We start from the raw sequence: 54,614 nt of genomic DNA on the forward strand, positions 1-54,614 counted from the left end.
GCGACCTTGGCCAGTGCACCGGCCTGGGCGATGGCCAGGTCATTGCCGTTGGCATCGATACCGACAAAGGTGCTGATGTAGGAATACACCTGCCGATAGGCCTTGCCGTCGTACCGGTAGAAGGTGTCGTTGTGCTCCCCGGCACTGACCCGTGCACTGGTCATCAGGTCGGGCATGCCGTTGCAGGAAGTCGCCAGTACGCCCAGGGGACCATCCTCGACGGCGAACAGCGGCTCGGCGTGTGCCTTGCCGGCACGATAAAGCCATTGGCTTGAGTTGACCTGATTGCCGCTCATGCCACAGCTCAAGAACAGCAATTGGCCATGGGGGCCGTGGCAGGTTGTGGCAATCACCCCCTCCTGTGCGCATTGCGCATTGATCTGCTGACGGGTGTCGGCGCCCAGAACCGCCAGGGCCTGGTTCGCCGGGCTGTCCACCGGCTCGCTGGCGCACAGCCCCTTGCCCCTGGGCCAGGCCCGGCGGGCGCCGAGATACACCGGCGCCAGCGCGGCAATCACTGCATCCAGCTCGCGGCCCAGGCATCGGGTATCCGGGCAACGGCTGATGGCGCGGTTCTGCCTGTCGACCTGCCGTGCCAATTGCCACGGGGTGAACACCTGCGTGATCGAGCCGTACTGCACAAAGCGCGCCTTGAACAGTTTCTCCACCAGCGCTGCGTCGTTGCAGGTTCCCGCAGGCAAGGCCTGGCGCGCGGCGGCGGCATCGTGCAGGGCGCTGTCGTCCGCGCTGAAGCCCAGCGTCGTCACGTCCGTACAGGGCTTCAGCAACAATTGCGACGAGAGATAACCCGCCTCGACCTGCTCGCTACCCGGAATCACCCGCTTGCCCTGCGCCCACGCGGGCGAGGCCAGTAAGAGCGTGCATGCCAACAGGCTAATGGGGTATTTCATCGTCGCGTTGCCATCCATTGATGTGCTCAGAGCGCTTGCGCGCTTGTTGAGTATTGCGCGGGGTTGACCAGGTGATGCGCCACAGGCCGATCAGGGATGCTCGCGGCCAACAGCAGCCGTGCCGCGCTATTCAGGCCTGCCAGAGCCTTGTTAAGGTTCCGGCTCCCGCGTAGCCGTGATGCAACCGGAGCATATTGCTCATCCAGCAAGCCTCGCGCAACGAAACAGATGCATTCGTCCTTTGGAGACCACTGATGCAATCGCTGCCCCTCTCGCCCCTGCTCGTTGGTGAATCACTTGAACTGCGCCCACTTGAGGCCGTGGACTTCGCGGCGCTGTATGGCGTCGCCTGCGATCCCTTGATCTGGGCTCAGCACCAAAGCTCGACCCGCTATCAGGAGCCGGTATTTCGCCAATGGTTCGACGACGCACTGGCGGCCAGGAGCACCCTGATCGTGATCGACCGCGACAGCGGCAAGGTTGCAGGCAGCTCCCGCTACTACGAGTTCAACGAGGACCAGCGTGAAGTTGCCATCGGCTACACCTTTCTGGCGCGCGAAAAATGGGGGGGCCGTGCCAACAAGGAACTCAAGTACCTGATGCTCGGGCACGCCTTTCAGTGGGTCGACACCGTCTGGTTCCATGTTGCGGGTTCGAATACCCGCTCACAGCGAGCCATGGAGAAAATCGGCGGGCAGTTGTCGCACACCGTCCTGAAGCAGGTGAATGGCGGAACCCAGGAGAATCTGTTTTTCAAGGTTGAGCGCCCGGCCTTTGAAAGCCAACTGTCGCTTGCCCGTTCGTGACCCCGTTCAATCCGCGCCACCAATGGGCCGAGCCCGGCAGAACAAGCCTGCCGGGCCCTTGAGTGAAGCCTGTAGAAGCCCTGCATCGTCGCGGGGCCTCTTGCAGGCCGTTAGAACACGTTGTCCCAGGTGTAGCTACCGGTTTTCCACTTGTGGTCGGGGTAGAACACCCGCGGCGGCTTGATGGTCGGGGTATAGCCGAAGCGGGCCCAGATCGGCCGCTCGGTCACTATCGTGAAACTGCCGTTGGCCTGCAGGCGGATGGTTGCGCCGGGGTGACCAGCCGTGCCGCTCTGCCAGACGACCGCATTGTTCGCGGCGTAGATCACCAGGTTGCCGTCTGCCTGCATGACGCAGCGCACACCACCTTTGTTCTGGGTATAGGTCGCCCAGACCACGCTCCAGTTCGGCCCGTACACCACCAGGTTGCCATCGCCCTGGAAGACCAGAGCGTGATCGCCAGCGCTGTAGAGCTGGCCCGGTACCAGCTCGGCCGGACCGCTGATGATCATTGCCGTACCCACCGCCGGGGTGAATACACGACCATTGGGCGCATACCAGTGCGGGATGGTGTCGACAGTGACGATGTTCCCGTCGTCCTGAAGCTGGGTGAACGCACGCAGCGAGGCATCTTCGCGCGAACCCATGGTGGGGTCACTCGGAGTGGTCGACCAGATACGGCCACGCAGCGGGTCATCCAGGACAAAGCCGTAGTTCATGAAGACCATCATCGGATCTTTCTTGTTGCCCTTGCTCACGTTGGTGAACGGCGTGTTCTGGTCAGCCACCCATGCCAACTGGGCGCCGTCATACAGTGCCAGGTTGCCATCGGGCTGGAAGAGCAGCTTGAAGCGCTTGTTGGGGGATTGAAGATACTGGTTCGGCGCCATGTAGTAGCGAGCCGGCAGTACAGAAGAGCCGTTATCGGTAAAGTCGTATCGAATCCAAGCCATGTTGTTACCTATTGAGTCGAATGATGGATGCGGAGGATTCCGCCTGCATGTCGCTCAAAGGCGAGGAAATCGAAGCTCTTGGCTTTCACGAAGGGGGCGATAGCTTCAACGCGCAGTTATGACCGCCACGGCGTGAGAGCTCCACCCATTCCAATAATGACTGCGACAGCGCTACGCGCGGCCTGGAACCGTCATGCAACAGCAGTTCGGGCCTCTGGCCCGGACGTGCCTTTGCATCACAGGCTCAATGACCGACGCCGCTGTCACACCTGGCCGCTCCTGGCGATAGCTCGAGACTCGCGGCCTTTACATGATTCAAGGTTCCACAGCGGGAACATTTGATCTGGAGCTCAGTAAACTCGCCCACTCGAGCGAGAAGTCGATTGCAACTTCCACATCTGCATTCTTTTAACATCTGCAAATCCATTTGATTATCTGCCTGACACCCTTACGGGAACACCCATATAGTACAATATAGGAATACCCATTTGCAAGCTTATGGGAAGCCCCGTAATACTGGGCGGATGGAATTCAAAGATCGACTCAAAACAGCTCGTCGCCACGCCCAGCTCAATCAAACAGAGCTCGCTGAACGTGCCGGCCTGACCCAAACCTCAATCTCCGACCTGGAACGTGGCAAATCGAAGGCCACGGCCTTTGTCGCCCAGATTGCCTCGGTATGCGGCGTTTCCTCCATGTGGCTCGCTGAAGGCGTTGGAGAAATGCTCAAGGCGGCGGATACCGCATCGGCACGCACCCAGCCAAGCGTGCATTTGGACGATATCGAGACCTGGGACGATGCGACCCCGCTCGATGACAACGAGGTCTACGTCCCCTTTCTTCACGAGGTGGAGCTGGCTGCAGGCTCGGGCCGGTTTGTCATCGAAGAAAGCGATACCGCCCGGCTGCGCTTCTTCAAGAAAGATCTGCGTCAGAACGGGGTGCAGTTCAACAACGCCAAGTGCGTGTCGGTCAGCGGCAACAGCATGGTCCCGGTGCTGCGCGACGGCGCAACCGTTGGCGTGAACGTCGGCAGGAATGCCCTGAAGGATGTAGTCGACGGGGAGATGTATGCACTCAACCACAATGGCCAGTTGCGCGTGAAGCAGGTTTACCGTTTGCCGGTCGGGCTGCGCCTGCGCAGCTTCAATCGGGATGAACATCCAGACGAAGACTATAGCTTCGCCGAAATCCAGGAACAGCAGATCTCGATCCTGGGCCATGTGTTCTGGTGGGCGATGTACTCGCGATGATTGCCCGGGGCTGGCTGGCCGGGATAGGCCGGCAACCTCGTCGACAGGAGTGTTCAGTGATGCGTAATCTGCGTGGCCTTGTCTTGCTTGTCGTCGCTGCGGCTTCGGTCTCGGCTTGCACCACACAACTGACGGAAGCAGGAAGGCAGGTCGATCTGGTGACGGCCTCCTCGGCACAGGCCTGCAAGGTTCTGACGGCATTTACCGTGAAGGGCTCCTCCAATGGGGACGCGCTGAATATGGCCTTCAATAAAGCAGCCGAACTTGGCGCCGACAGCATGAGCGTCGTCAACGTCGGTAGCGCCTCCGACATACAAGCCGCGGCCTTGAAATGTCGTCAGTGACAGGCCTTCCATGAATCTCGCCAGACCGAACCGGAAACAGCCCTCCATCGAACACTGGCAAACCCATCATCCAGTTCGCCAGCAAACCACAATCGAGGCCTCAGCCCATGCCTAGAAAAGAGCCGGAGGATGCCAAGGCAGTCACTGCCGCCGATATCGAGCGCTCCATCCAGGCCTTGAACAAGATGGCCGAGCGCCTCTGGGGTCAGGGTCGGGAAACCGAGGCACAAGCCTTGCTCAATGCCCTGGACGCACTCAACCGAGCGCTGGACCGAATCAGGATTGGCGAAAACCGGCGCATTGCCACCCTCCACTAGTCTGCGTGATCCAGCCGTAACAAGTGCCAAGTCATGGACGTGGCAGGAGTAGTTGCCACCCGTGCGCCCTCCCCCCCATCGAGCCGATAACCTAGCAAGCCAGGCCGAACCCGCGAGCGTGAAAAAGCCGGAGAAGCTTCGCAGTTGCGCAAGAAAGTCAGCGACCTCGAGTTGATTGCGCGCAGCAAGGGCCGGGCGAATGAGGATCTACGCAGGTAGATATCCTCACCTCCTCCTGAAGCGTTGGATGACAACCAGCCTTAATGACTGACCGGAGGCATTTTTCTATAAAGCGCTCTTCGTTATGCGCCGGGATCACGACACCAATCATCTGGAGCTCCTTTCATCTCAGGACCTTCTCCGAGCCACTGCTTTGGTAGCCGAATAACGAAAAGACAAAGGAACACGTTCAATTGTTCGAGTTATTTCGCTGACTTGAGCTCTCAAGTCGCCAGAAATTCATCTGTGATGACACAGTCAAAAAAGGATGAACTTACGCGAAGACTGACCTTCTCAAACAACATGGCTGCAGAAGCGGCAGATGAACAAATAAAGTATGCGAAGAGGTCATAATGAAACCGTCACTGAATGCAAAGGAGCATGAGAAAGACCCTGACCTCCCAATGCAACGTCCCCGCCAATATTGCATACAGAAACACTATGCCAGTCACCTCCACTATGACTTTCGTTTAGAGCTTGATGGATCGCTAAAAAGCTGGGCAATCCCCAAAGGACCATCACTGGACCCACGAGTGCGACGACTGGCAGTGCACGTAGAAGATCATTCGCTGGATTACCTATGCTTTGAAGGGAGCATCCCCGCGGGGCAGTACGGGGCTGGTGATGTCATCGTTTGGGATTACGGGGTTTGGCTTCCCGAAGGTGATCCACAAAAAAGCTACGCAAAAGGACAGCTGTATTTTCGCTTAAAAGGAGAAAAACTATCCGGCATGTGGAGGTTGTTCCGCACCCGTCTCCCTGGAAAAAAAGAACAGTGGCTTCTAACGAAATCAAATGACAGTGAAGCCCGCCCGGAAAGTGAATATGACATTCTGATTGAGAAGCCCGGTAGCGTGGCCGACGTGTGCGTCGCAGGCAAGAAGTACCGCAAAGAGAACATAGAGACACCCTGAGTTGAATATCTACAGAACCTTAGCAGCGGAGATCTATAGTCTTAGAGTTGCGTACTGCCCCAGGGGCGATCATGTGCGAAAGACTGTCCCAGTACCGATACATCCACGACTTCGTCGCAGCCCTGGGCATGCCTGGGGCCCTGATCAATAGCGTCGGTGATCAAGCCCTGGGGCGCTACAACGCCGCGCCGACAATGCAGCTCGCCCTCTTCCATGTCGCCGGCGATAAGCTTTATGCAGACCCTGTGACGTGGGGCTGGCGGCCGCATTGGGCTACCGACCGTGCTACAGCGATAAACGCCCGTGTCGAGAAAGTGGCCCATGGGCCTTTCTTCCGCCAGATCTGGCCACACCGAGCCATATGCCCAATCGACAACTGGTTTGAATGGCTGGACGACGGCGGCCCGAAGAAGCAGCCCTATTTGATCCGGCACCGGGACGGCTCCCCCATCCTCTGCGCCTCAATTGGACAACTGCCGGATCCAGACGAAAGTCACGGGGAGCACGACGGTTTTGTGATCATCACCGCCGACAGTGCCGGCGGCATGGTCGATATCCACGACCGCCGGCCGGCAGTGCTTGGGCCGGAACTGGCCTGGGAATGGCTCGATCCGGCCACTCCGAAGGAGCGCGCCGAACAGATGGCGTTACAGCAGGGAGAAGCCGCCGAGACCTTCGAATGGTTCAAGGTGAGCACCGCCGTCGGTAACGTCAAGAATCACGGGCCGGAACTGATCGACCGAGCATGAGCTTGAGCGCGACCGCTCCCTAATTCACTTGATATGAAAAAAGCGCGACTAGGGGAGCCTACAGAATTCGGAAAAAATCGCACGCTAACGTTTTCCGAGCTGTCGTACCGGCCTGAACTTCCCGCCTTCCAGCTTGCGGCCTGCCGCCAGACGTAATCGCCAGTCAGGTTGATGTGTTCCCAGCCTATATGCGTAATCGAGGGTAAACCTGAGCGGGGGGTGGTGCCCTTTTTGAGAGCTCAAGATAACGTTTGCGGCCCCAATCGATAACGGCTATGGGCCATTAGCACATCCGTCCTATGTTGACCGCCGTAACTGGCATACCCAAACTATTTTTCTGAACGGCCCTACGCGGCCGAGGACAACAGCCCTCAAGACGATCAGCGATAGGTGATACATCCCGGAACACGAGGGAACGTATCGGGTGAGTAGTGCGCAAACATGGGCTCTGCGTGAAACTGAGGTTTATATGAAATCGTCTATGTTGGGCACAGTACCGCTTCACGGGGCCAATTTGCTTTTGCTATTGGCTCTTGCCTTTCCGGCAATTGCACATGCGGAGGGGAGGTGTCCTGCAGGGCAATATCCCATCGGCGATCAAGGGGTTGGCGGCTGCGCTCCGATCCCAGGCGCTGGCGGGAGCTCCCGCGAGCAGGAGCCCGTCGGGCAGTGGCATAAAACCTGGGGCGCAATCGCTTCATCTGGAGCAACCGCAGATGCAGGCGTTGCCGTTAACAGGCCCAGCAAGGAGAGTGCCGAGAAGTCGGCCTTGTCGGATTGCAGCAGGCGGGGAGCGACTGATTGCAAGGTGATTTTTACGTATCGAAACCAATGTGTCGCATGGGTAGTTCCCAGCAGCAAGGACGGACCGTCCCGCGCTGGTCTGGCCAGTGCCAAAGACCCTGAAGAGGCCCGCAAGGTGGCTCAACAGTGGTGTGTAGACACGGGAGGCAAGGCTTGCCAGGTGGTATACGAAGACTGCACCAAACCTGTGTATGAAGCGTTTTGAAGTTGAGTAACTTGTGATTGCTGGCCCCCAGCTTTCGTGTTGGAACCGCAGATGCAGTCGAGCCAGTTCGTTTAGGTCAACATCCCCGCGCACTGCTGCGGTAAGAATATTGGCGGGGTCAGATGTTGACGCAACTGGCCCGACCGCTCTTTTTCACTTCGTTGAAACGATTTCTTTGACGTAGCTCTGACAGGCCGCCAGGGCGATCAATCCTTGGTCACCGTCTCCGGCGATGGCGACAATTCGTTGAGCAGCCGCAGGGGCAAGTTCGGCTCGCGCGCCTCCATGAACCACGCCGCAGGTGCCGGCGGTGGCTGACACCCCACTGCTACCACCCGAGGCGGCAGTGTTGAGAAGGACTGACAGCCGCAAGTCAGCAGTAGCAAGACGACCATGCCGCTGAAGCACTCGAAGTGAGTTTCGTGCCTGCAGCGTTGCACAGAACTGGTAGGCAACGATCCCACTCGAACCATCAAGCCTTTTCTCATATGGCAACTTTAAGAATCGGTCCTGAAATGGGGAGTAACTTTCCACCACTACGACGCCTTTGGAGTCGCGCTCGAGTTTATTGATGACGATGTAATCAGGGCCATCCCAAGGCTTTTTCTCAAGAGTTTCGGGTGCGAATAAGGCGCGAAGATATTCCTCATCCTCTCCAGCGAAGCGCATGGGGAATCGAAGCTACAGCATCGCCCCACCCTTGGTGACGTTTTCAAGAGAACGGGCGCCGTGCGTTTCGATAGCGGCCTCAATTTGCCTCTTGTCCCCGGCCGTCAAGCAGTAGCACTCTAAATCGGCAGGATTAACAGTGTCATGAGGCTCAAGCAAATAAGGCTGAACCGGCTTCATTGTCTTCACATCGCGAGCATCCCTGTTCAAAGACGAGAAACTCTACCATCGACGTGATACCTGAAAAAATGCCAACACCAACACTCCGTCGAGGCGAGATGATGGTTTGGTGTAACTGAGGTTTAGCGCGTAACGCCGCCAGCAGTCACCGCAGCAATTCCGAATCAACCACCAAGCTTTCGCTTCGACTACGGTACCGCATTCGGCTAAGCACCAAGCGTCGTTTGAGAACCACAAAAAAGAAAGGCACCCGAAGGTGCCCTCTCTGTAACGTTTACGGCTGGAATCGTGTGCCGCAGGCATGACACATCCAAGTGCGGCGCCACTCTTCCAGTTTGTCGTACTGCGCGACGTTGAATTTCCAGTGGCGAACGAATCCGATCACACCGACGGTGATAAATATCGCGCCAATGAAAAACCTCGTCCAATCCACGCCCCAGAACGTGTTCATAAGCTTGAGGCCGTCGTACAAGATGATGGCGCCAACCCCCGTAAGGATGACGGGGCCAAGCAAGCGCTTACCTGGAGGTGGGCCGACGCTTGCCGCCAAATGGGTCTGGTGCCGACCTGTAGTTTCAACGGTCACGCTTGGTCCGAATCCGGATTGGGATTGCGCTTGGTGGGTTGTTTGTATATGAGAGGTGCCAGCAGCATGGATGACGGAAAGAAGCTGGACATTTTGGCCTTGGCAGTGCGGACAGCAGATGGCGTTGTTGCTCACCACGTAATCATTCCTTTGAAGGGCGGGAAAGCTTCATTCTAAGGCAAGGTTAAGGTTCTTTGCACCTGACGAGCAGCCTTATTTGAGCAGATCGGCTCCTGTTGTTTGTACACACTTATGCCGCCAGTAGCTCACCGTAACTTCCCGCCAATAACCACCATAGATGTCCCGCTTGCTGTCTCGGCTGTAGAGGTGATGCAGGATCGTCCCCGGCGCCGGGAAGTGTTCGGGCTCGGTCTTCAGGACGCCGTCGGCCAAGTATACCCCGGCCTGGTTCGGCACCTTCGAGCGAGTCTGCATCAGCACCATGTCGCCATGCTGAGGGGCGCTGACTTGAACGAACCCGGCCGCGGGCAGGTTCTCCAGGTAGAGGTTCCGGCCCTTCTCCCACCACCCGTCCTCCCGCTCGCACTGGCCCAGGTCGATGCCCATTTCGCGGCAGTAGAAGTCGAGGACGATGCTCAAGCAGTCGTGCACGCCATGGGCGAACTTGCGGCCGATCAGCGGGCCTGGTAGCCGTCCGGCGTGAAGCTCACAAGCTCACCTGCGCGCACCTGTTCGTCATCGCCCCTGCGGACCTCAAAGATGTGCCAGGGAAGCCCGGAGGCCTCACAGGACACGCGATCTGCCTCACTGGGGGCTACTGGGTAGTCTGGATGGCTATGCACGACCGACAGCACCTGGCCGCGATCCTCAGCGGCGGCGAAGTCCTCGGGCGCAAGGCGGAAATGCTCGCTTGGTGTCGAGGCCGTATTGCGGCAAGGCACATAGACCTCCTTTCGCCCCTCCCGAATCACCAGGCCGCAGTACGGCCCGCGGTAACCGCCGCAGCTGAGCCACCAGCAGACGTTGGCCACGATATGCCGGCGCGGTAGCTGAACGCCTGCGACGTCCAGGGCCGAGGCCAGCTCGAACTCCACTATTTCGTTGTTCTCGGCGGCCTTGCGCTCGACATACCAGATGTCCGGTGGCAGGTCCTTTTCCGGATCCGCCTCCGGCTGGCCGTCCAGATACTTGCCCAGGGTCCGGTGCCGGATCAACTTCGCCCCCACCAGATCCTCCACGTACAGCACCAGGGCCGTAATGAACCAGCCGACGTTGCCAACGAACAGGGTCGGCATAGGCTGGGCACCCTGCCCGGTCATTTCGAAGCCCTCGGCCTGGATCGGCCTGAGCGAATACTCCTCGCCCTGCCAGTAGATCGACGACTGCTGTGGGGTAGCCGTGAAAGCGCTACAGCTCGGCGCCCAGCGCGGTAGCGTCGAGTTCGAAAAACTCCACCCACGCGCCCGGCTCCAAGGTCTGGACATCAGATGTAATTGATATTTTTTCACCATAAAAAAGCCGCTCATAGAGCGGCTTAATAAAAGGGAAAAGCTTGAATATTACTTAATTTCTAACTATGGAGCTTGGGTGCTCTACGCGATTAAGAAGAGCTCTTGCTAAAGCGCGCTGCATAGGACGCTCAAGTATAGAATTTGAAGCCCAAGAAAAAACAAGCACAAGGGCGAACACCATAGTGAAATTCAAGAAGTAGTTATCACTTGGTGTCGTGAGCGACACCACCCCGCTTATCACAAAATAATGAATCAAATAAACCGAATACGAAACCTTTCCTAGCCAGACCAGCGGCCTTAAAGACAAAAGCCACTCCAAACAATACCTATCCCTTATCGCAATATTGAAAACAATCAAAAGCTGCACAATTATCAATGAATTTTCCCATGAAACAATATCTCCACCAAACAACAACTTAAAAACTTTTGGAAAGGTTAACGGAATAGCTAGCAGCAAGACAAGACCAACCACTGAAATGATTCTCGGTAAATATTTAAAAGCTCCACCGCAATACATCAAGGCGGATAACACTCCAAAAAGGAAGTAATGGGCCGTATGAAGGAATGTCAGACTTGTCAAAGGCCCAAGCGACCAAATCAACAACGCCAAACCCACAACCAAACAGACGAACGACGCTTTGTTAATAATACCGAACACAAACCACAGACCTACAAAGGCAATGTAAAATAGCACCTCTATCTGTATAGTCCAGAATACGTTTTCCCCTCTATCCAATAGAAGGACCTGCCCAAGATACTTATCAAAAGAATTTATCCCCGACATCGCTACTTGCCCGGGGAACTCTAAAAAAATCAATAATCCCGGAAGTGCTGCGGCCATTAAGAACAGCGGATATACCCGCGATATCCTTCTAACCGCGTATACCCACAAAGATGATAATTCAAGCTTCTGACTTATGTGCAAATTAGAAACAAGAAATCCAGACAGAAGAAAAAAAAAGCATAACACCTGTCTGGCCGCCGCCCCAACCTAAAATACCTCCAAACAATCCCGTCTCGTTACTGTAATGGCTTACAAAAACAATAAGAGCCGCACCCCCTCTTAGCCCATCCAATGCAACGATTCTTGATGCGCTCATCCCAGATCCTAAAGTTCCCCTGAGGTCCACCTTCCCGCTAAAAGGAAGTCCTCTAGTCAATCTACTACACAAGCGTAAACACTATGGAAATTTTGACTCGATCTCAGAAAGCCTCGCCTCGAAGCCTGCCACAAGGAACAGATTGAGTTCGTCAATTCTGAAGCTGTAGCGATCACCTGCTGGAACAACAATAGAGTCTTCGCCTTCCACTGGGCTTGCCTGGATGCTCTCCTCAGGCGTCGTGACAGATGACCCCATAGGCAAAGGGGTCAAGTCCAAATGAAGACGTCACTTCTATCGCGCGCTGCGCAGTCATCCCGATATGATCACGGGCCGACTCTCCCTTTTCTTCCATAGCTGCGAACCAGCGATAAGAACCAATCTCTTTTCCCAGCGCCTTAGCTGCGTCGATCTCGACAACTGACAGCTTGCGCAGGTCAGGGTTCTTTTCTGGCATGTTGGACATACTCGATTCCTCCCTTTCGGGGAGATTGATAGTGGTTAGAGGATGCAATAAAAAGGGCCCACCGAAATGGTGAGCCCTTGAGAGTTAAGGGGGCAGCAAGGGCACATTACAACGTCAGTGCGGAATGCCACCAAAGCACAGAAAGGCCAAGTATAAGCTTGGCCATTGATGAAAAACACTTAACTCAAAATGTCCCAAGTGAGGGCGATAGCTGAGCTACCAGCATCATCGCCAACCACCCACAAACCTTGGCTCGCAGGAATAAACAACGGGTAAGGCATAAATGCCTCGTAGCTGTGGCCCGGTGATGCTGTATTGCCGTTTGCACCAAAGATGACGGCCTGGCTGATATCGGTGATCCCGGTCGGCGTCTTGAGGCCTGCAATGACGTTGACAGTTCCCTTGCCCGAGGCAATACACGATGTACGGATCACCACACCAGCAACGTTCTGTGCTGGAGCTACGATCTGAACCACCCCCTTAAGAGGACTAATGGTGGTGTAGTTTTTGCCAATTTTTACTTCGTCCATTTTTCACCTTTGTGTCGAATGATTACTTGCGGAGGATTCCGCTTTCATGTCGCTCACAGGCGATGGCTCGAAGCTCAGGGCTCAGGGCTCAGGGCTCTCACTCGATCCAAGAGCTCAGTACCAGCAACACGCTGGCTTTCACTACTTTGCAACGCGAGGAGTAGGATCACTATCTCAGCAAAATACTGTATATACAACCAGTATTTCGTATGCTATTCCCCATCCCCACAAATCTCACCCTACCGATAACGTTCCCGGCGCCGACGCCCTATCCGATCGATCGCGCCACTCCACAAGCATGTGAGGTCAGAGTGCGCGGGCTGCCAGCGTAGATTTCGTACGTTGCACTATCCGGCTATCGACGTCCAGGCTATCCCGAGAGCTGTCCTGGCTATAGGTGAAACCCGAAGCATAAAAAAAGCCCCGCATAATTACGGGGCTTCGAAAATTCTGGTGAACGAAAATGGATCAGAATGCTTGCTGAGAGCCTGCGATGAAAACGACATAGCCAGCATGTATCGTCTGGGAATCGCCGTTCTTGATCACAACATAAGCCAAATCCTCAGCCGCGTCAGGATCTTCATGCATGTTTCGCCATGCCTCTTTCAGATCCCGCCAGTCTGCAATTGTCACTCGCTGCTTTTCAAAAATAGCCAGCATTTCCCAGCGGTCGATTCTCACGACACCCTCATGCCAAAGCTGGTCGAGCTTATGACGAAGCTGATGCTTATGCGCCTGATTCATTTGAACATCCTCGCTATGAGTCGCTGAGCTGCGATCCGTAGAGAGAATCCCATTAAAATATAATTCGCGCAATATTTTTTTAATTTTATTTATAATCCATCAATAAATATTAAAGGAGAAAGTCTTACGTCGCCCACAAAAAACCCTACGCTTTGGCCGGGTTTCGTTCGTCACTCCTCAGAACGTATAGGAATGACAGGATGGAAATAATTTCGCTCATCCGCTCACTGATGTCGGCAGGCGATTACGCTGCCCGCTCAATCAGTAAGCCTTCAGCCTCTAGAATGTCGGCGGCATGTGCCAAGGCCTCATTGACCAGATCGTCTGCAGATCGACCGATATCCAGACGCCACCGGCGTCGAGTCGACTCTGGCGTACCATCATTGTCCCAGGTGTTCATGTCGTAGAAGCTGTCTTTCATCACGATCATGTCGGAGGATCGGCTCTCATCTTTCTTCGCCGTGACCTGGCCGGCAGCCACTGCCGCGTTCACCATCGACTCACGGCGCCATGCCGGCGCATCAAGTCAGGAGCAGTTGTTCCTGCCGTGCGTCATTCAGCATGGGCTGCCGCCTTCTTGGCTCGAAGCGCTTCAAGGGCCTGCTCGGCAGCGCTGAAGTTGGTTTAGGTCTGTGGTCCCGTTCATCTGGCGATTGGTGGCTCACTGGGTGTGATACGCCTCGGCCTTGGCCAGCAGGTCGCCGATGCTGTGCATGTTCGAAACGAGTCGCACGTCGTTGATGGTCAGGAAATATGGGCGACGTGGTGCGCGACGTTAATTCCAAGACGGTCGATGACCTGGCCCAGTTGCCCGGCGCCCCTGGCGTTCCATACCGGCCATGCACCATGGCGCTTGCGGTAAGCCATGGCGTAGTTGGCCCAGGCCTTGAAGGTCTTGCAGGACTGGTCCTTGGGGCCCGGCATATCGGCCGGGATTTCACAGCGTGGCTGCTGGGCAGCGAATGGAACGACCTGACCCGTCGCGACCTTGGCGGAAGCCTGGGGCGCAATTGGTTCAATGACCGGTTCAGAAGAGTGACTGGTTCTGGGTGCATCTCCTGCACTACCCCTGTTGCAGGAGGTACACCACCATCAAGGGTCAGGAAGTAGACGTTTGACGAGTTGCCCTTCCGAGTCTCCTTGCGAAGCAAGCCAACCTCGCACAAGGCGGTGATATGGTTCATGACAGAGCGCCTGCTGATCTCACACTGGTCGGCGATGTGCCGAGGAACGCCGGCCGCTGCTGGACGTGGTGCCGATGATTTCACTGCTTGATGAACGAACGAACAGCCGAAAGCCCTACCCGCTTTCGTGGGAAGAGCAATCGATCCTGTTCGCCGAGCTTCCAGCTCACCTGCAGACCATGGCGATGTTCAAGGTCAACACGGGGTGCCGGGAGCAGGAGGTGTGCAAGCTTCAGTGGAATTGGGAAATTGCGGTGCCGGAACTGGGAACGAGCGTATTTCTGATACCCGCCGGCTTTGGTGGGCGAAGCGCCAGGTCTGGCGTAAAGAACCGAGACGAGCGTCTGGTCGTTTTGAATGACGTGGCCAAGTCGGTGATCGAGAGGCAGCGTGGAAAGCACCCGCTCTACGTTTTCCCATTTGGCAAGCCTGATGGCGAGGGAAATGAAACAACGGTGCATCGCATGAATGACTCGGTTTGGAAGAAAGCCAGGGTCAGGGCAGCGAAGAAGTGGCAGGAAAAGTTCCTGAGTCCGGCGCATGATGGCTTTGCCAGAATCCGCATTCACGACTTGAAGCACACTTTTGGGAGAAGGCTACGTGCCGCGGGCGTGACAGAGGAAGATCGGAAAGCATTGCTCGGCCACAAAAACGGAAGCATCACCAGTCACTACTCGGCAGCAGAACTGGATCAGCTCATTGAGGCGGCAAACAAGGTATCAGCAACAGACTCTCGCGCACCAGCGCTGACGATTCTGAAAAGGAGAGAGGCATGAAGAAAAAGGCCAGGGTCACTCGAAAAGTCACTATGGCAGAAACAACAAAGCCGCTCGAAAGCGGCTAAGTCATTGAAAAATATGGTCGGGACGGAGTGATTCGAACACTCGACCCCTAGCACCCCATGCTAGTGCGCTACCGGACTGCGCTACGCCCCGACTAGGCGTGAAACCTGTTTCACTTCTCAGGAAACGTTGAGGAATATACCGCAAGCTTTTGAAAAGTGGAAGTATTTAAAACAGAGAATTACTTTTTCAGCACCACAAGCACATCTTCCAGCTCAGAGATCATCTGACGGATCAGTTGCTTGTACTGGGTGGTATCGTCTTTGGCCTCATCGCCGGAAAGACGCAGACGCGCCCCGCCGATGGTGAACCCCTGGTCATAAAGCAACGCGCGGATCTGCCGGATCATCAGCACATCCTGGCGCTGATAATACCGGCGATTTCCGCGGCGCTTGACGGGGTTGAGTTGAGGAAACTCCTGCTCCCAATAACGCAGCACATGCGGTTTGACCGCACAGAGCTCACTGACCTCACCAATGGTGAAGTAGCGCTTGCCCGGAATGACCGGGAGCTCGTCGTTATGACTTGGTTCCAGCATAAGCCTCAACTCGGGCCTTCAACTTCTGCCCTGGACGAAAGGTGACCACACGGCGCGCCGTGATCGGGATTTCTTCACCCGTTTTCGGGTTGCGGCCAGGACGCTGGCGTTTATCCCGAAGGTCGAAGTTACCGAAACCAGACAATTTGACCTGTTCGTTATCTTCGAGAGCGTGCCTGATTTCTTCAAAGAATAGCTCGACCAATTCCTTGGCCTCGCGTTTATTCAGGCCTAGCTCTTCGTAGAGACGTTCGGCCATTTCAGCTTTCGTCAGAGCCCCCATACGTCACTTCCTTAACGTGGCGTTCAACCTTTGTTCGAGCGAGGTGAGGATATTTTGCGTCGTAGAGTTCACCTCATCGTCGTTAAGAGTGCGCGATGGATGCTGCCAGGTCAAGCCGACGGCAAGGCTTTTTCTATGAGGATCAATGCCTTTACCCTGATAGACGTCAAACAGCCTGAGGTCTGTCAGCCACTCACCTGCATTTTCACGGATTACGTCCAGAACGGCGCTGGCCGCCACGTCACGATCCGCCAGCAATGCCAGGTCGCGACGCACTTCCGGGAAGCGCGACAGCTCATGGAATTTCGGCAAACGCCCTTGAGCCACTTCACTCAGGACCAGTTCAAACACATAGACAGGGCGGTCCAGGCCGAGATTCTTCGCCAGCTCTGGGTGAATGGCCCCCAGGAAACCGACTTCACGACCATCACGCTCGATGCGAGCCGTCTGACCAGGATGAAGCGCTGGATGCTTGCCCGGCACAAAGGTGAATGCATCAAGAGCACCGGCAAAACCCAGTACCGCTTCGACATCCGCCTTGACGTCGAAGAAGTCCACGCCATCGCGACCTTGCGCCCAGCCTTCAGGCAAGCGGCTGCCACACACAACACCTGCCAGCATCGGCTGCTGCTTCAAACCTTCCAGCTGGCCAACAAAACGCAGGCCGCTTTCAAACATGCGGACACGATCCTGCTGACGGTTCAGGTTGTGCTGAAGCGCCTTGACCAGGCCCGGCCACAGAGAGGAACGCATGGCTGCCATGTCGGCCGAAATCGGATTGGCCAGCAACAGCGGTTCGACGCCTGGGTTGAACAGTTCGAACAGCTTCGGATCGATGAAGCTGTAGGTGATCGCTTCCTGATAGCCACGAGCAACCAGCAAACGACGCAGAGCAGGCAGGTCACCCTCGGCCTCGGCCTTGGCCTGAGGCGCCAGACGAGCCTGCGGATAGCGAACCGGAAGACGGTTGTAACCATAAAGACGTGCCAGCTCTTCGATCAGGTCAACCTCAAGACTGATATCGAAGCGATGGCTCGGCACCTCAATACGCCACTGCCCTGCCCCATCGGCAGTTACAGTCAGGCCCAGGGCGGTGAGCAAACGCTCTACCTCGAGGCCGTCGATTTCCATGCCCAGCATCTGAGTGATGCGTTCAGCGCGCAAGGTGACAGGCGCAACGGATGGCAGATGCTGCTCGCTGAGCGTTTCAATGATCGGCCCCGCGTCGCCGCCCGTGATTTCCAGCAGCAAGCCAGTAGCCCGCTCCATGGCTTCGCGAGCAAGCTGCCAGTCCACACCACGCTCATAGCGATGGGAAGCATCGGTATGCAGGCCATAGGAGCGTGCCTTGCCAGCAACCGCGATCTGGTCGAAGAAGGCACTTTCCAGGAATACGTCACGGGTATTGGCGGTGACGCCACTGTGCTCACCCCCCATCACGCCGGCAATCGCCAGGGCTCGGGTATGGTCGGCAATCACCAGGGTATCGCTGCGCAGGGTCACTTCCTGACCGTCGAGCAATACCAGCTTCTCGCCCTCTTCAGCCATTCGTACACGGATGCCGCCATTGATCTCGGCAAGATCGAAGGCATGCAGCGGCTGGCCCAGTTCGAGCATCACGTAGTTGGTGATGTCCACTGCAGCATCGATACTGCGTACATCGGCGCGACGCAGGCGCTCGACCATCCACAGCGGAGTAGGCTTGGACAGGTCGACATTGCGGACGACACGCCCCAGGTAACGTGGGCAGGCAGCCGGAGCCAGCACTTCCACTGGACGCACTTCGTCATGCGCCGCAGGAATCGCCGGTACTTCCGGACGCTGCACCTTGGCCGCGTACAAGGCACCCACTTCACGGGCCATGCCGGCCAGGGACAGGCAGTCCCCGCGGTTAGGGGTCAGGTCGACCTCGATGCTGGCATCGTCCAGGCTCAGGTAGGTGCGAACGTCCTCACCCACCGGCGCATCGACCGGCAACTCCATGAGGCCGTCATTGCCCTCACCGATTTGCAGCTCAGCCTGGGAGCACAGCATGCCGTTGGATTCCACTCCACGCAGCTTGGCCTTCTTGATCTTGAAGTCGCCCGGCAACTGGGCACCGATCATGGCGAACGGGACCTTCAGGCCCGGGCGCACGTTCGGCGCGCCGCAGACAACCTGGAAGGTCTCCGAACCATTGCTGACCTGGCAAACGCGCAGCTTGTCGGCATCCGGGTGCTGCTCGGTGCTCAACACCTCGCCCACTACCACGCCACTGAAATCACCGGCGGCCGGCGTTACGCTGTCGACCTCAAGACCGGCCATCGATAGACGGGCTACCAGCTCGTCACGACTTACCTGCGGGCTAACCCAGCCGCGCAGCCATTGTTCACTGAATTTCATCCTGCTCTCCTAATAGATTCGTTACGGACGCGCGACTAGCGAAATTGCGCAAGGAACCGCAAGTCGTTGTCGAAGAACAGGCGCAAGTCATTGACACCGTAACGCAGCATGGCCAGACGCTCGGCGCCCATGCCGAAGGCAAAGCCCTGGAACTCTTCCGGATCGATCCCGGACATACGCAGCACGTTCGGATGAACCATGCCGCATCCCATGACTTCCAGCCAGCCAGTCTGCTTGCAGACCCGGCAGCCTTTACCGCTGCACATCACGCATTCCATATCGACTTCGGCGGAAGGCTCGGTGAACGGGAAGTACGAAGGACGGAAACGCACCGCCAGTTCCTTCTCGAAGAACACCCGCAGGAACTCTTCGATCGTGCCCTTCAGGTCGGCGAAATTGATGTCACGATCGACCAGCAGGCCTTCGACCTGGTGAAACATCGGCGAGTGAGTGATATCGGAGTCGCTACGGTACACACGGCCTGGGCAGACAATGCGAATCGGCGGCTGCTGCGACTCCATGGTGCGGACCTGTACCGGTGAGGTATGGGTGCGCAACAACATGTTCGCGTTGAAATAGAAGGTGTCATGCATCGACCGGGCCGGGTGGTGGCCTGGGATGTTGAGCGCTTCAAAGTTGTGATAGTCGTCTTCAACCTCAGGGCCTTCGGCGATGCCGTAGCCAATATGAGTGAAGAACTGTTCGATACGCTCCAGGGTCCGCGTAATCGGGTGCAGACCGCCCGAGGTCTGGCCACGGCCCGGCAGAGTGACGTCAATGCACTCGGCGGCGAGCTTGGCGCTGAGTTCCGCCTCCTCGAAAGCCGCTTTGCGAGCATTGAGAACCTCTGTTACACGCTCCTTGGCAACGTTGATCAGCGCACCGACTTGCGGACGCTCTTCGGCAGGCAGGTTGCCCAGGGTCTTCATCACCTGAGTCAGCTCGCCCTTCTTGCCAAGGAAGTGAACCCGGATCTGTTCCAGGGCATTGATGTCTTCAGCGTGTTGCACGGCCTCAAGTGCTTGAGAAACCAGCGCATCCAGGTTTTCCATGTACAGACTCCAGATACAAAATAGGGGAAGAGCTTGAAGGCTCTTCCCCTATTTATGACGTTTAACATCTGGGCTCACGAAAGGTGAGCCCGGATGACTGTCGGGGGTACTTAAGCCAAGGTGGCTTTAGCTTTCTCGACAATCGCAGCAAACGCCGCTTTTTCGTTCACTGCCAGATCAGCCAGAACCTTACGGTCGATCTCGATGGACGCCTTTTTCAGGCCAGCGATCAGACGGCTGTACGACAGGCCGTTATTACGAGCACCAGCGTTGATACGAGCAATCCACAGAGCGCGGAACTGACGTTTTTTCTGACGACGGTCACGGTAGGCGTATTGGCCTGCCTTGATTACCGCTTGCTTGGCAACACGGAATACGCGCGAGCGAGCGCCGTAGTAGCCTTTAGCAAGTTTCAGAATTTTTTTGTGACGTTTACGGGCAATGACGCCACGCTTTACACGAGCCATGAGTTACTTCCTCTATTCTTGATCCAAAAATTAACGAAGGCGCAGCATGCGCTCGACTTTTGCCACGTCAGACGGATGCAGCAAGCTGCTACCGCGCAGTTGACGCTTACGCTTGGTCGACATTTTGGTCAGGATGTGGCTCTTGAAAGCGTGCTTGTGCTTGATACCGTTAGCAGTTTTCAGAAACCGCTTAGCAGCACCACTTTTGGTTTTCATCTTTGGCATGTTCGGATACTCCGCATTCAGTTGATAAACATAATCAGAAGGCCTGCCGTGCCCTGTTGATTACTTCTTCTTTTTCGGGGCGATGACCATGATCAGCTGGCGTCCTTCCATCTTAGGATGCTGTTCGACCGAACCGTACTCTTGCAGGTCAGCTTCAACCCGCTTGAGGAGTTCCATCCCCAGCTCCTGGTGGGCCATCTCACGGCCGCGGAATCGCAAGGATACCTTGGCCCTGTCCCCGTCACTCAGGAAACGTACCAGGTTGCGCAGTTTTACCTGGTAATCCCCTTCCTCCGTCCCTGGACGAAACTTGATTTCTTTAACCTGAATCTGCTTCTGGTTCTTCTTCGCAGCAGCAATCTGCTTCTTCTTTTCGAAGATCGACTTGCCGTAATCCATCACCCGGCAAACAGGTGGGACTGCGTCGGCGGAAATTTCCACCAGATCCAGCTTGGCTTCTTCAGCTATACGAAGCGCTTCATCAATCGAGACGATGCCAATCTGCTCGCCGTCAGCGCCAATTAACCGAACCTCGCGTGCCGAGATATTCTCGTTGATCGGGGCTTTCGGTGCAGCTCGTTTATCTTGTCTCATATCACGCTTAATAATAATTACTCCGAATCTTGGCGACCACGCCGGGAAACCGCTTGTGCGAGGAACGCCGAGAATTGGGCGACAGGCATCGAGCCCAGGTCTTCACCTTCACGGGTACGCACAGCGACAGTCTGCATCTCGACCTCCCGATCTCCAATAACCAAGAGATAGGGAACCTTGAGCAAAGTATGCTCGCGGATTTTAAAGCCGATCTTTTCATTTCTCAAGTCGGACTTGGCACGAAATCCGCTTTGATTGAGTGTTTTTTCCACTTCGAGGGCAAAATCTGCCTGTTTATCAGTGATATTCATCACCACGGCCTGAGTCGGAGCCAGCCACGCAGGGAATGCACCCTCGTAATGCTCGATCAGAATCCCGACAAAACGCTCGAAGGAACCGAGGATCGCCCGGTGCAACATCACCGGATGCTTACGGCTGTTGTCTTCGGAAACGTACTCGGCGCCCAGACGGATCGGCAGGTTGAAGTCCAACTGCAAGGTACCGCACTGCCAGACACGACCCAGACAGTCCTTCAGCGAGAACTCGATCTTCGGACCGTAGAATGCGCCCTCGCCCGGCTGCAGGTCGTATGGCAGGCCGGCGCTATCCAGAGCCGCTGCCAGTGCGCTTTCCGCACGGTCCCACAGATCATCGGAGCCCACGCGCTTTTCAGGGCGAGTGGACAGCTTCATCTCGATGTCCTTGAAGCCGAAGTCGGCATAGACATCCATGGTCAGCTTGATGAACGCCGCAGACTCGGCCTGCATCTGGTCTTCAGTACAGAAGATGTGAGCATCATCCTGAGTGAAGCCACGCACACGCATGATGCCGTGCAGAGCGCCCGAGGGTTCATTACGGTGGCAGGCACCGAACTCGGCCAGGCGCATCGGCAGCTCGCGGTAGCTCTTCAGGCCCTGATTGAACACCTGCACGTGGCAAGGGCAGTTCATCGGCTTGATTGCGTAGTCGCGGCTTTCCGACTCGGTGGTGAACATATTCTCGGCGTAGTTGGCCCAGTGCCCGGATTTTTCCCAGAGACTGCGGTCAACCACCTGCGGAGTCTTGATCTCCAGGTAACCGTTGTCACGCTGCACCTTGCGCATGTACTGCTCGAGCACCTGGTACAGGGTCCAGCCATTAGGGTGCCAGAACACCATGCCCGGCGCTTCTTCCTGGGTATGGAACAGGCCCAGGCGCTTGCCGATCTTGCGATGATCGCGCTTCTCGGCCTCTTCGATACGCTGGATGTAGGCAGCGAGCTGCTTCTTGTCCGCCCAGGCAGTACCGTAGATCCGCTGCAACTGCTCGTTCTTGGCATCACCGCGCCAGTAGGCACCGGACAACTTGGTCAGCTTGAAGGACTTCAGGAAACGCGTGTTCGGCACGTGCGGACCGCGGCACATGTCGACATATTCTTCGTGGTAGTACAGGCCCATCGCCTGCTCGTTCGGCATGTCTTCGACCAAACGCAGCTTGTAGTCCTCGCCACGGGCCTTGAACACCTCGATCACTTCGGCGCGCGGCGTGACCTTCTTGATCACGTCGTAGTCCTTCTCGATCAGCTGCTGCATGCGCTGCTCGATGGCGGCCATATCCTCAGGCGTGAAAGGACGCTCATAGGCGATGTCGTAATAGAAGCCTTCATCGATGACCGGACCGATGACCATTTTCGCGGTCGGATACAACTGCTTGACCGCATGCCCCACCAAGTGAGCGCAAGAGTGGCGAATGATCTCCAGCCCCTCTTCGTCCTTTGGCGTGATGATTTGCAGGGTTGCATCGCCGTCGATCACGTCGCAGGCGTCGACCAGCTTGCCGTTGACCTTGCCAGCCAATGTGGCCTTGGCCAGGCCCGCGCCAATGGAAGCGGCGACCTCGGCTACGGATACTGCGTGATCGAATGAACGTTGACTGCCGTCGGGAAGAGTAATAGTGGGCATGGCGCCTCCTCTCCTAGTGGTGACCCCTACCAAAGGTCACGTGGGTTGGGATGAGCCAGTACGCGATTCAGTCCGGCCGTTCTGCTACGAACGCCTGCCTCACAGTGGCAAGAGCCTTGCGGCCAACCGAAAAACCGAACCAGAGTGACTGGGGTTCACATCAAGATTAATGAGGCATAGACGGCAAGGGCTAGAAAAGGCCCAAAGCTTGAAAACACCGAAGCCGGGCATGCTAGCACAGATACATCGCAATCGCCGTGCAGCAAATTATCGCGAGCCTGGTTTACAGTCTTTTATTGTTGAAAGTGAACTTGAGATGTACGTCGAGCCTCAAATAACCGGAGAATCGTCGTCCTTGCTACCGACTTCAGGAGAACCCGACTCATGCGCCTTATCAAACTGCTCGCCCTTGCCGCACCGCTCACCCTGCTACTGCCTTTGAGTGCACAGGCGGCATGGCCTGCCGGAGCACGCGCCGACTACATGAAGGACTGCACCGCGGCGGCCAGCCAGAACATCGACGCCAAGAGCGCCGAAAAGCACTGTGCCTGCGGCGCCGACAAGCTAAATGAAAAATTCACTACCGAGGAGATCAAGGAGCTGATGAGCAAAACCAAGCAACCCAGCGCAGATCTGCGAACCCGAGCATTAGACGCCATCGCTGCTTGCCGGGTGGTCAAATAAGCTGCTGATGCCCGGAACAGGCTGCGCCAGTGCTCGCCACAGAGCCTGAAACGCGGTCTTTTTCACAATTTACGCAGCTTTTACGGGTTTTTTTATTACCCTCTGTTTTACGCCAAAGCCCCTTAAACCGGGGCCTGCAGCCAACTCAGATGGCAAAATACACAGGTACATCGGGCAAAGAGCGCCTCTGGGGGGCTCCCAAGCCGAACATTTCGACTATGATAGCTCGGTGTGCCCAGTTGGCCTGAGCAGCACAGCACTACTGAAAATATATGTTTCTTGGAGATACACCATGTCTAATCGCCAAACCGGCACCGTAAAATGGTTCAACGATGAAAAAGGCTTCGGCTTCATCACTCCTCAAGGTGGCGGTGACGACCTGTTCGTACACTTCAAAGCTATTGAAAGCGACGGTTTCAAAAGCCTGAAAGAAGGCCAGACCGTTTCCTTCGTGGCTGAGAAAGGCCAAAAGGGTATGCAAGCTGCACAAGTTCGCCCTGAGTAATTTCTCAGCGAGCTAAAAAAACCCCGTCCATGTGACGGGGTTTTTTATGCGTGATCCAAAGGCCTCAGCCCTCAACCACAGTTGACCCGGGTCACCACCAGGCCGGCATCAGTGTTCAGGTTCAGGCGATCCGAGCGGTACTCCAGGGTGATCATGTCGTTGGGCTTGAGGAACCGTGCGTACTGCGCGCCTGCGCGTGTACGGGCCTGCTCGAGCAACTCGGGAGAAGCCTTCTTGCCGACGGCGAATTCGGCGGCTGATGCTTCACAACGAGTGTGCCCGGACTCAGTGGCCACAGGCTCCTTTGTCGCCCCGCCAGTGCTGCACCCACCAAGGACGACAGCGGCCAACAAGGTTCCGAATGAAGCGAGCTTCCAAGGCATGAAGCCTCCTTTTCAAAATTAAGCAGAGATCGTGCGACAGCCGATTTGGCTTTTGGTTTCAAAACAAATGGCCATTTGCCGTATCAGGTGAACAGCGGGCAAGTCTGCCTCAGCCAGTGCCACTCTTTCACGGGACAATCGTCACCGGATATGAACGACGCTCAATAGATGTCGATGTAGTCGAACGCCGGCTTGGGCCAGTTCTGTTTGAGCGCATTGAAGATCTGCATCACCCAGACCTCGTCGGCGGCAGCCACCTTGCCGACATACCCGGAGCCGGCCGCCCAGGTTTCCAGGCGAAACAGCAAACCTTCTATCTCGGCACCGCCCACTACCCCCGAAGAGATATAGGCAATTCCGGTTTTGCTCACGCGCAACTGGGTATGCACGTTGTCGCTGGCAGACGCCAGCAGCTGACGCACCGCCTCCAGGGTCAGGGCATCAGGCTGGTTCAAATCGATTTGCACGGAGGCTTCCTTGAGCACAGGAAAAGCCGCAGTGTCGCACAGCACTCGCCTGATGCCTAAGTCGGAGTGCCAAACGCCCGGCAACATGGTTAACTCTGCAACGCAGCAAATACCCGCCCAGAGCCCTGCCCTGGCACCCGCCTTATCCGAATTCGTGAGACTTTCATGGCCACCGTGAGTATCGACGCCGACATCAAAGCCAAATGGCCCCAGGGCCAATGCTCCTACAGCCCGGGGAGCCCGGAGGAGCTGGCGATCATTGGCATAGACCTGCTGGTCAAGGAACTGGGCACCCAGTCCGCCCGAGCCTTCATTGAACAAGTCTTCGAGAAATACCCGGCCGACCACCTGGGCGTACAGGACCCGGAACGGGAATAGAACCCCGCAGGCAGGTACCTGCGGGGGCAAAGTTTACTTGAGACGCGCCAGGCGCTCGGTGAGCAAGTCGAAGAAACCCTGGGCATCGCCGCTCTCAACCCAGAACACGTTCTTTTCCTGCTTCAGGCCGTCGTACCAATCGACGATGGTCTGGCCGAAAGTCGGCCCCTCGCGGCTGTCGATGACCATATTGGCTTGACGGCCGGTGAACAGCTCGGGCTTGAGCAGGTAGGCAATCACTGTAGCGTCATGCACCGGGCCGCCGGGAATACCGTAGTGCTCCATGTCGCCCTTGACGTACTCGTTGAGGATGTCCCCCACCACCTTGCTGGCGTTGTTGTTCAACGCCGCGATCTTCTGCAGCCGCGCATCGCTGGTCAGCACCTTGTGGGTCACGTCCAGCGGCAGATAGGTCAGTTTGACGCCGCTCTTGAGCACCACTTCGGCCGCCTGGGGGTCGGCGAACAGGTTGAACTCGGCCACCGGCGTGATGTTGCCACCGTTGAAGTGCGCACCGCCCATGACCACCACTTCCTTGATGCCCTGGGTGATGTCCGGTGCCTGGATCAGCGCCAGCGCCAGGTTGGTCTGCGGGCCGAGCATGGCGATAGTGATGCTGTGGGGCTTGGCCGCCCGCAGCGTATCGATCAGGTAGTTGATCGCATTGCCCTTGGCCAGAGGCGCCTTGGGCTCGTGCACCGTCACCCCGGAAATGCCTTCCTTGCCATGGATATTCTCGGCATAGATGGGGGTACGCAGCAGCGGCTTGGGCGCTCCGGCGTATACCGGCACCTCCTCGCGCCCCGCCCACTCACGGGCCAGACGCGCATTGCGCGAGGTCTTGTCCAACCGCACGTTGCCCGCCACCGTGGTCAGGGCGCGGATCTGCAGCTCCTCGGGGGAAGCCAGGGCGAACAGCAGGGCTACCACATCGTCGGCCCCCGGATCGGTGTCGATGATCAGATCGATTTTTTCCGCCGCCTGAGCGCCGGTAGCAGTGAGCAGAGACAAAAGCAGCAGACTCCGGAACCAGTGGTGAAACAACTGAGCATAGCGGCGCATGGCGCACTCCTTGTGCAAGATGGAAAAAGGCCCGACAGCGGCCTAGAAGGTCACCCCGGCAATCAGGGCGATATTGCAATACGGCTGGCACTCCCCGGTGCGGATCACCGCTCGGGCCTGGCGGCTGAGCACCTTGAAATCCTCGTGGCTCATGAGCTGCCGCTGCCCCAGCTCACCACCGGCGGTCATGCCTTCAAGCGCCGCCAGCGGCGTAGGCTGCTTGAGCAGAATTTCTTCGGCCAGCACATGACGCTCCACCTGCATCTCGCTGAGCAACACCTTCAAGGTAGTGAGAAAGTCGGGAACGCCGTGGGTCAGCGCCAGGTCGATCAACTCCACGCCCGGGGGCACCGGCAGGCCGGCATCGCCGATCACCACGATATCGCCGTGGCCCAGGGACGCGATCAAGCGTGACAGGGCAATGTTGAGCAAAGGTGTCTTTTTCATGAAGGGATAAACGCCTGAACGTCGGACAGCGTGGGAATGGAAGGTTGCGCACCGGCGCGCGTCACCGACAGCGCCGCAGCCACCTGGCCAAAGCGGATGGCCTCGGCTTCGCTCTTGCCGGCAGCCAGGGCCGCGGCAAATCCGCCGACAAAGGTGTCCCCGGCCGCCGTAGTATCGATTGCCTTGACCCTGGGCGCCGGGAAATGCTCGAAACGCTGGCCATCGGCAAACAGCGAGCCTTGCGCACCGAGAGTGATGATCACCTTGCCAGCACCCGCAGCGATCAAGCGACTGGCAGCCACTTCAGCGCTCTCCAGGGAGTCCACCGCTACCCCGCTCAAGGCCGAAGCCTCGCTCTCGTTGGGAATCAGGTAGTCGATCGCGCCATACCACTGCGCCGGCAGCGGGCCACTGGCCGGCGCCGGATTGAGGATCACCGTCTTGCCCAGTTCACGCCCGCGCTTGAGGGTGTAGCCCACAGTCGCCAGCGGCACTTCAAGCTGGCAGATGATGACTTGCCCATCCTGCAGCACCCCATCGAACCCGGCGACCTTCTCGGGAGTGAGCTGGCCATTGCCGCCGGCGACTATGACAATCGCATTCTGGCTACTGTCGTCCACCACGATCAGCGCCACCCCACTGGAGCCTTCGACCACACTCACCGCCTGGCAATCGATCTGCTCGGCCAGCAAGGCACCTCGCAGTTGCTCGCCATAGGCATCGTCGCCGACACAGCCGACCATCGACACCTGCGCTCCCAGCCTGGCCGCAGCCACTGCCTGATTGGCGCCCTTGCCACCGGATACCGTGGCGAAGGATTTGCCAATCAGCGTCTCGCCCCCTCGGGGCAGGCGCTCGGCCCGAGTCACCAGGTCCATGTTGAGGCTACCCACTACCACTACTTTTGCTGACATACATCGGTACTCAATCAGTTGGGTTCAGCGGTATTCGGCGAAAGCGCCACCGAGCGGCGCCGTCGACTCCCGCAAGACGATATTCGGCGTAACGATGCGCTGGTCGACCGGCAGCTCCCGGCAGGCGATCCGCCGCAGCAGCAACTCTGCCGCGGTTTCCCCCAGTTGCAGGATCGACTGGCCGACCGTGGTCAGCGCCGGGTAGACGTACCGGCTCATGAGGATGTCGTCGAAGCCGATCACCGAAAGCTCGCTGGGCACGCGGATATTGCGCTCCGCTGCCGCGCGCAGCACCCCGATGCCCATCATGTCGTTGCCAGCGAAAATCGCGCTCGGCGGCTGTCCGCCATCGAGCAACTGCGCGGCTGCGCGATAACCACCAGTGCTACTGAAATCACTTTCCAGGATGCGCTCGGCAGGCGCCTCGACACCGGCCTCACGCAGCGCCTGCTGGAATCCCGCCAGGCGCATCTGCGCCACACTGGTATTGCCCGGGCCGCCGATGCAGGCAATGTCCCGATGCCCCAGCTCCAGCAGGTGTCGGGTGGCCAGGTAGGCACCGTGCTGGTGGTCGATACGCACCAGGTCGGCGTTCACCCCTTCCAGCCCACGGTCGACAATCACCATCGGCGTGCGCACGCCGGCCAGCCCCTGGGCCAGGCCGCTGTCGCCACCGGCCGAGGTGACAATCAACCCGTCGATACGTTTTTCCAGTAATACTCGCAGGTAGTTGCGCTGCTTCTGCGGGTTGTCGTCGGAGTTGCAGAGGATCACGCAGTAGCCGTTGCGTTCGCAATAATCCTCGATCCCCCGAGCCAATTCGGCGAAGTACGGGTTGAGGCTGTTGGGTACCAGCAAGCCGATGGTAGCCGTGGTCTTGGCCTTCAGCGAACGCGCCACCGCGCTGGGCACATAGTCCAGGCGCGCGATAGCGGCCTCGACCTTGACCCGAACTTCCTCACTGACTGGCCGCGTCTTGTTCAGCACATGGGACACCGTGGTGTAGGAAATCCCCGCCAGCGCCGCCACATCCTTGATTGTTGCCATGAATCAAACCCGCCGATTGGCGCGCTGGCTGCGATAAGTGTCCAGCACCACGGCAATCACGATGACCGCACCAGTGATGATGCGCTTGGTCGGTTCGGATGCGCCGATTTGCGCCAGGCCCGCAGCCAGCACGGAAATAATCAAGACGCCAAAGAAGGTACTGATCACCGAACCGCGCCCGCCCATCAGGCTGGTGCCGCCGATCACCACCGCAGCGATGACTTGCAACTCCAGACCGGAGCCCGCGTTCGGGTCTGCCGCTTCCAGGCGAGAAATCTGAAACAGTGCAGCGATACCTGCCAGCAACCCCATCAGGCTGAAGACCAGGATCTTGTAGGGTTTGGGGTTGATCCCCGCCAGACGCACTGCCTCTTCGTTGGTACCGATGCCGATCAGGTAGCGACCGAACACGGTGCGAGTCAGCACCGCCTGGGCCAGGAAAATAATCAGCAGGGCAATGATAAACGACGGCGAAATGCCGAAGGCAATCGGATTCGACAACCAGGCGAAGGCGTCACCGATGTAGGCGGTGCGTGAGCCCGTCATCTGGTAGGCCACGCCGCGGGCCATTTCCAGTACACCCAGAGACACGATGAACGAAGGAATGCGCCAGGCCACGGTGATGGAACCGGTCACCGTTCCCGCCAGCGCCGCGCAAGCCATGCCCAGCAACGCCGCGGGCACCACGCTCCAGCCCCAGCCGAGAATCGCCACGCTGACGGTCGACGCCGCCAGGGCCAGTACCGAGCCCACGGACAGGTCGATGCCACCGATGATCAGGACGAAGGTCATGCCCACCGCCAGCACCATCAGGTCGGGAATCTGGTTGGCCAGGGTACTGAAGGTGTCATAGGACAGAAAATGACTGCTGAGTAGGGAGAACAGCACGATCATCCCCAGCAGCGCCCCCGCCAACCCCAGGTAAGTGCCGAGGCCGTAGTAGTGGCCGCCTCGCTTGCCGCTTGCTGCAGTTTTCATGATGCATTCCTAGGCGCCGCTTCATCGATCAGCGCATCTCGTTTTTGATAGCCGGCAAATGCCGCGGCAAGCAGTTCATCCTGGGTCCAGCTGTCGCGCTCGAAGGTATCGATCAGCCGCCCGGCCGAGAGCACGCCGATGCGATCGCAGATCAGCATCAGCTCGCGCAGGTCGCTGGACACCACCACAAGGGCCTTGCCCTGCCGGGTCAACTTCCCCAACAGGCCGTAGATATCGAACTTGGCGCCGACATCGATGCCACGGGTCGGCTCATCGAACAGCAGCACCGAACAGTCGCGCTCCAGCCAGCGGCCGATCACCACCTTCTGCTGGTTGCCACCGGACAGCTCGCTGACCAGTTGCGCCGGGCTGGAGCTGCGGATACGCATGGCGTCGATCTGGCGCCGCGCCAGATGCTCCTCGTCCTGGCCATTGACCAGGCCGCTGCTGGAAATCGCCGGCATGTTGCCCAGGGCGATATTGGCGCTGATGGACTGGGTCAACAGCAGCCCCTCACCCTTGCGGTCCTCGGTAATCAGGGCGATGCCGTTGGCCACCGCATCCACTGGCGAGCGGATGCTCACCGGGCGCGCCGGGGTGCCCAGGGCGATGGTGCCGCTGTCGGCGACATCGGCACCGAAGATCAGGCGCAGCAGCTCGGTGCGCCCTGCCCCGATCAACCCGGAAATCCCGAAGATCTCGCCACTGCGGACCTCGAAGGACACATCGCGGACTTTGTCCGAGCGGCTGAGGTTGCTCACCGTCAAGGCCGGCGCGCCGATCCGGCGCTCGCCCAGGTCGATGTGCTCGCCCAGCTCGCGACCCACCATCAGGTTCACCAGTTGCTCGCTGTTGTAGTTGGCCATCGGCTCGACACAGACCAGGCAGCCGTCACGCAATACCGCGATGCGCTGGGCAACCCGGGCCAGCTCTTCCAGGCGATGGGAGATATAGATGATCGACACGCCGCGGGCCTGCAGGCGGGTGATCTGCTCGAAGAGCATTTCTACCTCGCGGGACGTGAGCATGGCGGTGGGCTCATCGAGAATCAGCACATGGCAGTCGCCGATCAGGTTACGGGCGATCTCCACCATCTGCTGGTGGCCGATGCCCAGCTCGCCCACCAGGGTGTCGGGGTCGATGGCATCCAGACCGACCTGGGCCATGGCCTCGATCGCCGCCTTGCGCAATTGCCGGCGGCTGATCCAGCCACCACTGCTGGGCAGGTTGTCGAGGAACAGGTTCTCGGCCACCGACAGGGTCGGCAGCAGGTTGAGCTCCTGCATCACCATGCGAATGCCCAGATCCTCGGCGTGGGCGCGACTGCCCGGACGATAATCCTGGCCATTGAACTGCATGTGCCCTGTGGTGGGGCTGACCAGGCCACCGATGATCTTCGACAGGGTGCTCTTGCCGGCACCGTTCTCGCCGGTGAGCGCCAGCACTTCACCGCGCAACAGCGTCAGGTCGATGCCGGTCAACACCGGTTGCGCATAAGTCTTGCCGATACCGCTGACCGATAGGACAGCGTTGGCAGCAGAAACTGACATAGGAAACTCTCCATGCGCCCGCCCAACCGGGCGAGCGCCGTTGTACCGCCGCAATGACTACTGAGTGACCAGCTCAACCGGAGTTTCGATCACGCCATTGGTGCCGCTGTCGACTTTCTCGCCCTTGAGGATCTTCAGCGCGGTCTCGATACCGAACACCGCCTGCTTGGCAGCGAACTGATCGGCAGTGGCCAGGACTCGGCCATCCTTGAGCATCGGCTTGATGGCGTTGATGTTGTCGTAGCCCACGACCTGCACCTTGCCTGCCTTGCCGGCAGCCCGGACTGCCGAAACCGCGCCTACCGCCATGCTGTCGTTACCGGCCAGCAATGCCTTGAGGTTCGGGTACTCGCTGAGCATGGCCGAGGCCACACGGTTGCCGGCGTCGATTTCCCAGTCGCCCGACTGCAGCGACACCACCTTGATCTGCGCGGCTTCCATTGCATCCTTGAAGCCGGCGGTGCGCTGCTGCGCGTTGGTGGTGGTGGAAACCCCTTCGATGATTCCCACTTCGTCACCGGCCTTGAGTTGCTTGGCCAGGTACTCACCCACCAGACGCGCGCCCTTACGGTTGTCCGGGCCAACGAAAGGCACGCTGATGTTCTTGCTCTTCAGCACGCCGGGGTCGAGCTGGTTGTCGATGTTGATCACCGTGATCCCGGCGTCCACGGCCTTCTTGATCACCGGAACCATGGCCTTGGAGTCAGCCGGGGCGATCACCAGTGCGTTGACCTTGGAGACGATCATCTGCTCGACGATGCGGATCTGGTTGGCGGTATCGGTTTCATCCTTGATGCCGTTGGACACCAGGTCGAAATCGGCGGAATGCTCTTTCTGATAGGCCTTGGCACCATCTTCCATCGTCAGGAAGAACTCGTTGGCCAAGGATTTCATGACCAGGGCGACCTTGGGTTTCTGCGGGGTATCGGCTTGAGCCGAGGAGAAAGGAAGGGCCGCGGATGCAGCGGCGAGAACGGCGACAGCGAGGAGACGTCCAGCAAAGGGCAGCTTCATGGGTTCACTCCGATCTTATGATTATTGTGAGCAGCGTTCGTCAAACGGAACCGCCAGGTAGGCAGCCCCACTGGCCGACGGCGAACCTTGCAAAGATAGACGATTATCCTTTTCCGAAGGCCGCGCAAACGTTTGCGTAAAACGAACTATGCGAACCTCGCCAGCGTTTGTCAACGCTGTTCAAAGTGCGATCAGAGAGAGTGGGTAGCCATCCGCAGCCGGCCACGAGGAGAAAAACCTGCCCGAAAAATGCTCCCGGACAGGCTGATGATTCAGGCAGTGGTGTTCACCAGGCCACCGGAAGACGACTCCTTGGCCAACTCCCGGACCAGGTTGCCAGAGACTTCCGCCAGCGCGCCGTTGGTATCGGCGACTTGCCCTTGAATGGCCATCACTGCCGTCTGCTTGGCCTCAGGGGTTGGGTAGTTGGCGGCCTGGGCGGCAGCCAGTTGCTGTTGCAGCTCGCGAAGTTGCTGCTGCAGCTCCTGCATGCGCTTGAGCAGCATCTTTACCACGATGCCGTGCTTGTCTTCGCTTGGGCTTTCGCTTTCAGACTGTTCGGCCTGCTTGCTGGAGCCGACCCGCAAAGTGCCCGACTCGTCGGTACCCAACGCCGTAGACGCCTGTTCGGCGGCGGCATTACTCAATGCATCGATGGTCGCGGGCGACTTGCCATTGATCAGAATGGCTCCTGCCCCTGGAAATCCTACTGACAGTGACATGGGAACTCCTGGTGAAAAATCCTAGAAGGATCATCGACCGCTGCAGAACAATCTTTAATGGATGAGCGAGAAGTCATCCCGGGACTTGTGACGAGCATTTTCGGATTGCCGAACGCGCCACCTTGAAAACGTTCGGAAACCCGGACGCCACATGACTTCTTACGCATAAAAACAGAAATAAAATTGATATAAATCAGTAACTTAAAATAGTCATCCAGCCAAGGTAGCGCTGGTACAGATCCTGCTCCACCCTCGCTGCCCCGGCGCATACAGATCTGCCGCCGGGGTGTTTCTAGATGAACCTGCATCAGCACCGTCTCACTACTAGAGAGAAAATAATGAAATCTGCCTTCAAATCCTTCGCCCCGGGCGCTTTGGCCCTCCTCCTGCTTCTACCTGCAGCCCTGCAAGCCAAAGAAGCTGAAATCCAACAGAAACTGTCCAACGTCGTGGTTCTCGCCACCGGCGGCACCATCGCCGGCGCCGGCGCCAGCGCGGCCAACAGCGCCACCTACCAGGCGGCCAAGGTCGGCATCGAACAACTGATCGCCGGCATTCCCGAGTTGAGCCAACTGGCCAACGTGCGTGGCGAGCAAGTCATGCAGATCGCCTCGGAAAGCATCACCAACGAAAACCTGCTGCAACTGGGCCGCCGCGTTGCCGAACTGGCCGACAGCAAGGACGTCGATGGCATCGTCATCACCCACGGTACCGATACCCTGGAAGAAACCGCCTACTTCCTCAACCTGGTGGAAAAGACCGACAAGCCAATCGTTGTAGTCGGCTCCATGCGCCCGGGTACCGCAATGTCGGCTGACGGCATGCTCAACCTGTACAACGCTGTGGCTGTGGCCGGCAGCAAGAACGCCCGCGGCAAAGGCGTACTGGTGACCATGAACGATGAAATCCAGTCCGGCCGCGATGTCAGCAAGATGATCAACATCAAGACCGAAGCCTTCAAGAGCCCATGGGGCCCGCTGGGCATGGTGGTGGAAGGCAAATCCTACTGGTTCCGCCTGCCAGCCAAGCGCCACACCATGGATTCGGAATTCGACATCAAGAACATCAAGAGCCTGCCTGACGTAGAAATCGCCTACGGCTACGGTAACGTCAGCGACACCGCCTACAAGGCCCTGGCCCAAGGTGGCGCCAAAGCCATCATCCACGCCGGTACCGGCAACGGCTCGGTGTCTTCCCGTGTGGTCCCTGCCCTGCAGGAACTGCGCAAGAATGGCGTACAGATCATTCGTTCTTCCCACGTCAATGCCGGCGGTTTCGTACTGCGCAACGCCGAACAGCCTGACGACAAGTACGACTGGGTCGTGGCTCATGACCTGAACCCGCAGAAAGCCCGCATCCTGGCCATGGTCGCCCTGACCAAGACCCAGGACAGCAAGGAACTGCAACGCATGTTCTGGGAATACTGACAGCCCCTCTGCTCGACCGGCCCCGGTCGAGCATGCTTGCAACCACTCGCCCGCCCGGGCGGGTGGTTCCCCCCCTTTCCCCCATGCAAAAAAATCTGCTCTCCTCGTGAGACAAATGCATAAAGCGTTGTCAGAGGAACTTCTTGAATTTTAAGCAGTTGCGAAATGCCCTACAGTTAAATACTGTATGCACGTACAGCTTAATAAGGAATGTTCCGTGGCCACGACCCAAACGCCCCTCAGCTCCTACGAACGCCTGGGTGTGCGCATCCAGAAAATCATCAACTCTCCCACCGCACAAAAGGCCAAGGCAGCGCTGATCTTCCGCCTCGCCGATGAGCCACAGGATGAGTGGGAACGCCTGCTGGAGGAGATCGCCGAAAACGACAACGTCACCCTCGCCTACCGCGACGATGGCGGTGTGCAGATTTTCTGGGTCGTGCCGAAGGAAGATTGAGTCGATGAGTGTCCGTTGTTTTGCCCTGCTGTTGCTGTTTCTCGCCTGTTCCGCCCAAGCCGATGCACCCCGCACCTTCAGCGAAGCCAAGAAAGTCGCCTGGAAGCTCTACGCCCCCCAATCCACCGAGTTCTATTGCGGCTGCAAATACAACGGCAACCGGGTGAACCTGGCGGCCTGCGGCTATGTTCCGCGCAAGAACGCCAAACGCGCCGAACGCATTGAATGGGAGCATATAGTGCCGGCCTGGCAGATCGGCCATCAGCGCCAGTGCTGGCAACAAGGCGGTCGCAAGAACTGCACACGCACCGATTCGGTCTATCAGCGCGCCGAGGCCGACCTGCACAATCTGGTACCGAGCATTGGCGAAGTGAATGGTGATCGCAGCAATTTCAGCTTCGGCTGGCTGCCGGAACAATCGGGCCAGTACGGTTCGTGCCTGACCCAGGTCGACTTCAAGGCCAAGAAGGTCATGCCTCGCCCTTCGATTCGCGGGATGATTGCCCGCACCTACTTCTACATGAGCAAGCAGTACGGCCTGCGCCTTTCCAAACAGGATCGGCAGCTCTTCGAAGCCTGGAACAAGACCTATCCAGTACAGGCCTGGGAGCGCCAGCGCAATCAGAGCGTGGCTTGCGTGATGGGGCGCGGCAATGAATTCGTCGGCGCAGTCAACCTCAAGGCTTGTGGCTGAACGCAGATCGCCCGCGGGTGGCGGGCGATCATTGAGCCTATGGAAACGGGCTTACTGCGCGGCTTGATGCTCGATGACCGTGACTTCGATGTCACGCTTCTTGGCCTTGACCAGCTTTTCGGTCACTTCATTCTTCTTCGCCTCGGCCTCGGCCTGGGAAGCAAACGGACCGACCACGACCAGACGCTTGCCGTCCACGGTCACCACATTGGAAATTACCCCGTGCTCGATCAGCCAGCCGGTCAGGTCACTCACCGCCAGGGGGAGCGGGCTGCCCACCAGCACATCCCATTGCGGCTCGGTCGAGGCCGGCTGGGTCTGTACTGCCACCGCCGTGCTCTTGTTCGCTTCGACCCGCTTGCCTTCCCCACAACCGGCCAACGCCAATACCGCCATCATCATCGCTACTGTGCGCACAACCTAACCCCTAGAAAGTCTGAGGTGGCGATTTTAGCACTCATGACCCGAGAGACCTCGTCACAAAATCGGACCGAAACAGGAAGAATGATATTTATTGCCTATGTATAGTTGCGCCTTGGGAATTAATAGATCTTCTGCGCGTCAGAAAGAGGCACCCACTCAGTGGAACTTCGCACTAATCTATACCTAAGACCGACCTCTGCACTGTTTGAATCTGGTGCCCTACAAAGCTATCAAGGAGAAGATCATGCTGATACTCACCCGCAAAGTCGGTGAAAGCATAAACATCGGTGACGACATTACGATCACCATTCTCGGCGTCAGCGGCCAGCAAGTGCGCATTGGTATCAACGCGCCAAAAGACGTCGCGGTACACCGTGAAGAAATCTATCAACGCATTCAGGCAGGCCTGACCGCTCCGGACAAACGCGAAACCCCCTGAACAGCATAAGCACCAGCCTTTTGCCCGCGCACAACGGCTGGCGCAGCGCCTGTCTTGTTTGCCTTGAGCTTTTCCCCGCAGACGGCCCGCACACCCTCGCCCGGTTGCAGCCACAGCAGATTCCCGCCCATCAGACTGTCGTCAACCACTGATTATCGCCCTTTCGCGATAGCGAGCCCGACCGTTGATTCCCGACACACGCCGCCGCTGCATTGCAGGCGGCGCACCGGTGCGGCGGTCAGGCGTCCGCTGCAGGCTCCACAGGCTTGAAGCCCAGGTCCTGGGTAAAGCGCAGCAGGTAACCATCCGGGTCGAGTACCAGCAGGTTCAACTCGCCGTGCAGCAATTCGTCGTGACGGTACCAGCACTCCTGAATCTCTCGACGCAAGGCAATGCCCGCCCGAGCCAGGGCGGCTGCCAACTGGCGAATATCCGGGCACTCAATGGACAGGTTCATGCCGCGGCCAAATGGAGCCTGCAAGGGCCCCACGCGCCACTCCGATTCCTGCTGGTCATCCTGCTCCAGCATCAGTTGGGCACCATTGAGGGAGAGGAAGGCAAAGAAGTGTTCCGGCCGCTGATACTCCACCTTGAAGCCCAGAAGATCGCAGTAGAAGGCCAGACTGCGCTGCAGGTCGGTGACCAGCATCTCCGGCACCAGGTCATTCATTTGAAACATCGAAGGCTTCCATTGCTCATTGATAGAGCCGCGAGCCTACTCTCAAGCAGCCACGCAGTGCAGCCCCGCTTACCAATGATTACAACTGAGCCCAGGTCACCCCACGCGCCATGCCGCTGGCGGCGATGACCATCAACACCATGAGCAGGGCCTGCACATCGCTGATACGGGCGAACAGCAGCGCCCGCCCGATCTGTGGCGCCACCCCTCGCCCCAGGGCCATGCGCCAGCGGATCAAGGTCAGCATCGGCAGGACCTCCAGCAACAGGATGATCACGAACAGCGTCATCTTCAGATGGAACAGCGGCTGGTGCAGGTAATACTCCGTACCCTTGCCATAACCGCCAAAAGCCCGCAACAACCCGGTGATCAACAACACCGCGGCCATCAGCCCCCAGACATTGTCGGCCCGCAACACCTGCCCGGGCGCCGCAGCGCCGCCGCTCAGGCGACGCAATGCCGAAGCACGCGCCAGTACCCCGGCAAAGGCACTGGCAAACGCCAGCAAATGCACAGCCGCCAGCAACCATTGCTGCAACATCGAGCTCATCTCCGCTTGATTGATCGACACATCCGGGCAGCTCAGTAATAGCTCATAACCCGGGCTGTTGCCGGCCAGCGGAAACGAAAAAGGCGGCTCGCACGGATCGACAACTTCCGCAAGAACCGCCTGGCCACTCAACTTCATCAATGGCCGTCACAACTCAGCCATGACGCTCCTGCAGCACCTTGCTCCACAGGGTGAACGCTACGGATGGCGTCCAGCCCGGGTTGGAGGTGTGCTCCTGAAGGCACAGGTAACGATTGCCTTCGTAAGTCACTCCATCCTCCCTGAGGTAGTGCTGGCTGGTGCGCCACTCGGGAAAGCTCGGATCGACCGCACCGCCTGCGGTCCTGGCACTCACACTGCGGCTGGGGAGCGACTCCTGGCCCTGAGTGTCGGTAGCGGTCACAAAATAGCTGTATTGGGTGTCCGCACTCAGCCCCTGATCCTCGAAGCCCGGAGAGGGGGTGCGAGCGACCGCATTGCCGTCGCGGTACAAGGTGTAGAACTCCACCGGCCGCACACTACCGGAAACACCCCAGCTCAGGTTGACGCTGCTGCGACTGGTGCCCAGTACCATCAGGTTTCCAGGAGCACCTGGGCGCTCCGGCTCACCGCCATCGCCATGGATCAGCGGCGCATAGCGATGACGAAACTCCCAGTTGTAGGGCACGCCCTGCCGACTGACGCCGGCATCCCAGTTCACCGACCAGGTCATCAACCCCTTGATGGCGTGACCGGCGCCCTGCAAGCGCTTGAACGCATTGCTCACCGCCGACGGGTCGATCACATAGCCGGTGGCCGCGGCATCGACGTTGCTTGGCAGGCCTATCACCAGCTTGTCCGCGGCAATGCGAGTGAAACCACGGGTACCGGAGGCCAGGCTTTCGCTCAGGTAGTAGAGGAAATCCTCTTTCATCGCGTCATTGTTCTGGGCGATCCAGGCGCCCTGCCCGCCATTGGCCTCCTGCACCCAGAGCCCGTCGCCTCCCTGGTTATAGAACTGCGGCGCGACAAAGTCGTAATAGCCTTCCAGGGCCTGCAGGTAGGTCACGTACTTGCCATTGCTGGTCAGGTAGGGAAACTCAGGCGCCATGCTGATGATGAAGTGCTTGCCCTGGCCGGCGTAATGATCCTTCACCAGCTTCAAGGCGGCTGGCAGCACACTCTTGTTGTCGGCAAAGTCGATGGCGCTCTGCTCCAGGTCGATATCCAGGCCATCGAAGCCGTAGGTTTCCACCAGACGGATGATTTCGTTGGCCAGGGGCTGTTCGTTGCCCTTGTGCAATTCGATATGGGCATCGGCGCCGCCCAGGGAGATCAATACCGCCCGGCCCTGGCTGTTGAGCACGCCCACCTGGCGCCGGAACTCGGCGTCCGAAAGGTTGTAGGGCTTGAAGGTGGGAATACCGTTGCCCTTCATGAAGGCCACTGCAACCACGTTGTATTCCTTGGGCACGTCCACCAGATCCAGGTTGGCGAATTGCCCCTGCTGGTAGCCGTCGCTGTGACCGGCGGCCCAGTTGTGCCAGAAGCCCATGAGCACCTTCTTGCCGGCAATGCTCGGCATCAGGGAAGCAGCATCTGCGGCCTGACTCTTGATTAATGCAAAATCGATCTTATCCACGTTCTAATCCTTCAGAACTGTCAGAAAATGTTAACTACCTGAAACTTATTTAAAGTCCAGATCGAAAGCCTGATAAAAGCCATTGCCGGTATTGGCAACAATCCACACCAGTACTACAACATGGTGGCCCTTTTTATTTTTGGGCAGCACAACTTCATGATGAGTCTTGGCTTTCAATACCGAACCGAACTTGTCGAATGGCACTTCGGTGTAGAAGTCCTGATAAAAAGCCTGGGGTTCCAGCTGGGCGCGACTGATGCGCTGTTTCGGGTCCCAGCCGTCCTTGGTGATGAACCAGTTATAGCCCCGGGTAACGTGAGGTGCGGTGTATTCCCACTGCACCTGGAACACCTGGCCCGGGTTCACGTTCACCAGCGGCCAAGTGAAGGGCCGGTTGATCTTTTTCGACATTTCCTCGTTGGTGAAGTTGATGCAATCGCGATCATCAACCTTGCCGCCACTGAGAATATGACCATCGGCGGGTGGCGCGACACTGGCCACATCGCTGTCGTAAGGCTTTGGGAAAGGACCGGCGGCGAGGGCCGGAAAGTTTTTCCCGCCTTCCATCTCGTTGACCTGCCAGGTTCCCAGCAGCCCCAGTTCTACCGCTACCGCACCGCGGCTGGACGGAGAAACAACGCGACCATGTTTTAGTTGAGCCTGTGGCTTATTCATATCTTTCACTCCATTGATTAATTAACTACTGCTCCTTATTGAGCACCCTCAACTTAGCGCACTTTTCCCTGCTTTTTTCATCACCACAAAAACTAACCATTCAGGACAATTTACAAAAGTCCGCCCCAGCCCCCTTAATCCCTGGACTTCCTTATTTCAACTGACAGTTTGAAGAGGCAATGTATTACACGCTTTGCTACAGGCTTATTGGGTGTTTCCACAGATCGCCAATAACAGCTGGCCTGACCAGCTGGAAACCCTTCCCCAGAAATGACAAAACCCGGCCGATGCCGGGTTTGTACCTGATAGCGTCAAATACCAACGCCAGTGACTATCCTCTGCGTTACAGACAGGTCGCTAGCGCCGCCAGGCGACGCTTCGAGACATAGCTGTCTGCAACCGCATAAAAGTGGACGGTGGTCGTCGCGGCCTCGGCCTTGATATCGACAAAAGTCTCGGCGGAACGGGTATACACGGTGTACCCCCCTGCCTTGCCCGGTTGCAGATAGGCAGCGGCATCGACACCAAAGACCGACTCGTCCTGCCAGGCGAACTGCACACATTGCGCTACCAGTTGATCGGCCTTGGCCGAGGCCAGGGTTTTGTTGGGCGTTCGGGCCCGAGCTTCATCCATGGTAGAGCTCGCACAGCCAGCCAATAGCGCCGCCACCATTACCGCCATCAAAACCCGCATGCTGCCTCCTCCTCCTGAAAACGCGAGAGTATCGCTCAGGCCGCGTTAAAAAGGCGCGCGAACAGCAGAAAAACTCCCCCGCGCCCACTCAGCACTCCGCCAGGGAGGACGCCAGCTGGGCGATCGCCTCCTGGTCCTCATCTCCGAGGTGGCGGTAGTTCTGAATAATGGTGCTTTCATCCAGGCTCAGGCTGCCCTCGGACAAGCGCGAGCGCTCGCCGGTCAACACATAAAGCAGGTCAACGCCGTGGCGCCCGATGGCCATCAGGTAATCCGATTTGGGCACCCGCTCACCGCTCTCGTAACGGCCCTGGGCGTTGGCTTCAACACCGCCAATGGCACCGAATTCCTGCTGGGAGAGCCCCAACGCCTTGCGCTGTTCTTTCAAGCGCTCACCAAAGGTCTGCATAACCATCCTCATTCAACAAGGTGATGGTTTTACGACCGTAGCGGCCGCAGAAGGTGCACTTTGTTTGCCCACACCATTGCCAGCCCCCGGGCAAAAGATTAACCTGCGCGCCCTTTCCACACTTTTGCCAAGGAGATCCACCATGCAACAGCTGATCACCCCTTGCAGGACGTGCCTGGTTTAAACGCTGCAACCGCTACCCGCTAGCGCCTTCGCTTAACCCCCGCTTCGTCCTGCCACTACCTGAATATTTTTTTCCAATCAGGAATTGGACATGGACACTTGCATCCGTCATTTGTCGAACGGCGTCTCTCTGATCGCCTCCGACACCACCTGGATCGAAGACAAAGCGCTCCAGCAACTGCACACCACCGCACAACTGCCCGGCATGCGCCAGGTCGTCGGCATGCCCGACCTGCATCCAGGCCGGGGCTATCCGGTGGGCGCGGCATTTTTTTCCACCGAAGTGGCCTACCCGGCGCTGGTGGGCAACGACATCGGCTGCGGCATGGCGCTGTGGCAAACCGACCTCTCCAGCACTCGCCTCAACCTCGACAAGCTGGAAAAGAAAATCGGCAATATCGACCTGCCCCTGGATGAGCAGTGGGATGAACAACGCGCGCAACTGGCATTGCCCGTCAGCGGTCATGAGCACTCCCTGGGTACCATCGGCGGCGGCAACCACTTCGCCGAACTGCAACAACTCGATCAGGTCCATGACGCCGACACCCTGCAAGCACTGGCACTGGACCCGAAAGCCTTGCTGCTGCTGGTGCACAGCGGCTCCCGAGGGCTGGGAGAGGCCATTTTGCGCAGCCACGTCGACCAACACGGCCACAACGGCCTGTTGATGACCAGCACCGCCGGCGCCCAGTACCTGGAGCAGCACGACCAGGCCTTGCGCTTTGCCGAGGCCAATCGACGGCTGATCGCCGAGCGCCTGCTGCACAATCTGCGGGCCAAGGGCCAGCCGCTGCTGGATATCAATCACAACCTGGTGTCTGCGGCGCAGGTCGACGGCGTATCGGGCTGGCTGCATCGCAAGGGCGCCACGCCATCGGACCAGGGTCCGGTGGTGATTCCCGGCTCTCGTGGCGACTACAGCTACCTGGTGCAACCGCTCCCCCAATCGTTCAGCCTCTACTCCCTGGCGCACGGCGCCGGGCGCAAGTGGCTGCGCAGCGACTGCAAGGGCCGGCTGGCAACGCGCTTCAGCTTCGATCAACTCAAGCGCACCCAGCTGGGCAGCCGAGTGATCTGCGAGGACCGCGGCCTGATGTACGAAGAGGCTCCCGAAGCCTACAAGAGCATCGACAGCGTGGTGGGCAGCCTGCGCGACGCCGGCCTGGTGAAGATCATCGCCCGACTCAAACCGGTACTGACCTACAAACGCCGGGGGTGCTGCTGATGATGATGTTGCTACAGCTGTCCTCCGCCCAAGGGCCTGCCGAATGCGAATTGGCAGTAACCCACGCATTACGCCGCCTGCATCACGAAGCCGAAGCGCAGAACGTGCGCCTCGGCATCATCGAGCAGGTTGCCAGCCAGGCTCGCGACGCCCATCGCTCGGTGCTGGTCAGCCTGGATGGCGAGCACGCCGCAAACCTGGCTCGACGCTGGACAGGCACCCTGCTGTGGATCTGCAAAAGCCCTCTGCGGCCCGCACATCGACGCAAGAACTGGTATTTCGCCGGCCAGCCATTCTGCGCCCTGGAAGAAGCCGAGGGCGGCGAGATCCGCTTCGAGGCCATGCGCGCTTCCGGCCCCGGCGGGCAGCACGTGAACAAGACCGACTCCGCGGTACGTGCCACCCATGTAGCGACCGGCATCAGCGTCAAGGTGCAGTCCGAACGCAGCCAGCACGATAACAAGCGCCTGGCTCGTCTACTGATCCAGCAACGACTTGCCGATCGGCAAGAGCAATCCGTACAGGAACTGCGCTTGCAGCGTCGTGGCGCCCATCACCGGGTTGAACGGGGCAATGCCGTGCGCACCTTCAGCGGCAGCGCCTTCACCCCTCTGGACTGACCCGCCCTGGTACGGGAAGCCGATCGTCACGACGGCTCCCCGAACCAGGTTGGTGGCTACAGAGGGCAATACGTAAAAGATCTTGAACCGGTGACCGATGCGGCAAATGCAGAGGACGCTGAAGACATGGAGCAGAGTCCCGATGAACAACTACTTCGAAAGCCCCTTCAAGGGCATCACGCTTGATCGGCAAGTCACCCACCCGAATATTCGAGTAGGTCGTTTCAGCTACTACTCAGGCTACTACCACGGCCATAGTTTCGATGAGTGCGCGCGCTACCTGCCCCACGAGGAAGGTGCGGACAAGCTGATAATCGGCTCTTTCTGCTCAATCGGCTCGGGAGCCGCATTCATCATGGCCGGCAACCAGGGGCATAGAAGCGAGTGGATCAGCACCTTTCCGCTCTACTGGATGCCCGAGGAACCGGCCTTCGCGGGCGCGCAGAATGGATATCAAGCCGCAGGCGACACGGTGATAGGCAATGACGTCTGGATCGGTTCCGAAGCCATTGTCATGCCGGGCATCAGGATCGGCGATGGCGCCGTGATAGGCACTCGAGCCCTGGTGACACGGGACGTGGAACCCTACGCAATCATCGGCGGTAACCCCGCCAAGACGATTCGCAAGCGCTTCGATGATCGGCGTATCGAGATGCTTGTGGAAATGCAGTGGTGGAACTGGAGCGGCGAGCAGTTGAAAGCAGTGATGCCACTGATGACCAGTGCCAATGTCGAGGCGCTGTTTGAACATTGGCAGGAGCACATCCGCCCCGACTGATCACTGGCCAAGATCGCAGCGAGCGCTGCAATGCCAGTGGGCTTCTTGGCGGATTGTGCAAAGCCATCAAAATGGCCAGAAACAAAAAAGGGGCTCACCTTTCGGTGAACCCCTTCTAGACCGCCCAGCAGAGCGGATTTTGTTTGGTAGGCGCGATTGGACTCGAACCAACGACCCCCACCATGTCAAGGTGGTGCTCTAACCAACTGAGCTACGTGCCTGCTGTGAGGCGGCATTCTACGGAATTCCAAAGGGGTGTCAACACCTTTTTTTGCAGCTAAGCCTATGAATATGCGAATTTTTTAATTTTCGCGGGATGAAGAAGTTTTTTCTTCTGTCTGGCAGCTCATTTGCAACTCAGGTAGCATCGGCGCACTCGTAAAATATATTAAACACATGAGGTCGCAGGATGGCGAACATTCCCTACCCACAGTCCTATTACGCGGCATCGGCCAATGCGGCTCCGGAACGTCCGATGCTCCAAGGCGAGATTGAAACCGATGTCTGCGTGATCGGTGCGGGTTATACCGGCCTGTCCAGCGCCCTGTTCCTCCTGGAAAACGGCTTTCGTGTGACCGTACTGGAGGCCGCCAAGGTCGGCTTTGGCGCTTCAGGGCGCAATGGCGGGCAGATCGTCAACAGCTACAGCCGCGATATCGACGTGATCGAACGCAGCGTCGGCCCCAAGCAGGCACAACTGCTGGGGCAGATGGCCTTTGAGGGTGGCCGGATCATTCGTGAACGGGTGGCCAAATACCAGATCCAGTGCGATCTGAAGGACGGCGGTGTATTCGCAGCGCTGACCAGCAAGCAGATGGGTCATCTGGAGTCGCAGAAGCGCCTGTGGGAGCGCTACGGCCACACCCAGCTGGAATTGCTGGATGAGCGGCGCATCCGCGAAATCGTGGCCTGCGATCAATACAAGGGCGGCATGCTCGACATGAGCGGCGGCCACATCCATCCACTGAACCTGGCACTGGGTGAAGCGGCTGCCGTGGAGTCGCTGGGCGGCACCCTCTATGAACAGTCCCCGGCAATCCGCATCGAGCGCGGCGCCAATCCGGTGGTCCACACGCCCCAAGGAAAGGTCCGCGCCAAATTCATCATCGTTGCCGGCAATGCCTACCTGGGCAATCTGGTTCCGGAGCTGGCAGCCAAGTCCATGCCTTGCGGAACCCAGGTCATCACCACCGAGCCCCTGAGCGATGAGCTGGCAGCCAGACTGTTGCCCCAGGATTACTGCGTCGAAGACTGCAACTACCTGCTGGACTACTACCGCCTCTCCGGCGACAAGCGCCTGATTTTCGGTGGCGGCGTGGTGTATGGCGCCCGCGACCCGGCGAACATCGAGGCCATCATCCGACCGAAAATGCTCAAGGCCTTCCCGCAACTGCAGAACGTGAAGATCGATTACGCCTGGACCGGCAACTTCCTGCTGACGCTGTCGCGTCTGCCCCAGGTTGGGCGCCTGGGGGACAATATCTACTACTCCCAGGGCTGCAGCGGTCACGGCGTGACCTACACCCACCTGGCCGGGAAAGTCCTGGCGGAGGCCCTGCGCGGCCAGGCTGAGCGCTTTGACGCCTTTGCCGACCTGCCTCACTACCCCTTCCCCGGCGGCCAGTTGCTGCGCACGCCATTCACCGCCCTGGGCGCTTGGTACTACAGCCTTCGGGACAAGCTCGGTTTCTGAAAGCCGGACCTCCTTACAAGCACAAAAAAACCGCCGAGAAGGCGGTTTTTTTGTGTTCGCTCAGCAGCAAGTAAAAGACGCTGCCAAAGAACGAATCCCGAAAACAAAAAACCCCGGTCTTGCGACCAGGGTCTTTGCTATCGATGCGAAGCAAGCTGTTGGCTTGTTTCGTTGCTCCAAGGCGTTCAGTGTTCCTTGAGGCTGATATGGCGCAGCGGACGGGACTCGAACCCGCGACCCCCGGCGTGACAGGCCGGTATTCTAACCGACTGAACTACCGCTGCGTATCGCTTGGACTTGCGTCCATGTGAACCGTTTAAATCAACTGACCGAAGAGCTTCGAGGCTTCTTCAATCTCAAGCCAGGCGAACCTGACTTGGAAAATATGGCGCAGCGGACGGGACTCGAACCCGCGACCCCCGGCGTGACAGGCCGGTATTCTAACCGACTGAACTACCGCTGCGCGTCGGTTGGAGGCTTCCTTGGAAGCTTCCCTCTTTCTTGCGAAAGAGACTCAGGGAATGGTGGGTGATGACGGGATCGAACCGCCGACATTCTGCTTGTAAGGCAGACGCTCTCCCGGCTGAGCTAATCACCCTTTGCTTCGCTGAGGCCGCGAAATTTACGCAGGTAACGAAGCTAAGTCAATAGCAGGCTTGAAGTTTTTTTCAAAAACAGCAGCAAGCAGAAACTTCGCACCAAGAGCCAGAGGCGCTCCTCTTGGGCTTACAGCCACAAACTCGCTACCACCCTTATTCCTGATAAATCATTTTCTTGGTCATGCCACCGTCCACCACGAATTCCTGGCCGGTGACAAAGCCCGAATTGCGGGACAGCAGCCAGGCCACCATGGAGGCCACATCTTCCACCGTCCCTACCCTGCCTGCCGGATGCTGGGCATGATCGGCATCGGATAATGGCTCTGCGCGACGCGCCGCAGGATCCCGGGCATCGATCCAGCCGGGGCTTACCGCATTGACCCGAATCTCCGGCCCCAGGCTGATCGCCAGGGCATGAGTCAAGGCCAGCAGCCCCCCCTTGCTCGCCGCGTAGGCTTCGCTGTCAGGCTCCGATTGCCTGGCGCGGGTAGAAGCCAGATTGACGATGGCGCCGCCATGGGCGCGCAAATACGGCGCACAGTGCTTGGCCAGCAGCATCGGCCCGCCCAGGTTCACCGCGATGACCCGATTCCAGTAGGCCAGATCCAGGCTTTCCAGGGTGATGTTGTGCGGGTCGGCTACAGCGGCATTGCAGACCAGGGCGTCAAGGCGCCCGAACTGCCCCAGCACCTCAGCCACCCCCTGGGCCACTTGCACTTCATCGGCCACGTCCATGGTGATGAACCAGGCACTTTCACCCAGCACCTTGGCCACCCTGGAGCCGCGCTCACGATCGAGGTCGGTCAACACCACCTGCCAGCCTTCGCTGATCAGCCAGGCAGCGATACCCAGGCCGATACCCCGGGCCGCGCCGGTCACCAGCGCGACACGCCCATTGCCGCCGCCCTGGGGCGTGGACAACTCGATCACAAGGCTGCCAGGCCGCGAGCCAGGTCGGCTTGCAGGTCGACCACGTCCTCCAGCCCCACCGCGATGCGGATCAGGCTGTCGCGAATGCCTGCCGCTTCACGCTCCTGGGGCGCCAGGCGCCCGTGGGACGTGGTGCTCGGATGGGTGATGGTGGTTTTGCTGTCGCCGAGGTTGGCGGTAATGGAGATCAGTCGCGTGGCATCGATAAAGCGCCAGGCGCCCTCTTTGCCGCCCTTGACCTCAAAACTCACCACCGCGCCAAAACCACGCTGCTGACGCTTGGCCAGTTCGTGCTGCGGATGGCTGGCAAGGCCTGCGTAGTGCACCTTCTCGACGCCATCCTGCTGCTCCAGCCACTCAGCCAGGGCCAGGGCATTGGCACAATGAGCACGCATCCGCAGGTTGAGGGTTTCCAGGCCCTTGAGGAAGATCCAGGCATTGAACGGGCTCAGGGTCGGCCCCGCGGTACGCAGGAAACCCACCACTTCTTTCATCTGCTCGCTGCGCCCGGCCACCACGCCGCCCATGCAACGACCCTGGCCGTCGATGAACTTGGTCGCCGAATGCACCACCACGTCCGCCCCCAGCTTCAACGGCTGCTGCAAGGCCGGAGTGCAGAAACAGTTATCCACCACCAGCATTGCGCCCTTGGCATGGGCCACCTCCGCCAACGCGGCGATATCCACCAGCTCGGCCAGCGGATTGGAGGGCGACTCGACGAACAGCAGCCTGGTATTGCTCTTGATCGCCGCATCCCAGCCGGACAGGTCCGCCAGGGGCACGTAATCGACTTCAACACCAAAGCGCTTGAAGTACTTCTCGAACAGGCTGATGGTGGAGCCGAACACGCTGCGCGACACCAGCACATGATCGCCGGCGCTGCACAGGCTCATGACCACCGAGAGAATGGCCGCCATGCCAGTGGCGGTCGCCACAGCCTGCTCAGCCCCTTCCAGCGCCGCGATGCGCTCTTCGAAGGAACGCACGGTGGGGTTGGTGTAGCGCGAATAGACGTTGCCCGGCACTTCGCCAGCAAACCGCGCCGCCGCATCGGCGGCCGTGCGGAACACATAGCTGGAGGTAAAGAACATCGGGTCACCGTGCTCGCCTTCCGGCGAGCGGTGTTGGCCGGCGCGCACCGCCAGGGTATCGAACGCTACGCCTTCAAGGTCGCTGTCCAGCCGACCGGCATCCCAATCCTGACTCATGCCGCCTACTCCTAATGTCTTCTTAAAATGCTCGGATCAGTTGTTGTACAGATCGATGATGGCGCTGACCGCCTGGGTCTTGGCCTTGGACGCATCGTTACGAGCGTTCTCGATCTTGTTCAGGTAGGCCTCGTCGACATCGCCGGTAACGTACTTGCCGTCGAACACCGCGCAGTCGAAGTTCTCGATCTTGATCTTGCCACCACCGACCGCCTCGATCAGGTCCGGCAAGTCCTGGTAGATCAGCCAGTCGGCGCCGATCAGGTCTGCCACGTCCTGGGTCGAACGATTGTGGGCGATCAACTCGTGGGCGCTCGGCATGTCGATGCCATACACGTTCGGGTAACGCACGGCCGGTGCAGCCGAGCAGAAGTAGACGTTCTTCGCGCCCGCTTCACGGGCCATCTGGATAATCTGCTTGCAGGTGGTGCCACGGACGATGGAGTCGTCCACCAGCATCACGTTCTTGCCGCGAAATTCCAGTTCGATCGCATTGAGCTTCTGGCGTACGGATTTCTTCCGCGCCGCCTGGCCCGGCATGATGAAGGTACGGCCGATGTAGCGGTTCTTGACGAAACCTTCGCGGAACTTGACCCCTAGATGGTTCGCCAGCTCCAGCGCCGCAGTGCGGCTGGTATCCGGAATCGGGATCACCACGTCGATATCGTGCTCAGGGCGCTCGCGCAGGATCTTCTCTGCCAGCTTCTCACCCATGCGCAGGCGCGCCTTGTACACCGAGACGCCATCAATGATCGAATCCGGGCGGGCCAGATATACGTGCTCGAAGATGCACGGCGTGAGTTGCGGGTTGGTGGCGCACTGGCGGGTGTAGAGCTTGCCCTCTTCAGTGATGTAGACCGCTTCGCCCGGAGCCAGGTCGCGAATCAGGGTGAAACCCAGCACATCCAGGGAAACGCTTTCCGAGGCGATCATGTATTCCACGCCTTCGTCGGTATGACGCTGGCCGAAGACGATCGGACGGATACCGTGGGGGTCACGGAAACCGACAATGCCGTAGCCGGTGATCATGGCCACCACCGCGTAGCCACCCACGCAACGGTTGTGCACGTCGGTGACGGCGGCAAACACGTCTTCCTCGGTAGGCTGCAACTTGCCGCGCTGGGCCAGCTCGTGGGCGAACACGTTGAGCAGCACTTCAGAGTCGGAGTTGGTGTTGACGTGGCGCAGGTCGGACTCGTAGATCTCCTTGGCCAACTGCTCCACATTGGTCAGGTTGCCGTTGTGCGCCAGGGTGATGCCGTAAGGCGAGTTGACGTAGAACGGCTGAGCCTCGGCCGAGGTCGAGCTGCCCGCGGTTGGATAGCGGACATGGCCGATGCCCATGTGGCCTACCAGGCGCTGCATGTGCCGCTGCTGGAACACATCACGCACCAGGCCGTTGTCCTTGCGCAGGAATAACCGGCCATCATGGCTGGTCACGATACCGGCAGCGTCCTGGCCGCGGTGCTGGAGGACGGTTAGCGCGTCATACAGCGCCTGATTGACGTTCGACTTACCGACGATACCGACGATGCCACACATGCGACGCAACCCCTACTTAATGAAACTGAACTGAACCCATCTTACTGAGGCGTTTTGGCCGGTAAGAGGTGCTCCTTGAACGGTATTTCAGCGGGTACGCTGATACCGCTGGCCAGCCACTGACTGCTCCACCCCAATATGAGGTTCTTGGACCAGTCTGCAACCAATAGAAATTGTGGCACCAGTCGCGACTGTTGCCACCAGGAATCCTGCTGTACCGGCCCCAGGCTCAGGAGCCCGATCGCCACGACCACCAGCAGCGCGCCACGCGCAGCGCCGAAAGCCATGCCGAGGAATCGATCGGTCCCGGAGAGGCCGGTGACGCGAATCAACTCGCCGATGAGATAGTTGACCATTGCCCCCACCAGCAAGGTGGCGACAAACATGATTGCGCAGCCCGCGATCACGCGAGCCGAGGGAGTTTCGATATAACCGCCGAGGTACTCGGACAGTGAGCCACCAAACATCCAGGCAACAACTCCTGCGATGATCCAGGTAAGCAACGACAAGGCTTCTTTGACGAAACCGCGGCTCAAGCTGATCAAAGCGGAGATGGCGATTATTGCAACGATCGCCCAGTCAACCCAGGTAAATGGCACAGTGCAGCCTACAGACGGATAAGGCGGCGCATTTTAACAGAGCGCTTGGCTGTCGGTAAGCTGCGATTCACTGTGCTTTTAAAATCAAGCGGATAGCCTTAGCCACGCTCTGGCTGGAAGCGCACCACGAAACCCTTGAGATTATGCTGACGCCCCAGCAGGTCACGCAGGCGATCAGCTTCAGCGCGCTCGATCAGCGGCCCGACAAACACCCGGTTCTTGCCTTCGGCGGAACGGATATAGGCGTTATAACCCTGGCTACGCAGGGTTTTCTGCAGGTTTTCCGCGCTTTCACGGCTCGACAGACTGGCCAGTTGCACCGACCAACTGACGGACAAGCCATTGGCATCGACCCGGCTCTGGCTGGTATCGGGCTTGGCACTGGCCACGGGCTGCGGCGGAACCGGTGTTGGCGCAGGCTTGGCCACAGGCGCAGGCTTGCTGGCCACGGTCGGAGCAGGAGCCACCACCGGGGCCGGTGCGATCGGGGTCGATGGCGCTTGCTGCACCACAGGCTCGTGCTCGTCGGCTGGCACAGAGCCCTCGGGCAGTACCTGAGGCTCTGGCACAACTACCGGCTCGACCTGGACCTGCGGCATGGCCGCGGCTTGCGGCGCCGACGGCACATCCACCGTCACATGACGCTGCTCATCCTCGCGCGAGAACAGCATTGGCAGAAAGATCACCGCCAAGGCCACCAACACCAGTGCTCCGACCATTCGCTGCTTGTAGACGTTATCCAGCATTGCCATGTGCAGCTTCCTCCGTGGAGCGCCGGGCGAGCCACTCAAGCGCCTCGGCAACACAATAAAAAGAACCGAACAGCAGAATTTCGTCATCTGCAGTGGCTTGCGCGCATTGCGCTTCCAGCGCGGCAGCCACACTGGAATAGGACGCTACCGAAGCACCAAGGTTCTCCAGAGCCTGCTGCAAATCCTCCACCGGGCGCGCCCGCGGCGTGTCCAGAGGCGCTACCGCCCAGTGCCGGACCGCCCCTTTCAGGCAGCCAATCACGCCCTCCAGATCCTTGTCCGCCAGCAGCCCGAACACCGCCAGACGCTTGCCCGGCACAGGCCGGCGCGCCAGGCGCTCAGCCAGGTACTGGGCGGCATGGGGGTTGTGACCGACGTCCAGCAGCAGGTTCAGGCGCTTGCCCTGCCAGTCGACCTGCCGGCGATCCAGACGCCCGGTAACCCGGGTCTGGCGCAAGGCTGCGCTGATCCGCTCCGGCTGCCATGGCAAACCGGTGAGCAGATAGGCCTGCAACGCCAGAGCGGCATTTTCCATAGGCAGATCCAGCAATGGCAGGTCTTGCAGCTCGACCGGCTTGCCCTGGGCATCCAGGCCACGCCACTGCCAATGCTGGTCAGTGACCCCAAGATCAAAGTCCCGCCCCCGCAGGAAAAACGGGCAGCCCAGCTCCCGCGCCTTGTCCAGCAAGGGTTGCGGCGGATCCAGGTCGCCACATAGCGCCGGAGCGCCAGGACGAAAGATCCCGGCCTTCTCGAAGGCCACGGATTCGCGGGAATCGCCCAGGTATTCGATGTGATCGACACCAATACTGGTCACCAGCGCCAGGTCGGCATCCACCAGATTGACCGTATCCAGGCGGCCACCCAACCCCACCTCCAGGACCACGGCATCCAGCGCCGCCTGCTGAAACAGCCAGAACGCTGCCAGAGTGCCCATCTCGAAGTAAGTCAGGGTGACTTCGCCGCGCCCCGCCTCTACCGCAGCAAAGGCTTCGCACAACTGCTCGTCAGTGGCCTCGACGCCATTGATCTGCACCCGCTCGTTATAGCGCAGCAGGTGCGGCGAACTGTAGACCCCCACCTGCAGGCCCTGGGCCCGCAGCAGGGAAGCGACAAAGGCGCAGGTAGAGCCCTTGCCATTGGTACCGGTGACCGTGACCACCCGGGGCGCCGGCTTGCCCAGCCCCATCTGGGACGCTACCTGCTGCGAGCGCGCCAGCCCCATGTCGATGGCCGAGGGGTGCAACTGCTCGAGGTAGGCGAGCCATTCGCCCAGGGTACGTTGGGTCATAGGTTTGCTGGAGCCGGCGGCACCACGATCGGCTCGACCGGCGCCGCGACGAATTCCGGCGTCGGCAGGCCCATCAGCTGGGCCAGCAGGTTGCCCAGGCGCGGACGCAGTTCCTGACGGGAGATGATCATGTCGATCGCACCATGCTCCAGCAGGAACTCACTGCGCTGGAAACCTTCAGGCAGTTTTTCCCGCACGGTCTGCTCGATCACTCGAGGACCGGCGAAGCCCACCAGGGCTTTTGGCTCGGCGACAATCACGTCGCCCAGCATCGCCAGGCTGGCGGAAACGCCGCCGTAGACCGGGTCGGTCAACACGGAGATGAACGGGATGCCTTCTTCACGCAGGCGCGCCAGTACCGCGGAGGTCTTGGCCATCTGCATCAGAGAGATCAGGGCTTCCTGCATCCGCGCACCACCGGAGGCGGAGAAGCAGATCATCGGGCAGCGATTTTCCAGGGCGTAGTTGGCGGCGCGCACGAAACGCTCGCCGACGATGGCGCCCATGGAGCCCCCCATGAAGGAAAATTCGAAAGCCGAGACCACCACCGGCATGCCCAGCAGGGTGCCACTCATGGAGATCAGCGCATCTTTCTCGCCGGTCTGCTTCTGCGCAGCGGTCAGGCGGTCCTTGTACTTCTTGCCGTCGCGGAACTTCAGACGGTCCACTGGCTCCAGGTCAGCGCCCAGTTCGGCACGACCTTCGGCGTCGAGGAAGATATCGATACGGGCACGCGCACCGATGCGCATGTGGTGGTTGCACTTGGGGCAAACATCCAGGGTCTTTTCCAGCTCCGGACGATAGAGCACCGCCTCGCAGGATGGGCACTTGTGCCAAAGACCTTCAGGCACCGAGCTTTTCTTCACCTCGGAACGCATGATCGAAGGGATCAGTTTGTCTACTAACCAGTTGCTCATGCTTTCTTTCTCCAGTACCGGCGGCCCGAACGCTCTGGTTCGCAGCCCCGTGTATGCCCTTGAGCTAAATTCATGTGTGCGGCGATGATCAGTTCGCTGCCGCGGTCAGCACCGGGCTCGACCTGCCTGCAACGAACCTTTCCTCAGCCATCCCGACAACCCGCTCCAGAGCGGTTGCCACTCGATTCCGACCCCGCCTGAAGGCGACGCCTGCCTGTTTTGTACAGTGGTGTTATGGACGGCGGCAGACTGCCAGCCGTCACATCGACTCGTTGCTGCGACGCACTGCCTGCATAAATGCCTGAATCTTTGCCGGGTCCTTGATGCCCTTGCCCTGCTCCACCCCGCCGCTGACATCCACCGCATACGGGCGCACCCGGGCGATGGCTGCCGCCACGTTATCTGGCGTGAGGCCACCGGCAAGAATGATCGGCTTGCTCAGCCCCTGAGGAACCAGGGACCAGTCGAACGCCTCGCCGGTTCCACCCGGCACGCCTTCGACATAGGTATCCAGCAGAATCCCGCTGGCCCGCGGATAGGCCAGGCAGGCCGCCGCGATGTCATCCCCGGCCTTGACCCGCAACGCCTTGATATAGGGCCGGTGATAGCCCTCGCAATCAGCCGCCGACTCATCGCCATGAAACTGCAGCAAGTCCAGCGGTACAGCGTCGAGGATCTCCCCCAGCTCGCAACGACTGGCATTGACGAAGAGGCCGACGCTGGTCACGAACGGTGGCAAGGCGGCGATGATTGCCCGCGCCTGCTGCACATTCACCGCCCGCGGGCTCTTGGCATAGAACACCAGGCCGATGGCATCGGCCCCCGCCGCCACTGCTGCCAACGCATCTTCTATGCGGGTAATCCCGCAGATCTTGCTGCGAACAGCTGGCATGTCATGAACCTCGGGGGCAAATCCGGAAAGTCCCGGATGGTAGCAAATGCTTTTCCGGGCGTCAGCCGTCAAGTTCCGAGAATCCGCTGAGGAAATGTGGCCCGATGTATCGCTCGGGCAACTGGAACTCGTCCTTGTATTCGACCTGCACCAGGTACAGACCAAAAGGATGGGCGGTGACGCCGCCGGTACGCCGGATCCGGCTTTCCAGCACTTCTCGCGCCCACTCCACCGGCCGCTCGCCGGCACCGATGGTCATCAGCACCCCGGCGATGTTGCGCACCATGTGATGCAGGAAGGCGCTGGCACGAATATCCAGGACGATCATCTTGCCGTGCCGGGTGACCCGAAGGTGATGGATCTCCTTGATCGGCGACTTTGCCTGGCACTGCCCGGCCCGGAACGCGCTGAAATCATGGGTGCCCACCAGGAACGCG

Annotated in this window: 62 protein-coding genes, 5 tRNA genes and 3 pseudogenes (2 of these 70 only partly in view); 18 read left to right on the forward strand and 52 right to left on the reverse strand. The window is 58.9% G+C overall.

From position 1 onward, the window contains the following. A protein-coding gene (locus BM382_RS28510; protein ID WP_239690429.1) for a hypothetical protein crosses the window boundary here: on the reverse strand, positions 1–911 show its 5' portion. It extends 10 nt beyond the left edge of the window; 911 of the gene's 921 nt are visible here — the first part of the coding sequence; the start codon lies at positions 909–911; its stop codon lies off the left edge, out of view. Positions 912–1,165: 254 nt separating this feature from the next. Between BM382_RS28510 and BM382_RS28515 the strand changes: the two genes are divergently transcribed. Next, positions 1,166–1,717, forward strand: coding sequence for a GNAT family N-acetyltransferase (locus tag BM382_RS28515; RefSeq protein ID WP_072444814.1), 552 nt, complete (start codon positions 1,166–1,168; stop codon positions 1,715–1,717). Positions 1,718–1,827: 110 nt separating this feature from the next. Here the strand turns inward: BM382_RS28515 and BM382_RS28520 are convergent, their stop codons facing one another. Then, on the reverse strand, positions 1,828–2,670 hold the full coding sequence (locus BM382_RS28520) for a putidacin L1 family lectin-like bacteriocin (protein WP_011060428.1): 843 nt from the start codon (positions 2,668–2,670) through the stop codon (positions 1,828–1,830). Between the two features lie 244 nt (positions 2,671–2,914). Continuing rightward, positions 2,915–3,085, reverse strand: coding sequence for a Com family DNA-binding transcriptional regulator (locus tag BM382_RS28525; protein ID WP_072444854.1), 171 nt, complete (start codon positions 3,083–3,085; stop codon positions 2,915–2,917). A gap of 109 nt (positions 3,086–3,194) precedes the next feature. Between BM382_RS28525 and BM382_RS28530 the strand changes: the two genes are divergently transcribed. From BM382_RS28530 to BM382_RS28550, 5 genes and pseudogenes are all read left to right on the forward strand, one after another. After that, on the forward strand, positions 3,195–3,923 hold the full coding sequence (locus BM382_RS28530; protein ID WP_011060427.1) for an XRE family transcriptional regulator: 729 nt from the start codon (positions 3,195–3,197) through the stop codon (positions 3,921–3,923). Positions 3,924–3,982: 59 nt separating this feature from the next. After that, positions 3,983–4,267: a DUF4156 domain-containing protein gene (locus BM382_RS28535; RefSeq protein WP_019094684.1), complete on the forward strand. Its 285-nt coding sequence runs from the start codon at positions 3,983–3,985 to the stop codon at positions 4,265–4,267. Positions 4,268–4,374: 107 nt separating this feature from the next. Next, a complete protein-coding gene (locus BM382_RS28540; RefSeq protein WP_011060426.1) occupies positions 4,375–4,584 on the forward strand; it encodes a hypothetical protein in 210 nt (69 codons plus the stop codon). 623 nt (positions 4,585–5,207) lie between these two features. Beyond that, a pseudogene (locus BM382_RS28545) lies at positions 5,208–5,639 on the forward strand (DNA polymerase ligase N-terminal domain-containing protein); the annotation flags it as partial. A gap of 149 nt (positions 5,640–5,788) precedes the next feature. Further along, positions 5,789–6,466 carry an SOS response-associated peptidase family protein gene (locus BM382_RS28550; RefSeq protein WP_011060424.1) on the forward strand — a complete coding sequence of 226 codons (678 nt, stop codon included), beginning with the start codon at positions 5,789–5,791 and terminating at the stop codon, positions 6,464–6,466. Between the two features lie 1,162 nt (positions 6,467–7,628). Here the strand turns inward: BM382_RS28550 and BM382_RS32120 are convergent. The 10 genes and pseudogenes from BM382_RS32120 to BM382_RS32135 form a co-directional block, all read right to left on the reverse strand. Beyond that, positions 7,629–8,144 (reverse strand): hypothetical protein, encoded by a 516-nt coding sequence (locus BM382_RS32120; RefSeq protein ID WP_225368744.1) that lies wholly within the window; start codon positions 8,142–8,144, stop codon positions 7,629–7,631. A 454-nt stretch (positions 8,145–8,598) separates the two neighbouring features. Beyond that, positions 8,599–9,045, reverse strand: coding sequence for a hypothetical protein (locus BM382_RS31795; protein WP_125062885.1), 447 nt, complete (start codon positions 9,043–9,045; stop codon positions 8,599–8,601). A 78-nt stretch (positions 9,046–9,123) separates the two neighbouring features. After that, a complete protein-coding gene (locus BM382_RS32125) occupies positions 9,124–9,510 on the reverse strand; it encodes an NlpC/P60 family protein (RefSeq protein ID WP_170866358.1) in 387 nt (128 codons plus the stop codon). Between the two features lie 35 nt (positions 9,511–9,545). Further along, a complete protein-coding gene (locus BM382_RS32130; RefSeq protein WP_239690430.1) occupies positions 9,546–10,397 on the reverse strand; it encodes a phage minor tail protein L in 852 nt (283 codons plus the stop codon). Between the two features lie 37 nt (positions 10,398–10,434). Continuing rightward, entirely contained in the window at positions 10,435–11,352 is a 918-nt protein-coding gene (locus tag BM382_RS28575) for an acyltransferase family protein (protein ID WP_072444818.1), read from the reverse strand. Positions 11,353–11,714: 362 nt separating this feature from the next. Further along, positions 11,715–11,948, reverse strand: a complete 234-nt coding sequence (locus tag BM382_RS28580) for a tail fiber domain-containing protein (protein WP_041774145.1) — start codon at positions 11,946–11,948, stop codon at positions 11,715–11,717. A gap of 179 nt (positions 11,949–12,127) precedes the next feature. Beyond that, positions 12,128–12,478 (reverse strand): hypothetical protein, encoded by a 351-nt coding sequence (locus BM382_RS28585; protein WP_050783777.1) that lies wholly within the window; start codon positions 12,476–12,478, stop codon positions 12,128–12,130. A gap of 468 nt (positions 12,479–12,946) precedes the next feature. Then, positions 12,947–13,222: a hypothetical protein gene (locus BM382_RS28590; RefSeq protein WP_041774143.1), complete on the reverse strand. Its 276-nt coding sequence runs from the start codon at positions 13,220–13,222 to the stop codon at positions 12,947–12,949. A 244-nt stretch (positions 13,223–13,466) separates the two neighbouring features. After that, complete coding sequence (locus BM382_RS28595) at positions 13,467–13,715, reverse strand: hypothetical protein (protein ID WP_239690431.1); 249 nt, start codon at positions 13,713–13,715, stop codon at positions 13,467–13,469. Between the two features lie 134 nt (positions 13,716–13,849). Then, positions 13,850–14,170 (reverse strand): annotated as a pseudogene (locus BM382_RS32135) (helix-turn-helix domain-containing protein); the annotation flags it as partial. A gap of 277 nt (positions 14,171–14,447) precedes the next feature. Here BM382_RS32135 and BM382_RS28605 point away from each other — a divergent pair. Then, positions 14,448–15,182, forward strand: a pseudogene (locus BM382_RS28605) (tyrosine-type recombinase/integrase); the annotation flags it as partial. An 82-nt stretch (positions 15,183–15,264) separates the two neighbouring features. On the opposite strand, the gene BM382_RS28610 reads toward BM382_RS28605, so the two are convergent. The 9 genes from BM382_RS28610 to thrS form a co-directional block, all read right to left on the reverse strand. Continuing rightward, positions 15,265–15,341 (reverse strand) — tRNA-Pro (locus BM382_RS28610). Positions 15,342–15,429: 88 nt separating this feature from the next. Further along, the gene (locus tag BM382_RS28615; protein ID WP_007920509.1) at positions 15,430–15,786 is read right to left on the reverse strand and encodes a MerR family transcriptional regulator; all 357 of its coding nucleotides are present in this window, start codon (positions 15,784–15,786) and stop codon (positions 15,430–15,432) included. Further along, the gene (ihfA, locus tag BM382_RS28620) at positions 15,767–16,069 is read right to left on the reverse strand and encodes an integration host factor subunit alpha (RefSeq protein WP_002553164.1); all 303 of its coding nucleotides are present in this window, start codon (positions 16,067–16,069) and stop codon (positions 15,767–15,769) included. Before ihfA ends, BM382_RS28615 begins: the two co-directional genes overlap by 20 nt. 3 nt (positions 16,070–16,072) lie before the next feature. Next, positions 16,073–18,451 (reverse strand): phenylalanine--tRNA ligase subunit beta, encoded by a 2,379-nt coding sequence (gene pheT, locus BM382_RS28625; protein ID WP_065363489.1) that lies wholly within the window; start codon positions 18,449–18,451, stop codon positions 16,073–16,075. A gap of 35 nt (positions 18,452–18,486) precedes the next feature. After that, on the reverse strand, positions 18,487–19,503 hold the full coding sequence (pheS, locus tag BM382_RS28630) for a phenylalanine--tRNA ligase subunit alpha (protein ID WP_011060419.1): 1,017 nt from the start codon (positions 19,501–19,503) through the stop codon (positions 18,487–18,489). Positions 19,504–19,613: 110 nt separating this feature from the next. Next, a complete protein-coding gene (gene rplT / locus BM382_RS28635) occupies positions 19,614–19,970 on the reverse strand; it encodes a 50S ribosomal protein L20 (RefSeq protein WP_011060418.1) in 357 nt (118 codons plus the stop codon). Between the two features lie 30 nt (positions 19,971–20,000). Beyond that, on the reverse strand, positions 20,001–20,195 hold the full coding sequence (rpmI, locus tag BM382_RS28640; RefSeq protein WP_002553160.1) for a 50S ribosomal protein L35: 195 nt from the start codon (positions 20,193–20,195) through the stop codon (positions 20,001–20,003). Positions 20,196–20,255: 60 nt separating this feature from the next. Beyond that, complete coding sequence (gene infC, locus BM382_RS28645) at positions 20,256–20,807, reverse strand: translation initiation factor IF-3 (RefSeq protein ID WP_169893379.1); 552 nt, start codon at positions 20,805–20,807, stop codon at positions 20,256–20,258. Further along, a complete protein-coding gene (gene thrS, locus BM382_RS28650; protein WP_011060417.1) occupies positions 20,807–22,729 on the reverse strand; it encodes a threonine--tRNA ligase in 1,923 nt (640 codons plus the stop codon). Before thrS ends, infC begins: the two co-directional genes overlap by 1 nt. Before the next feature lie 384 nt (positions 22,730–23,113). Here thrS and BM382_RS28655 point away from each other — a divergent pair, with 384 nt between their 5' ends. Beyond that, positions 23,114–23,413, forward strand: coding sequence for a hypothetical protein (locus tag BM382_RS28655; RefSeq protein WP_011060416.1), 300 nt, complete (start codon positions 23,114–23,116; stop codon positions 23,411–23,413). Between the two features lie 292 nt (positions 23,414–23,705). Next, positions 23,706–23,918: a cold-shock protein gene (locus tag BM382_RS28660; RefSeq protein WP_003179963.1), complete on the forward strand. Its 213-nt coding sequence runs from the start codon at positions 23,706–23,708 to the stop codon at positions 23,916–23,918. 71 nt (positions 23,919–23,989) lie between these two features. On the opposite strand, the gene BM382_RS28665 is transcribed toward BM382_RS28660, so the two are convergent. Together BM382_RS28665 and BM382_RS28670 are read right to left on the reverse strand one after the other, a co-directional pair. After that, the gene (locus BM382_RS28665) at positions 23,990–24,301 is read right to left on the reverse strand and encodes an I78 family peptidase inhibitor (RefSeq protein WP_072444820.1); all 312 of its coding nucleotides are present in this window, start codon (positions 24,299–24,301) and stop codon (positions 23,990–23,992) included. 161 nt (positions 24,302–24,462) lie between these two features. Next, positions 24,463–24,768 carry a hypothetical protein gene (locus tag BM382_RS28670; RefSeq protein WP_011060414.1) on the reverse strand — a complete coding sequence of 102 codons (306 nt, stop codon included), beginning with the start codon at positions 24,766–24,768 and terminating at the stop codon, positions 24,463–24,465. A 165-nt stretch (positions 24,769–24,933) separates the two neighbouring features. Between BM382_RS28670 and BM382_RS28675 the strand changes: the two genes are divergently transcribed. Next, positions 24,934–25,146 carry a hypothetical protein gene (locus BM382_RS28675; protein WP_011060413.1) on the forward strand — a complete coding sequence of 71 codons (213 nt, stop codon included), beginning with the start codon at positions 24,934–24,936 and terminating at the stop codon, positions 25,144–25,146. A gap of 33 nt (positions 25,147–25,179) precedes the next feature. On the opposite strand, the gene BM382_RS28680 is transcribed toward BM382_RS28675, so the two are convergent. From BM382_RS28680 to BM382_RS28715, 8 genes are all read right to left on the reverse strand, one after another. Beyond that, on the reverse strand, positions 25,180–26,208 hold the full coding sequence (locus tag BM382_RS28680) for a nucleoside hydrolase (RefSeq protein WP_072444822.1): 1,029 nt from the start codon (positions 26,206–26,208) through the stop codon (positions 25,180–25,182). A 42-nt stretch (positions 26,209–26,250) separates the two neighbouring features. Continuing rightward, positions 26,251–26,655 (reverse strand): D-ribose pyranase, encoded by a 405-nt coding sequence (gene rbsD / locus BM382_RS28685; RefSeq protein ID WP_019094930.1) that lies wholly within the window; start codon positions 26,653–26,655, stop codon positions 26,251–26,253. After that, positions 26,652–27,569 carry a ribokinase gene (gene rbsK / locus BM382_RS28690; RefSeq protein WP_015634921.1) on the reverse strand — a complete coding sequence of 306 codons (918 nt, stop codon included), beginning with the start codon at positions 27,567–27,569 and terminating at the stop codon, positions 26,652–26,654. Before rbsK ends, rbsD begins: the two co-directional genes overlap by 4 nt. A gap of 24 nt (positions 27,570–27,593) precedes the next feature. Further along, positions 27,594–28,616, reverse strand: a complete 1,023-nt coding sequence (locus tag BM382_RS28695; protein WP_011060409.1) for a LacI family DNA-binding transcriptional regulator — start codon at positions 28,614–28,616, stop codon at positions 27,594–27,596. A 3-nt stretch (positions 28,617–28,619) separates the two neighbouring features. Continuing rightward, positions 28,620–29,594, reverse strand: coding sequence for an ABC transporter permease (locus BM382_RS28700; RefSeq protein WP_011060408.1), 975 nt, complete (start codon positions 29,592–29,594; stop codon positions 28,620–28,622). Beyond that, positions 29,591–31,144: a sugar ABC transporter ATP-binding protein gene (locus tag BM382_RS28705; protein ID WP_072444824.1), complete on the reverse strand. Its 1,554-nt coding sequence runs from the start codon at positions 31,142–31,144 to the stop codon at positions 29,591–29,593. The genes BM382_RS28700 and BM382_RS28705 overlap by 4 nt, the downstream gene beginning before the upstream one ends. Before the next feature lie 57 nt (positions 31,145–31,201). Further along, positions 31,202–32,158 (reverse strand): sugar ABC transporter substrate-binding protein, encoded by a 957-nt coding sequence (locus BM382_RS28710; protein ID WP_011060406.1) that lies wholly within the window; start codon positions 32,156–32,158, stop codon positions 31,202–31,204. Between the two features lie 272 nt (positions 32,159–32,430). Continuing rightward, positions 32,431–32,880: a hypothetical protein gene (locus tag BM382_RS28715; RefSeq protein ID WP_011060405.1), complete on the reverse strand. Its 450-nt coding sequence runs from the start codon at positions 32,878–32,880 to the stop codon at positions 32,431–32,433. 338 nt (positions 32,881–33,218) lie between these two features. Between BM382_RS28715 and BM382_RS28720 the strand changes: the two genes are divergently transcribed. From BM382_RS28720 to BM382_RS28730, 3 genes are all read left to right on the forward strand, one after another. Continuing rightward, positions 33,219–34,307, forward strand: a complete 1,089-nt coding sequence (locus BM382_RS28720; RefSeq protein WP_072444826.1) for an asparaginase — start codon at positions 33,219–33,221, stop codon at positions 34,305–34,307. Positions 34,308–34,494: 187 nt separating this feature from the next. Further along, positions 34,495–34,764, forward strand: a complete 270-nt coding sequence (locus tag BM382_RS28725) for a DUF1654 domain-containing protein (protein WP_015634917.1) — start codon at positions 34,495–34,497, stop codon at positions 34,762–34,764. Positions 34,765–34,768: 4 nt separating this feature from the next. After that, positions 34,769–35,458 carry an endonuclease gene (locus tag BM382_RS28730; RefSeq protein ID WP_011060402.1) on the forward strand — a complete coding sequence of 230 codons (690 nt, stop codon included), beginning with the start codon at positions 34,769–34,771 and terminating at the stop codon, positions 35,456–35,458. Positions 35,459–35,509: 51 nt separating this feature from the next. Here BM382_RS28730 and BM382_RS28735 read toward each other — a convergent pair whose 3' ends face one another. Then, positions 35,510–35,860 carry a hypothetical protein gene (locus tag BM382_RS28735; protein WP_011060401.1) on the reverse strand — a complete coding sequence of 117 codons (351 nt, stop codon included), beginning with the start codon at positions 35,858–35,860 and terminating at the stop codon, positions 35,510–35,512. Between the two features lie 265 nt (positions 35,861–36,125). On the opposite strand from BM382_RS28735, the gene csrA reads away from it, so the two are divergent. After that, the gene (gene csrA / locus BM382_RS28740; RefSeq protein WP_007920550.1) at positions 36,126–36,320 is read left to right on the forward strand and encodes a carbon storage regulator CsrA; all 195 of its coding nucleotides are present in this window, start codon (positions 36,126–36,128) and stop codon (positions 36,318–36,320) included. A 238-nt stretch (positions 36,321–36,558) separates the two neighbouring features. On the opposite strand, the gene BM382_RS28745 is transcribed toward csrA, so the two are convergent. The 6 genes from BM382_RS28745 to BM382_RS28770 all read right to left on the reverse strand — a co-directional run bounded on the left by BM382_RS28745 (position 36,559) and on the right by BM382_RS28770 (position 40,948). Further along, a complete protein-coding gene (locus BM382_RS28745; RefSeq protein WP_011060400.1) occupies positions 36,559–36,999 on the reverse strand; it encodes a VOC family protein in 441 nt (146 codons plus the stop codon). Positions 37,000–37,078: 79 nt separating this feature from the next. Further along, entirely contained in the window at positions 37,079–37,540 is a 462-nt protein-coding gene (locus tag BM382_RS28750; protein ID WP_041752738.1) for a DUF2214 family protein, read from the reverse strand. 163 nt (positions 37,541–37,703) lie between these two features. After that, positions 37,704–39,170, reverse strand: a complete 1,467-nt coding sequence (locus BM382_RS28755; protein WP_072444828.1) for a glycosyl hydrolase family 18 protein — start codon at positions 39,168–39,170, stop codon at positions 37,704–37,706. A gap of 45 nt (positions 39,171–39,215) precedes the next feature. Next, positions 39,216–39,845, reverse strand: a complete 630-nt coding sequence (locus BM382_RS28760; RefSeq protein WP_011060397.1) for a lytic polysaccharide monooxygenase auxiliary activity family 9 protein — start codon at positions 39,843–39,845, stop codon at positions 39,216–39,218. A gap of 343 nt (positions 39,846–40,188) precedes the next feature. After that, a complete protein-coding gene (locus BM382_RS28765) occupies positions 40,189–40,539 on the reverse strand; it encodes a hypothetical protein (RefSeq protein WP_041117035.1) in 351 nt (116 codons plus the stop codon). A gap of 88 nt (positions 40,540–40,627) precedes the next feature. Beyond that, on the reverse strand, positions 40,628–40,948 hold the full coding sequence (locus BM382_RS28770) for a helix-turn-helix domain-containing protein (RefSeq protein WP_011060395.1): 321 nt from the start codon (positions 40,946–40,948) through the stop codon (positions 40,628–40,630). 274 nt (positions 40,949–41,222) lie between these two features. Here BM382_RS28770 and BM382_RS28775 point away from each other — a divergent pair, with 274 nt between their 5' ends. The 3 genes from BM382_RS28775 to catB all read left to right on the forward strand — a co-directional run bounded on the left by BM382_RS28775 (position 41,223) and on the right by catB (position 43,754). After that, the gene (locus tag BM382_RS28775; RefSeq protein WP_072444830.1) at positions 41,223–42,356 is read left to right on the forward strand and encodes an RNA ligase RtcB family protein; all 1,134 of its coding nucleotides are present in this window, start codon (positions 41,223–41,225) and stop codon (positions 42,354–42,356) included. Beyond that, on the forward strand, positions 42,356–42,976 hold the full coding sequence (prfH, locus tag BM382_RS28780; RefSeq protein ID WP_239690432.1) for a peptide chain release factor H: 621 nt from the start codon (positions 42,356–42,358) through the stop codon (positions 42,974–42,976). Before BM382_RS28775 ends, prfH begins: the two co-directional genes overlap by 1 nt. Positions 42,977–43,118: 142 nt before the next feature. Continuing rightward, the gene (gene catB, locus BM382_RS28785) at positions 43,119–43,754 is read left to right on the forward strand and encodes a type B chloramphenicol O-acetyltransferase (protein ID WP_072444856.1); all 636 of its coding nucleotides are present in this window, start codon (positions 43,119–43,121) and stop codon (positions 43,752–43,754) included. Between the two features lie 144 nt (positions 43,755–43,898). On the opposite strand, the gene BM382_RS28790 is transcribed toward catB, so the two are convergent. Further along, positions 43,899–43,975: transfer RNA gene (locus BM382_RS28790), tRNA-Val, on the reverse strand. 188 nt (positions 43,976–44,163) lie between these two features. Between BM382_RS28790 and BM382_RS28795 the strand changes: the two genes are divergently transcribed. Continuing rightward, positions 44,164–45,447 carry an NAD(P)/FAD-dependent oxidoreductase gene (locus BM382_RS28795; RefSeq protein WP_072444832.1) on the forward strand — a complete coding sequence of 428 codons (1,284 nt, stop codon included), beginning with the start codon at positions 44,164–44,166 and terminating at the stop codon, positions 45,445–45,447. 207 nt (positions 45,448–45,654) lie between these two features. On the opposite strand, the gene BM382_RS28800 is transcribed toward BM382_RS28795, so the two are convergent. From BM382_RS28800 to truA, 12 genes are all read right to left on the reverse strand, one after another. Next, a tRNA-Asp gene (locus BM382_RS28800) sits at positions 45,655–45,731 on the reverse strand. A gap of 102 nt (positions 45,732–45,833) precedes the next feature. Continuing rightward, positions 45,834–45,910 (reverse strand) — tRNA-Asp (locus BM382_RS28805). Between the two features lie 59 nt (positions 45,911–45,969). Beyond that, positions 45,970–46,045, reverse strand: a tRNA-Val gene (locus BM382_RS28810). Positions 46,046–46,199: 154 nt separating this feature from the next. Next, a complete protein-coding gene (locus BM382_RS28815) occupies positions 46,200–46,976 on the reverse strand; it encodes an SDR family oxidoreductase (protein ID WP_072444834.1) in 777 nt (258 codons plus the stop codon). Next, positions 46,973–48,184, reverse strand: a complete 1,212-nt coding sequence (locus BM382_RS28820) for an O-succinylhomoserine sulfhydrylase (protein WP_072444838.1) — start codon at positions 48,182–48,184, stop codon at positions 46,973–46,975. The genes BM382_RS28815 and BM382_RS28820 overlap by 4 nt, the downstream gene beginning before the upstream one ends. 36 nt (positions 48,185–48,220) lie before the next feature. Further along, positions 48,221–49,726, reverse strand: coding sequence for an amidophosphoribosyltransferase (gene purF, locus BM382_RS28825; protein ID WP_011060388.1), 1,506 nt, complete (start codon positions 49,724–49,726; stop codon positions 48,221–48,223). A 41-nt stretch (positions 49,727–49,767) separates the two neighbouring features. Further along, a complete protein-coding gene (locus BM382_RS28830) occupies positions 49,768–50,325 on the reverse strand; it encodes a CvpA family protein (protein WP_019094938.1) in 558 nt (185 codons plus the stop codon). Positions 50,326–50,423: 98 nt separating this feature from the next. Beyond that, positions 50,424–51,077: an SPOR domain-containing protein gene (locus tag BM382_RS28835; protein ID WP_011060386.1), complete on the reverse strand. Its 654-nt coding sequence runs from the start codon at positions 51,075–51,077 to the stop codon at positions 50,424–50,426. Beyond that, complete coding sequence (folC, locus tag BM382_RS28840) at positions 51,061–52,368, reverse strand: bifunctional tetrahydrofolate synthase/dihydrofolate synthase (protein WP_011060385.1); 1,308 nt, start codon at positions 52,366–52,368, stop codon at positions 51,061–51,063. Before folC ends, BM382_RS28835 begins: the two co-directional genes overlap by 17 nt. Further along, positions 52,365–53,285: an acetyl-CoA carboxylase, carboxyltransferase subunit beta gene (gene accD / locus BM382_RS28845; protein WP_019094939.1), complete on the reverse strand. Its 921-nt coding sequence runs from the start codon at positions 53,283–53,285 to the stop codon at positions 52,365–52,367. The genes folC and accD overlap by 4 nt, the downstream gene beginning before the upstream one ends. Before the next feature lie 259 nt (positions 53,286–53,544). Continuing rightward, entirely contained in the window at positions 53,545–54,177 is a 633-nt protein-coding gene (locus tag BM382_RS28850; RefSeq protein WP_011060383.1) for a phosphoribosylanthranilate isomerase, read from the reverse strand. Positions 54,178–54,238: 61 nt separating this feature from the next. Then, positions 54,239–54,614, reverse strand: partial view of a tRNA pseudouridine(38-40) synthase TruA gene (truA, locus tag BM382_RS28855; protein WP_011060382.1) — the end only. Its footprint extends 449 nt past the window's final position; 376 of the gene's 825 nt are visible here — the last part of the coding sequence; its start codon lies beyond the right edge, outside the window — the gene reads right to left on this strand; its stop codon occupies positions 54,239–54,241.

It is taken from the genome of Pseudomonas sp. NFPP25, from assembly GCF_900116505.1.
GTDB classification, from domain to species: Bacteria; Pseudomonadota; Gammaproteobacteria; order Pseudomonadales; family Pseudomonadaceae; genus Aquipseudomonas; species Aquipseudomonas protegens.

Bases quoted from the DNA above. Each gene is read 5' to 3' on its own strand.
- BM382_RS28700 (WP_011060408.1), bottom strand. From the start codon at position 29,594: ATGAAAACTGCAGCAAGCGGCAAGCGAGGCGGCCACTACTACGGCCTC.
- BM382_RS28680 (WP_072444822.1), bottom strand. From the start codon at position 26,208: ATGCGCCGCTATGCTCAGTTGTTTCACCACTGGTTCCGGAGTCTGCTG.
- ihfA (WP_002553164.1), bottom strand. From the start codon at position 16,069: ATGGGGGCTCTGACGAAAGCTGAAATGGCCGAACGTCTCTACGAAGAG.
- BM382_RS28615 (WP_007920509.1), bottom strand. From the start codon at position 15,786: ATGCTGGAACCAAGTCATAACGACGAGCTCCCGGTCATTCCGGGCAAG.
- BM382_RS28720 (WP_072444826.1), top strand. From the start codon at position 33,219: ATGAAATCTGCCTTCAAATCCTTCGCCCCGGGCGCTTTGGCCCTCCTC.
- BM382_RS28730 (WP_011060402.1), top strand. From the start codon at position 34,769: ATGAGTGTCCGTTGTTTTGCCCTGCTGTTGCTGTTTCTCGCCTGTTCC.
- BM382_RS28675 (WP_011060413.1), top strand. From the start codon at position 24,934: ATGGCCACCGTGAGTATCGACGCCGACATCAAAGCCAAATGGCCCCAG.
- BM382_RS28850 (WP_011060383.1), bottom strand. From the start codon at position 54,177: ATGCCAGCTGTTCGCAGCAAGATCTGCGGGATTACCCGCATAGAAGAT.
- BM382_RS28775 (WP_072444830.1), top strand. From the start codon at position 41,223: ATGGACACTTGCATCCGTCATTTGTCGAACGGCGTCTCTCTGATCGCC.
- BM382_RS32130 (WP_239690430.1), bottom strand. From the start codon at position 10,397: ATGAGCGGCTTTTTTATGGTGAAAAAATATCAATTACATCTGATGTCC.
- pheS (WP_011060419.1), bottom strand. From the start codon at position 19,503: ATGGAAAACCTGGATGCGCTGGTTTCTCAAGCACTTGAGGCCGTGCAA.
- BM382_RS28745 (WP_011060400.1), bottom strand. From the start codon at position 36,999: ATGTTTCAAATGAATGACCTGGTGCCGGAGATGCTGGTCACCGACCTG.
- BM382_RS28705 (WP_072444824.1), bottom strand. From the start codon at position 31,144: ATGTCAGTTTCTGCTGCCAACGCTGTCCTATCGGTCAGCGGTATCGGC.
- thrS (WP_011060417.1), bottom strand. From the start codon at position 22,729: ATGCCCACTATTACTCTTCCCGACGGCAGTCAACGTTCATTCGATCAC.
- BM382_RS28750 (WP_041752738.1), bottom strand. From the start codon at position 37,540: ATGTTGCAGCAATGGTTGCTGGCGGCTGTGCATTTGCTGGCGTTTGCC.
- BM382_RS28820 (WP_072444838.1), bottom strand. From the start codon at position 48,184: ATGAGTCAGGATTGGGATGCCGGTCGGCTGGACAGCGACCTTGAAGGC.
- accD (WP_019094939.1), bottom strand. From the start codon at position 53,285: ATGAGCAACTGGTTAGTAGACAAACTGATCCCTTCGATCATGCGTTCC.
- BM382_RS28710 (WP_011060406.1), bottom strand. From the start codon at position 32,158: ATGAAGCTGCCCTTTGCTGGACGTCTCCTCGCTGTCGCCGTTCTCGCC.
- BM382_RS28715 (WP_011060405.1), bottom strand. From the start codon at position 32,880: ATGTCACTGTCAGTAGGATTTCCAGGGGCAGGAGCCATTCTGATCAAT.
- BM382_RS32120 (WP_225368744.1), bottom strand. From the start codon at position 8,144: ATGCGCTTCGCTGGAGAGGATGAGGAATATCTTCGCGCCTTATTCGCA.
- BM382_RS28535 (WP_019094684.1), top strand. From the start codon at position 3,983: ATGCGTAATCTGCGTGGCCTTGTCTTGCTTGTCGTCGCTGCGGCTTCG.
- BM382_RS28735 (WP_011060401.1), bottom strand. From the start codon at position 35,860: ATGATGATGGCGGTATTGGCGTTGGCCGGTTGTGGGGAAGGCAAGCGG.
- BM382_RS28550 (WP_011060424.1), top strand. From the start codon at position 5,789: ATGTGCGAAAGACTGTCCCAGTACCGATACATCCACGACTTCGTCGCA.
- BM382_RS28665 (WP_072444820.1), bottom strand. From the start codon at position 24,301: ATGCCTTGGAAGCTCGCTTCATTCGGAACCTTGTTGGCCGCTGTCGTC.
- BM382_RS28655 (WP_011060416.1), top strand. From the start codon at position 23,114: ATGCGCCTTATCAAACTGCTCGCCCTTGCCGCACCGCTCACCCTGCTA.
- BM382_RS28530 (WP_011060427.1), top strand. From the start codon at position 3,195: ATGGAATTCAAAGATCGACTCAAAACAGCTCGTCGCCACGCCCAGCTC.
- BM382_RS28585 (WP_050783777.1), bottom strand. From the start codon at position 12,478: ATGGACGAAGTAAAAATTGGCAAAAACTACACCACCATTAGTCCTCTT.
- rbsD (WP_019094930.1), bottom strand. From the start codon at position 26,655: ATGAAAAAGACACCTTTGCTCAACATTGCCCTGTCACGCTTGATCGCG.
- rpmI (WP_002553160.1), bottom strand. From the start codon at position 20,195: ATGCCAAAGATGAAAACCAAAAGTGGTGCTGCTAAGCGGTTTCTGAAA.
- BM382_RS28590 (WP_041774143.1), bottom strand. From the start codon at position 13,222: ATGAATCAGGCGCATAAGCATCAGCTTCGTCATAAGCTCGACCAGCTT.
- rplT (WP_011060418.1), bottom strand. From the start codon at position 19,970: ATGGCTCGTGTAAAGCGTGGCGTCATTGCCCGTAAACGTCACAAAAAA.
- BM382_RS28765 (WP_041117035.1), bottom strand. From the start codon at position 40,539: ATGCGGGTTTTGATGGCGGTAATGGTGGCGGCGCTATTGGCTGGCTGT.
- BM382_RS28580 (WP_041774145.1), bottom strand. From the start codon at position 11,948: ATGTCCAACATGCCAGAAAAGAACCCTGACCTGCGCAAGCTGTCAGTT.
- BM382_RS28660 (WP_003179963.1), top strand. From the start codon at position 23,706: ATGTCTAATCGCCAAACCGGCACCGTAAAATGGTTCAACGATGAAAAA.
- BM382_RS28795 (WP_072444832.1), top strand. From the start codon at position 44,164: ATGGCGAACATTCCCTACCCACAGTCCTATTACGCGGCATCGGCCAAT.
- BM382_RS28515 (WP_072444814.1), top strand. From the start codon at position 1,166: ATGCAATCGCTGCCCCTCTCGCCCCTGCTCGTTGGTGAATCACTTGAA.
- catB (WP_072444856.1), top strand. From the start codon at position 43,119: ATGAACAACTACTTCGAAAGCCCCTTCAAGGGCATCACGCTTGATCGG.
- folC (WP_011060385.1), bottom strand. From the start codon at position 52,368: ATGACCCAACGTACCCTGGGCGAATGGCTCGCCTACCTCGAGCAGTTG.
- BM382_RS28520 (WP_011060428.1), bottom strand. From the start codon at position 2,670: ATGGCTTGGATTCGATACGACTTTACCGATAACGGCTCTTCTGTACTG.
- csrA (WP_007920550.1), top strand. From the start codon at position 36,126: ATGCTGATACTCACCCGCAAAGTCGGTGAAAGCATAAACATCGGTGAC.
- BM382_RS28695 (WP_011060409.1), bottom strand. From the start codon at position 28,616: ATGGCAACAATCAAGGATGTGGCGGCGCTGGCGGGGATTTCCTACACC.
- prfH (WP_239690432.1), top strand. From the start codon at position 42,356: ATGATGATGTTGCTACAGCTGTCCTCCGCCCAAGGGCCTGCCGAATGC.
- BM382_RS28835 (WP_011060386.1), bottom strand. From the start codon at position 51,077: ATGGCAATGCTGGATAACGTCTACAAGCAGCGAATGGTCGGAGCACTG.
- pheT (WP_065363489.1), bottom strand. From the start codon at position 18,451: ATGAAATTCAGTGAACAATGGCTGCGCGGCTGGGTTAGCCCGCAGGTA.
- BM382_RS28760 (WP_011060397.1), bottom strand. From the start codon at position 39,845: ATGAATAAGCCACAGGCTCAACTAAAACATGGTCGCGTTGTTTCTCCG.
- BM382_RS28540 (WP_011060426.1), top strand. From the start codon at position 4,375: ATGCCTAGAAAAGAGCCGGAGGATGCCAAGGCAGTCACTGCCGCCGAT.
- BM382_RS28725 (WP_015634917.1), top strand. From the start codon at position 34,495: ATGCACGTACAGCTTAATAAGGAATGTTCCGTGGCCACGACCCAAACG.
- purF (WP_011060388.1), bottom strand. From the start codon at position 49,726: ATGTGTGGCATCGTCGGTATCGTCGGTAAGTCGAACGTCAATCAGGCG.
- rbsK (WP_015634921.1), bottom strand. From the start codon at position 27,569: ATGTCAGCAAAAGTAGTGGTAGTGGGTAGCCTCAACATGGACCTGGTG.
- BM382_RS28525 (WP_072444854.1), bottom strand. From the start codon at position 3,085: ATGTTAAAAGAATGCAGATGTGGAAGTTGCAATCGACTTCTCGCTCGA.
- BM382_RS28770 (WP_011060395.1), bottom strand. From the start codon at position 40,948: ATGCAGACCTTTGGTGAGCGCTTGAAAGAACAGCGCAAGGCGTTGGGG.